The organism is Streptomyces sp. NPDC018947 (genome assembly GCF_044390505.1).
In the GTDB taxonomy this organism is placed as follows: Bacteria; Actinomycetota; Actinomycetes; order Streptomycetales; family Streptomycetaceae; genus Streptomyces.
On sequence record NZ_JBIRZD010000002.1, the window covers coordinates 266,592 to 322,719 of the forward strand.

Here is a 56,128-nt window from a genome sequence, read left to right on the forward strand (position 1 = left end):
ATCGGGTTGTTTGGGGCGTCGCCCCGACGGGGGCGGGGGGGGGGGGGGGGGGGGGCGGGGGGGGGGGGGCGGGGGGCGCCCCCGGGGGGGGGGGGGGGGGGGGGCCCCCCCCCGCCGGCGCGCCGTCGCGGGGGAGCGGTCAGGCGGCCTCGTCGTCGTTCCGGTTGCTGCCCCGCGGCTTGCCGACCTTGCCGGTCCGCAGGTACTCCCCCACCAGGTTGTTGACCTCGGTCGGCTTCTCCAGCAGGGACGCGTGGCCGCAGTTGCGGATCTCCGTGTACTCGGCCGTCGGGATCAGGCCGGCCAGTTCGCGGGCGAAGTGCCGCGGAGCGACGATGTCGTGCTCCATGCCGACGACGAGCAGCGGCACGCGCACCTTGCCGACCTCCTCCGGGGAGGGCCGGAACCGCCGGGCGGCCTCGGCGTGGCCGATCGCGCCGTGCCCGCCCGACTCCGCCCACCCCTGGAGTCCCTGCAGGAAGGGCCCGATGAACGCGTCGCGGTTCAGCGCCCGCGGTCCGAACAGGTACATCGCCCGGTAGGCGCCCTCCAGGAGCGCCGGGATCTTCTGGTCCGACTGGAGCCGTGTCACGGCCTCGGCCTGGATGGCCTCCTGCAGCTTGCTGGCCTTCCACGGAACGCCGATCAGGGCGGCACGCTCGATCAGGTCGGGCCGCTTCATGGCGAATTCGAGGAGGATCATCGCGCCCACGGAGTACCCGATGTAGGCGCAGGCGCCGAGGCCCAGCGCCTCGTTGAACGCCGCCAGGTCCTCGCCGAGCAGTTCGACGGTGTAGGGCGGCGGTGTCTCCTCCGACGGCGCCACGCCGCGCAGGTCGAAGGTCACCACCCGGTAGCCCGCCTTCGTCAGGTGCGGCACCTGCATGTCCTCGAACAAGGACGCCTGGTGCTGCCCGGGGACGAGGACGACGACCGGCCCGTCCTCGGGGCCGTAGATGTCGTAGCTCAGGGTGACGCCGGTCGGCAGTGCGATCTTCATGCAGTTTCCCTTCGTCGCTGGGCGGCCACCCGGATCAGGGCGTGACCAGCTCGTCCTGCTCCGCGAGCTGGCCGAGGACGTACTCCAGTACCTGCTCGGTCGTCTGGATGCCCCGGCCGGTCTCCTCGTCGATCGGCGGCAGGTCGAAGTCGTCCTCGATCGCGAAGGCCAGCTCGAGCAGGGCCAGCGAGTGGAAGCCGAGGTCATTGACCAGGTTCAGGTCCTTCGCCGAGTCGAACCGCTCCGGCTCGGGCGCGAGTTGCTGGATGATCCCGAGCACTGTCTCGCGGACCTCCTGCGGCTGAAAGGGCATCCGCCTTCTCCCGTCTCGTTTCCGCTACTGCGTTCTTGTGGCTCAGGCTGAGCCACAGCTCCCGGCGCCGGCTCTTGCCGCTCGACGTACGCGGGATGGTCCCGCGGGGAACGGGGACGACGTGGCGTTCGACGCCGGGGCACGTCGTGAGGAGCACCCGGTCGGCGACCTCGGCGCACGAGGCGTCGAGGTCCTCCAGGACGGCGTACGCGTGGGCCCGCGAGCCCAGCTCTCCGAGCACCACACAGGTGCGGTTGAGGTCCAGTCCCGCGCGGCCGAGCATCATCTCGACGTCCTCCGCGAACACGAACCGGGCGTTCACCTTGAGGCTGTCGCCCAGCCGGCCGAGCACGAACAGCTCGCCGTCGCGTTCGAAGGCCACGTCACGGGTGTAGAGCCGCCCGTCGCAGAACGCGGTCCCCGCCGCCGAGCCGTCCAGGTAGCCGTCCGCCAGGGAGGTGCCGGTCACGACGACCTCGCCGAGGTGGCCTTCCGGCAGGGGCTCGCCCTCCGGGCCGGCCAGCCAGACGTCCAGGCCCGCCAGCGGCCGCCCGCAGCTCATCACGTCGACGATCCCGTGCTCGTCCAGGCCGTCTACGTCGGTGCGCACGGCCGCGCCGACGGCCAGCTCCCGGCGGCGGACGCGCACGGTGGCGGCGCTCCGGTCGACGGGCACCCCGGTCACCGCGAGCGTGCTCTCGGCGAGGCCGTAGGCGGGTGTGAGGGCGCTCGGCGCGAGGCCGTACCCGGACAGCAGGCCGGTGAACGACTCCACGAGGGCCGGGTCGATCCGTTCGGCACCGACGATCAGGGCGCGCCAGTCGGCGAAGTCGAGGCCGTCGAGCTGTTCGGGGCCGACCCGGTCGACGATGCGCTGCAGCCCGAAGGCGGGGGTCGCGGTGATCGTGGCGCCGCCGCGGTCGAAGCGGCGCAGGTAGGCGAGCGGATGGCGGACGAACGTCTCGGGGGTGCACACCGCGAGGTCGTTGTTGCCTCCCGACACGGGGACGACCATGCAGCCGATCAGGCCCATGTCGTGGTGCATGGGCAGCCAGGAGCACCAGGCGTCGCGCTCGGTGGCGCGTTCCCAGTCGCGGATCGCCGCGACGTTGGCGGCCAGGGCGTCGTGGGAGACGCGCACGCCGCGCGGCCGGCCGGAGCTGCCCGAGGTGAACTGGACGAGGGCGAGGTCCGGGGCGGTACGACGACCGGGGCCGGCCGCGGCCAGCGCGTCGGTCGGAAGGAGCCGCACCCGCCTGCGGGAGGCGAACCCGGGCTCCTCGCGGACCACCTCCCGCGCGTAGGACTCGTGCGCCGCGTCGAGCACGAGGACGTCGGCGTCGAGTGCGTCGATCACCTGGCGGACGCGTTCACGGTGGGCGTCACCGGACACGCGGGTGGGCGGAGGAAGCACGGACACCGCGCAGCCGGCCGCCTGGATCCCGTAGAAGCCGGCGATCAGGTCCGGGCCGTTGCCGCACAGCAGCGGCACCACCGACCCGGCCGTGACGCCGTTCGCGATCAGGCCGCCGGCGACGGCGAGCGCGCGCTCCGCGACGGCCGTGTAGGGGGCGGTGACGCTCGACGCGGCGTCGAAGAACTCCACGGCCGTGTCGGTGCGCGGGTGTTCCAGCCACTCGAGCGGATGGATGCCGGTACTGGTCATGGACTGCCCCTCGGGTCGCCGAGCCGACGGCCGCCCGCATGTTCACGGCCAGTCACCAGGGACCGTATGAGACGGGAACGCGGCACCGGCCGTCTCTTTCACAGCTCTGTCGCGCCGCCGTGCCGATGCGGCGGACTCCCCCAAACTGACTCGCCGTAGGGGACCGTGGCACGCCGTGGGGAAGCCGAGGACGCCGATGACAGAGCAGCTCACTCCGACCGGCACGTTCACTCCGTGGCCCGAGGAGGACGCCGTCCGCTACCGGCGGGCGGGCCTGTGGCGGGGTGTCCCCCTCGGTGACGCCCTGACCGCGGCGGCCGATACGGATCCGGACGCGGTCGCCGCGGTCGACCGCCACCGGCGCGTCACGCACGGGCGCCTGCGCGCCGAGGCCGACGAGATCGCCCACGGTCTGCTCGCCCTCGGCATCCGGCCCGGCGACCGCGTGGTGGTGCAGTTCCCCAATGTCGTCGAGTTCCTCACCGTCACGGTCGGGATGCTGCGGGCCGGGATCATCCCCGTGCTCGCCCTGCCGGGTCACCGCCAGGTCGAGATCGACCACCTCGTGGCGGCCTCCGAGGCGGTCGGCTACGTGACGGTCGGCCGTTTCCAGGGCTTCGACCACCGCACCGTCGCCCGCCGCCTTCGGGAGACGTCACCGGACCTCGTCTGTGTGATCAGCGGCGACGCCCAGGAGTTCACCTCGCTGGAGACGGTCCGGGAGACCGGGGCGGCCTCGGCCGGTGCCCCGCTGCCCGCGGTGGACCCGGCGGGGGTGGCGCTGCTCCTGCTCTCCGGCGGCAGCACCGGCAGGCCGAAGCTGATCCCGCGTACGCACGACGACTACGCGTTCAACATCCGCGGTTGCGCCGCGGCCCTCGACTTCGGCCGCGACAGCGTGTACCTGGCCGCCAACCCGGCGGCCCACAACGCCGCCCTGGGCTGCCCCGGCGTGTGGGGCGCGCTGCTCGTGGGCGGCAAGGCCGTGCTCGCCGCCAGCCCCTCCCCCGACGAGGTCTTCGGGCTGATCGAGCGCGAGGGGGTCACCCACACCACGGTGGTGCCCGCCATCGCCGCGCTGTGGTCCGACGCCAGCGCTGTGCGGCGGGTCGACATGAGCAAGGTGCTCCTCCAGGTCGGCAGTTCGAAGTTCGACGCCGACGCCGCGGGCCGTACCCAGCGCGCGCTCGGCTGCCGCATCAGCAACTGGTTCGGCATCGGTGAAGGGCTGCTGACGTACACCCGTCTCGACGACCCCGAGGAGATCATCCACGGCACGGAGGGCCGGCCGCTGTCGGAGTACGACGAGATACGGATCGTCGACGAGGACCTGCGCGAGGTGCCGGCCGGGGAGGCGGGCGAACTCATCACCCGGGGCCCGTACACCATCCGGGGCTACTGGAACGCCCCCGAGGCGAACCGCACCGCGTTCACGCCCGACGGCTTCTTCCGCACGGGGGACCTCGCCCGGCTGACACCGGACGGCAACGTGATCATCGTCGGGCGCGTCAAGGACATCATCAACCGCGGTGGCGAGAAGGTGTCCGCCGAGGAGGTCGAGAGCCACCTGCGCAGCCACGAGGCGATCAGCGAGGCGGCGCTGGTGGGGCGGCCCGACCCCGCGCTCGGCGAAGCGTCCGTCGCCTTCGTCGTGCCGTCGGGCGGCGCGGAACCGACTCTGCTCGCTCTCAAGCGCCATCTGACGGCCCGGGGCCTGGCCGTCTTCAAGCTGCCCGACGAGCTGCGGCTGCTGCCCGCGCTGCCGCGCACCCCGGTCGGCAAGATCGACAAGACCGCGCTGCGGGCCGCGGCGGCCGATGCCGCCACCGGCTGAGGCCGGGTGTGATCGAGGAGCTGGTGCCCGCGGAGGTCGCCGCGCGTGACCTCTTCGGCGACGCGCGGACCCACCGGCTCTTCGACTCCGAGCGGGCGCTGGTGGCCGGCGCCGTCGCGGAGCGGGTCCGGGAGTTCACGACGGTCCGGTGGGCCGCCGCTCAGTGCGTGCGCCGCCTCGGGCACGCCCCGGCGCCCCTGCTGCCGGGGCGGCTGGGCGCACCGCGCTGGCCGCGGGGGCTGGTCGGCAGCCTCACGCACTGCGCCGGGTACCGGGCGGCCGTCGTCGCGCGTGCCTCGGTGGTGTCCGGCCTGGGCATCGACGCCGAGCCGGACGAGCCGCTGCCGGACCGCGTGACCGGGCGCGTCGCGTCGGCCGGGGAACTGCGCCATCTCGCCGCGCTGCACTCCGCCCACCCCGACGTCCGGTGGGACCGGCTGCTGTTCTGTGCCAAGGAGGCCTTCTACAAGCTGTGGTCGCCCGTGACGGGCAGGTGGCTGGGCTTCGACGGCGCCGAGGTCACCTTCGCCCCGTCGCCCGGGGACGCGCGGGGGCGCGGGTTCGTCGTGCGGCCCGCCGGCGCGGCGTCCGGGTTCCCGGCCGTGCGCGGGCGGTGGCTGGCGCGGCACGGCGTCCTGGTCGCCGCGATCGCGGTGGCCGCGGGCGAACTGCCCGCCGTCCGGCCGGCCGCGGACGGTCAGGAGGGCACGGCCGTGACGGGCATCTCCTCGTAGGCCCAGTACGGGAACCGGAAGCCGCCGCCGCTGGGGCTCCAGCGGGCCGGCCCGGCCGCTCCGATGTCCGAGAAGCGGGCCAGCAGACGCCGGAAGACGACCGCGCCCTCGACCCGCGCCAGGGCCGCTCCCAGGCAGAGGTGGACCCCTCCCCCGAAGCTGACGTGCGGGTTGGGCGAGCGGGTCAGGTCCAGCCGGTCGGGATCCTCGAACACCGACGCGTCGCGGTTCGCGGAGCCCAGCAGGAGGACGACGACGCGTCCCGCGCGGACGGTGCGGCCGGCGATCTCGACCGGTTCCAGGACCAGCCGCGAGGTGGCCTGGATCGGCGCGTCGTAGCGCATGAACTCCTCGAGGGCGGTGGCGACGATGTCCGGCTCGGCGCGCAGCCTGCGCTGCGCGTCGGGCTGGGTGAGGAGCACGCTGCCCCCCGTGGCGATCACGTTGGTGGTGGTCTCGAAGCCCGCGTAGTACACGAAGAGCGCGTTGTCGACGATCTCCTCGTCGGTCAGCGGCTCGGTGCCGTCCCGCACCGCCATGAGCATCCGCGACAGCAGGTCCTCGCCCGGCCGCCGGCGTCGTTCGCGCACGAGGCCGGTGAAGTACTCGCGCAGCCGGACGACCGCCTCGTGGGCCTCGCGCCGCTTCTCCTCCGGGATGAACACCGCGAACGCCGCCGCCAGTGAGGTGGACCACCGGGCGACCGTGTCACGGTCCGCCTCCGGGATGCCGAGCAGCTCGCTCATCACCAGCATCGGGACGGGGACGGCCAGGTCCGTCACCAGGTCCCAGGCCTCACGGTCGGCGAGCCGGTCGAGGAGCCCGTCGACGAGCGCGCCGATGGGCTCGGCGAGCGAGCGCACCATGGCGGGGGTGAGCGACTTGGTGAGCAGGCGCCGCAGCCGGACGTGGGCGCCGCCGTCGCGGTTGATGATGATCCGCTGGAGGTAGTCGTTGGCGGGGCCCTGCCCGATCGACATGGCCTGGTACTGCTCCGGGTACTCACGGCCCAGGCGGGGGTCGCGCAGCAGCGCGCTGACCTCGGCGTGCCGGGAGAACACCCACTGTCCGGGGCCGCCCCTGCACACCGGCCCGTACTCCCTCAGCCGCTGGTAGACCGGATACGGATCCTCCACGTTCTTGGCGTCGTCAAGTACGTACCGCGGCATGTCCGACAGCATGAGACACCTCCGAAATCGCGCTCAATGTAGCCGCGGCGCCGTGGCGCCCGGCCGGAGACCGAAGGTTGACCGACAGGTTCGGAGCCGATCCGCCGCGGCTCTGCCAGTCTCGGTGGCCGACCGGAACAGGCGAGGCGGAGGTGGCGGAGGCGCGATGCGACAGCTCCCGGCGAAGTTCGACTCCCGCGATCCGCGTGTGCTCGAAGACCCGTACCCGATGTACGCAGAGCTGCGGGCGGCCGGGCGGCTGGCACGCGGCTCGGCGGGGCAGTGGGTGGTCTCGCACCACGCGGACGTCGTACAGCTCCTCAAGGACCGCCGGCTCGGGCACGAGTACCCCCCGGAGTTCCACGAGTTCTCCAACGGCGCCGGCCCCGCCAACGACTTCCTCCAGCGCATCGTCCTCGACCAGGACCCCCCGACGCACACGCTCTGGCGGCGGATCATGCAGCACTCGTTCAGCCCCTCCCTGATGCGCCGCCTCTACGACTACGTGGCGGGACAGGTCGACGAGCTCATGTCCGCGGCCCTGGAGCGGGGGCACATGGACGTGGTCGACGACCTGGCCTTCCCGCTGCCGGTGACGGTGGTCTGCGAGCTGATCGGCATCCCGGACGTCGACCGCGAGGCCGTGCGGCCGCACGCCGTGCAACTCGCCAAGGCCTTCGCGCTCTACGTGCCGCCCGAGGAACGCGAGGGAGCGCACGCGGCGGTCACCTGGCTGCGCGACTACGTCAGGAACCTGGTCGACGAGCGCGCCCACCGCTCGTCCGACGACCTGATCGGCAATCTGCTGGCCGTGCAGCGGGAGACCCCGGACCTCGACCACGAGACCCTCATCGACAACATCGTGTTCCTGTTCTTCGCGGGTTTCGAGACGACGACGAACCTGATCTCGACGATCTGGTCGGCTCTGCTCACCCGTCCCGACCAGCTCCGACTGCTGCGCCGGCGCCCGGAGTTGGCCGCGAGCACCGTGGAGGAGATGCTGCGCTACGACGCCCCGATCCAGGCGACGGCCCGCTACGTGAAGGAGCCGGTGGACATCGACGGACGGACCGTCCGCCCCGGCCGGATCCTCGTCCTGCTGCTCGGCTCGGCGAACCACGACCCCGCGCGCTTCGACCGGCCGGAGGACATCGACATCACCCGCGACCCCAACCCGCACGTCAGCTTCGGCGGCGGTCCGCACCACTGTCTGGGCGCGGCCCTCGCACAGGTCGAGGGGCGCGCCGTCGCCGACTGGCTGGCGCACGCGGCCGGGCCCCCGCGTCTGACCGGCGAGATCGTCCGGCGCCCGAGCGTCACGTTCCGCGGCTACACGAGCATTCCGGTCGCGCTGGCTCCCCCCTCGTAGGGCGTGGCCGGGGACCGGAGGCGTGGCGTACGGCGGCGAGGGGCAGGGCGGGACCGCCGTACGCCCCGGAGTGCCTTCAGGACTCGGCGGCTTCCCTGCGCGGGCCCTCCCGCCGGGTGCCCTGCGCGATCGTCTCCTCCACCTCCGCCGTACGCTCCGCCTCCTCCTGTGCGAACCGCTCCGCGTCCAGCTTCTCGGCGAGCTCCTCGTCCTGCGTCATCAGGAGGTCGAGGTTCGAGTCGCCCAACTCGAAGACGCCCATGTCGGCATAGGCGCGCTGGAGCCGCTCGCCCCACAGCCCGATGTCCTTCACGCACGGCACGATCCGGCCGAACAGCAGCTTGCGGAACAGCTGGACGGCCCCGCTGCGCTCACTCAGCTCCGCCGCCTCCGCTGCCGGGACACCGAAGTTCTCCAGCACCTCCGTGCCGCGCAGCCGGTTGCGCATCAGATGGCAGCCCTCGATCACGAACTCCTCCCGCTCCCGGAGTTCGGCGTCACCGAGCTGGCGGTAGTAGTCCCGCAGCGCCATCCGCCCGAAGGCCACGTGCCGCGCCTCGTCCTGCATCACGTAGGTGAGGATCTGCTTGGGCAGCGGCTTGTCGGTGGTGTCGCGGAGCATCCCGAACGCCGCGAGCGCCAGCCCTTCGATGAGCACCTGCATGCCCAGGTACGGCATGTCCCAGCGCGCGTCCCGCAGCGTGTCGCCGAGCAGCGAGCGCAGATCGTCGTTGACCGGGTACAGCATCCCGATCTTCTCCCTGAGGAAGCGGCTGTAGATCTCCGCGTGCCGCGCCTCGTCCATGGTCTGGGTCGCCGAGTAGAACTTCGCGTCCAGGTCCGGCGCCGACTGCACGATCCGCGCCGCGCACACCATCGCGCCCTGCTCGCCGTGCAGGAACTGGCTGAACTGCCAGGAGCCGTAGTGCCTGCGCAGCTCCCCCTTGTCGCGGTCCGTCATCTTGTCCCAGTACCGCGTGCCGTACAGCGTCATCGCCTCGTCCGGGACGCCGAGCGGGTCGTACGGATCGACCTCCAGTCCCCAGTCGATGCGCCGCTCCGAGTCCCACTGCCTGTCCTTGCCCTTCTGATACAGGGACAGCAGCCGCTCCCGGCCGTCGTCGTACTCCCAGTCGAAGCGGGCCGGTCCCGCCGTGGGCACCTGCCAGACCATGTCGTCCGGGGCTCGCGTGTACAGCTCTTCCGTGGTCATCGGTGACTCCTCGGGTCGCGTCGCGGGCGGGCAGCCACTCGTGGGCGCGGAAGCCGCCGAGGGCTTCCGGCCCGGGGATCGGCGCACCCGGTGCCCCGGCCGCGGGCACGCGCGCCGCACGAGCGCCTCACCGGAAGCCGCCGCATCCGCGTCCGCCGTCCCTGCCGTCGCGCAGGCCGGTCGGCCATCGAGCCTGGCAAAACGGCGGCTCACCGGCGTCGAACCTGTCGCCCACCTGTCGCCGCCCGCGACGGGCCCGCGTGCGCGCGGCCGCACCGGCCGGCGGCGCGCACGACCGGGCCGCGGGACAGGCCCCGCGGCCCGGGGCCGGCGGCCCCGCTCAGTCGCCGAAGACGCGCTCCCCGCCGACGTACGTCGCCTCGACCCGCAGGGAAGCGAGTTCGGACGGGTCCGTCGAGGCCGGGTCTTGGTCGAGGACGATCAGGTCGGCGAGGTGCCCGGGACGCAGGACACCGGTGTCGTCGAGACCGTTCACGTAGGCGGAGCCCGACGTGTAGGCGGCGAGCACGGTCTCCAGGGCGAGGCGCTGTTCCGGCAGGAAGGCCGGCCGGCCGCCGCCGGGCAGGACGCGATTGACCGCGACGTGGATGCCTTCCAGCGGGTTCGCTGAGCTGACCGGCCAGTCGCTGCCCGCGGCGAGCCGGGCTCCGGCCCGGTGCAGGTCGCCGAAGGGGTACTGGCGGTCGGCCAGACCGTCACCGAGGAAGGGCGTGGTCAGCTCGTCCAGTTGGGGCTCGTGCGCCGCCCACAGCGGCTGCAGGTTGGCGGTCGCGCCCAGCCGCGCGAAGCGCGGGACGTCGGCGGGGTGGACGACCTGGAGGTGGGCGAGGTGGTGCCGGTTGCCGCGCGGTCCGTTGGCGCTCCACGCGGCTTCGACCGCGTCGAGCGCCTCGCGGACCGCCCGGTCCCCCAGCGCGTGGAAGTGGACCTGGAAGTCGAGGGCGTCGAGTTGTATGACGTATCCGCGCAGTTCGTCCGGGGCGACGAAGCTGATCCCGGTGTTGGACGTCGCGCAGCCGCACGCGTCCTTGTACGGGGCGGTCATGGCTCCGGTGCCGTTCTCGGCGATGCCGTCCTGCATGATCTTGACGGTGCCGGCGCGGAACCGGCCGTGCCGCAGGGCCTCGCGGCGCGCGACGAGTCCGGGGATCTGCTCGGCGCCCGCGTCCCGGTCCCACCACAGGGAGCCGTTGACCCGGGCGGTGAGCAGGCCCCGCTCGGCAGCCGACATGTAGGCGGCCGAGACGTCCGGGTGGCCGCCGTACACACCGAGCAGCGCGTCCTGCCAGGCGGTGATGCCGTACGAGTGGAGCAGCGCCTGCGCCCGCAGCAGTCCCTGGACGAGTTCCTCCTCGGTCGGCTCGGGAGCGAACCGGCCGACGAGCTGGGCGGCGCCTTCCTGGAGCATGCCGGACGGCGTGCCGTCCGGCTCGCGTTCGATCCGGCCGTCCACCGGGTCGGGGGTGGACGCGGTCACCCCGGCCAGTTCCAGCGCGCGGGTGTTGACCCAGGCGCCGTGGTGGTCGCGGTTGGACAGCAGGACGGGCCGGTCGGGCACGACCGCGTCGAGCGTGCGGCGGTCCGGCATACCGCCGGGGAAGCTCTCCATCGACCAGCCGCCACCCGTGATCCACGGCCGTTCGGGGTGCGCGGCCGCGTACGCCGCGATCCGGCGCAGGTACTCGTCGGGATCCGTCGTGCCGGTCAGGTCGCAGGTCCCCAGCTCCAGGCCGCCGAACACGGCGTGTACGTGGGCGTCCTGGAAGCCGGGCAGCAGAGCGCGTCCGGCGAGGTCGACCACCACCGTGTCCGGCCCGGCCAGGGCACGCACCTCGTCGTCACCTCCGACCGCCGTTATCCGTTCCCCGGTCACCGCCAGGGCCGACGCACGGGGGTGTCCGGGGTCCATGGTGTGCACGGAGCCGGCGACGAAGACGACATCTGCGAAGGGCATCAGGAGGAACTCCTCGAGGTTTCGGTGAACGGCGGGGCCGCGGCGGCGGGTTCGGGAACTACCGGGCGCGACGGAAGTAGGGGGCCTTGCGCACGTGCTTGGCCCACAGGGCGGCGGGCACGCCGGTCACGAGGATGACGACGGGCACGAGCGTGAGGAAGCGGCCGTTGTCGGCGGTGAAGGCGAGGGCGGGGGACGAGGACCACAGGCTGTGCACCATGTAGCAGCCGAGCCCCAGCAGGGCCAGTCCGCACAGCACGGGGACGGCCACCGTCACCAGGAACAGACGCGGGTCCCGTCGCGCCTCCCGGGCGAAGGTGAGCGCGCAGGCCAGCGCGGCGAAGGCGTAATACAGGGAGATCAGGATGCCGACCGAGGTCACCGCGCCGGTGATGATGTCCTGGAGGCTGCCCAGGCCCGACGAGAGCAGCGCGAGCACCGCCGAGAGCGCGGCGATCCTCAGGGTCGAGAGGTACGGGGTGCGCCGGCGGGAGTGCAGCGCGGCCCAGCCCGGGCCGAGGACACCGTCGCGGCTCATCGCCAGGGTCTGCCGGGCGGAGCCGATCAGCACGGACTGCACGCAGGCCACGATGGAGCACAGCAGCACGACGGTGGTCACCGCCCGACCGAAGCCCCCGGCCGCGATCTGTCCCAGGTAGGGCAGTCCCTGCTCGCCATGGGTGACGAGTTCCTCGGGGGTGAGGGCGCGCTGGAAGGCCACCGAGGCGAACAGGAACAGCCCGGCCACCGCCGCGAGCGACCACATGCCGGCCCGCGCGGACGTACGCGCGTCGGCGTTCTCCTCCGTCACCGAGAACGCGGTCTCCCAGCCCCAGTACATGAACACGGCCAGCAGGATGCCCGTCGCCATCACCGACGGCGAGGAGAAGACGGTCGGGGAGAACCAGGCCGGGTCGAAGGACGCCGCGTCACCGGCCGCCACGGCCCACAGGCACACCCCCAGCAGCACCACGAACTCGGTGACGATCAGGACGAGTTGGAAGCGGGCGGCCACGTCGATGCCCGACACCGCGAGCGCGGTCAGTCCGACGAGCAGGAGCAGTCCGGCGGTCATCGACACGGCGACCGGCGCGTCCGCCAGGGCCACTCCCGCGACCTCGTGCAGCCCCATGGCGTCGGCCGCGAGGAGCGTGTACTGCCCCATCAGCGGAACCGCGTAGGCCAGGAACAGCAGTTGGGTGACGACGGTGATCCAGCCGATCAGATACCCCGGCATGGGCCCGACCGCCCGGCCCACCCACACGTACGCGGTACCGCAGTTGGCCTCGCGCTGGTTCAGCTTCGCGTACGCGAGCGCGATGCCGAGGATCGGCAGCAGACCGAGCAGGAACGCGGCGGGGATGCCGACGCCGACGGACGCGCCGATGATGCCCAGGCCCACGCCGATGCTGAAGGTGGGGCTGATGTTGGACAGCGAGAGCACGACTCCGTCGCGTACGCCGAGCACCTTGGGCATCTCGCCGCCCCGGCCCTCGGGGGGGTCGGCGACCAGGGGGCGGGGCGTGGTCTCGGGACCGGGCATGGGTGTCTCCTTCGCGGCGCGCTGCGGGAGGGGGGTGGCGGCAGCGTCGCAGCACGGCGGAGCGTAGTCAACAGTGGTGACACCGGCGTTTACGAAAGGGGGCGCGGCAGCCGTGCCGCGCCGGTGGCGACGGCGGCACAATGGGGTCCGACCGGAACTGAGGGGAGTGCGAGGGTGACATCACGCGCGGGGAAGAAGACGGCGCCGCCGGCGCGGGGCGACACGGCCGACCAGAGCCGCCCCCGGCCCTCGCTCAGCCCGGAGCTGATCGTCGAGGCCTGCCTGGAGCTGCTGGAGGCCGAAGGCGCGGACGCGCTCACCTTCCGCCGGATCGGCACACGTCTGGGAGCCGACCACACCGCGCTCTACCGGCACTTCCGCAACAAGGACGACCTGCTCCTGGCCGTGGCGGACCGGCTCCTGGAGGAGAGCCTCGAAGGCTTCGAATCCGGCGCCGACTGGCGGGAGACGCTGCGCACGCTCCTCATCCGCGTCCGCATGGTCTACCTTTCGCACCCGCGCGCCGCCGTCCTGTCCACCGTGCGCATCACGCGCAGGCCGGCCGAGATGCGCGTGATCGAGACCATCCTGGCGGCGCTCGCCCAGGCGGGGTTCCCGCCCGGGCAAGCGGTGCCGCACTACCGCGCCCTGGTCGACTTCATGCTGTCCTGGTCCTGCATGGAGGCCACCTACTCCTCGCTCGACCCGGCCGCGCGGCAGGCCGACGAGTCCGCCTGGACCGGGACGTACACCGCCGTCCCCGCCACCACCCACCCGCACATCGCGGCGGCCGCGCCGTACCTCGCGGCGGTGGAGGACGAGGCCAATTTCCGCTTCGCGCTCGACCTGATGCTGACCGCGATCGCCGCCCACGCCCCTCAGGAGGGCGGCCGGACGTGAGAGAGTCCGGCCGCCCGCTCGGGCTCAGGGCACGAGGCCCTCGGCCGCCCGCAGCATCCGTGCCCGGTAGGCCGGGGTGTCGGCGGGCTCGCTCTCCCCGAAGATCGCGCGCATCCAGTGCCCGTCGGTGTTGTTGGGGAACAGGATGAAGTCGCGCCCGAAGCGCTCGGCGTCCTCGGCGGCCAGCTCCTTCCGCCGGCCGACCGACGTCACGTAGTAGCGGCGGCGGAAGTCGTTGAGATTGTCGCCGAGGTAGGCGATCACGTCGTACTCGGCCGCGACGGCCTGCTGGGCGGGCTCCTTGTCCGAGGACTCGCGCAGCATCGTCACATGCGCGCGGTCGGCGAAGGCCAGGCCGGCATGACGCAGGTTGGCGATGCCCAACTCCTCGGTGTCGGGCCCCTGATCACGGGAGGAGATGTAGAAGATCTCCACGCCCTTGCTCTCGGCGTAGCGGGTGAACGCGACGGCGCCCGGGGTCGGGGTCGGGCCGTTCTCGCGCACCCACGCGTCCCACATCTCGTCGTCGAAGGCCTGCTTGCCCGCGGACACCAGTCGCGCCCAGTAGGTGTCGGAGGACAGCACGGTGTCGTCGACGTCGGAGATCACCGCCAACGGCCTGTGCCCGCGGCGCCTCTGCCCCCTGCCCCGCAGTGCCTCGTCGATGCGGTCGCGCGCGATGTTGAAGGCCTGGTGGTACAGCATGTCGCGCTCCGCCGCGGTCTGCCGCCAGGCGCCCGCCGCACTCAGGATGTTCTGCACGGTGTCGTCCGCCGCCGCGGCCTGCCCGGTGCCGGCGAGCGCCACCACCGATCCGCCGGCGACTGTCGTGACGAGGGCGCGTCGGGACAGTGTCATTTCCTACTCCTCCGAGAGAGGCTCATCGGCCAGTTGGGTCCGTCTGCGCGGCACCGGCCTGATGAGCCGCCTCGCGCCGCCGTCGGGCTCGACGCCCGCGACGGAACTGCTGAGCTCGGGATCACCGCCGCTCACGGGCAGAGACACTACGGCGGCGGCACTCCCCCGGTAACGCGGATTCGTTGCGTGTGGCCGGTGAATCGTTGCGCGGTGATCAGCCGCCCGCTCGCGGATTCGGCGCTCCGGTGTGCGCGCACCGCCGGGTGCCGTCACGGCTGGGCCGCGCACGGCACACCCACCGAGCCGGCGAAACAGTGCCCGAGCGTCAGACGGTCGAGTCGACTCGCTCGATTCCTTCGTCATCACTCTTGAATCGAGCGAACGAATGAGGAATGGTGCTTGAAACCAGCACAGCACCTGCCGTTCACGCAGGGGAGAGAGGTGCCGCATGGACGAGACCGACCGGGCCATCCTGCGGGAGCTGCAGGTCGACGGCCGGATCCCCTACGCCGACCTGGGGCCGAAGGTGGGATTGTCGCCCTCGGCGGCGCGGCTTCGGCTGCAGCGGCTGATCGACACCAAGGCCGTCCAGGTCGTGGGAGTGACCGACCCGATGGTCATGGGCCAGCAGGCGATGGCGCTGCTGGGCCTGCGCATCGACGGCGATCCCCGGGCAGTGGCCGATGAACTGTCCCGGCACGACGAAGTCGTCTACACGGTCCTGACGGCCGGCGGCTTCGACCTGTTCGCGGAGGTGGTGTGCGGTCACCCCCGGGCGCTTCTGGACTTCATCAACGACGTCGTACGGCCCGTCGAGGGGGTCGAGTCGGTGGAGAACTTCCCCTACTTCGGGATCCACACGCACCGCTTCCTGTGGCACGTCGACTGAGACGTCCGCGCGTCCCAGCCCCGTATGCCCGTACCAGCCGAGGACCCGTATGCCGCACGACGCGCACCGCACGATCGACTTCTTCACCGAGGACGCCCTTCCCGTACCCCGCGTGGCACCGGCCGAGGCCGAACGCATCGCTGCCGAGCACCTCGGCCTCACCGCTCGCGCGCGGTCGCTGGGCAGCCAGCAGGATGCCAACTTCCTGCTGCACGACGGGGACGGGACGCCCGTGGCAGTACTGAAGGTCGCCAATCCCGCCTTCGGCGCCACGGAGATCGAGGCCCAGGACGCGGCGGCCGACCTGATCGCCTCGGCCTGCCCGGAACTGCGTATCGCCACCGTCCTGCGCCGGCCCGACGGTTCACCGCGGCGCACGACGGTCGACACCGGGAACGGGCCGGCCGTCACGCGCCTGCTGCGCCACCTGTCCGGCGGCACGCTGTCGGGACCACGGCACCTGGCCCCCGCCACCGTGGCGGCCATGGGCACGATCGCCGGAAGGGTCAGCACCGCCCTGCGCGACTTCCGGCACCCGGGCCTGGCGCGCGTGCTCCAGTGGGATCCGCGGCACGCCGATCGTGTCGTCGCCAGGCTGGCCCGGCACATCGACGAGCCGGACCGGCGCGCCGCCGTCGAGGCCGCGACCGCCGAGGCCTGGGCCCGTGTCCACGCGCTCGCCGCAGCGCTGCCGGAGCAGGCGGTGCACCTGGACCTCACCGACGACAATCTGATCCGCCGTCCCGGCACCCGTCCGCCGATGCCGGACGGGGTCATCGACTTCGGTGACCTGACCACGAGCTGGGCGGTCGGCGAGCTCGCCGTGTCGCTGTCCTCGATGCTCCACCACGACGGCGTCGAGCCTCACCACCTGCTGCCGGCCGTCCGCGCCTTCCACGCCGTCCGGCCGCTCACCGCCGAGGAGGCGGAGGCGTTGTGGCCGCTGGTGGTCCTGCGCGCCTGCGTCCTGGTGGCCAGCGGGCGCCAGCAGGCCGCCGTCGACGAGGACAACGCCTACGCCGAGGCCGCCCTCGACCGCGAATGGCGGATATTCGAGCAGGCCACCCGCCTGCCGCTCTCCGTGATGACCCACCTCGTCGAGGACTCGGTCCGCCCGGCCGACGCGCCCGTCGCGGCCGGCGTGCCGGAACGTCTCCTGCTGCGCGGCCTCGCCGCGGACCGCATCGCCGTGATCGACCTGTCCACGGGCGCGGACTCCATGGACGGCGGCGCCTGGCTCGACGCCGGCGCCGAGGAGGCACTCGCGGTCGCCGCGCTCGCGGACGGCGCGGCCGCGACGGCCACCCGGTACGCACAGGCACGGTTGAGCCGGGCCCCCGCACTGTCGGCGCTCTCCGGCGCGACGGTTCCCACCGGCGTCGACCTGGCGCTGGGCCGGTCCGTCGTGCTCCAGGCCCCCGGTCCGGGGGAGGTCCTCGCCGCGGGGCCGGGGGTCGTGGAGATGACGTACGGCCCGCTCGTGCTCACCGCGTCCTTCCCCGCCTCCCTCGGCCCCGTGGTCTCCGCCGGCGCCGCGGTATGGGCGGGCGACGACCTCCTCCGTCTCCCCGCCGGGAGCCGGGTCCACGTCGCGCTGCGGACGCCGGGCAGCCCCGCGGTCCCTCCCCTGGTACGTCCCGAGTACGCCGCCGGCTGGCTGCCGCTCACCGCCGACCCGGCACCGCTCCTCGGCCTCCCGCCCACCGGACCGGTGGAGGAGACGGGGCTGCTGGACCGGCGCGACGCCGTGTTCGCGACCGTGCAGGAGCACTACTACTCCGACCCTCCCCGCATCGAGCGCGGCTGGCGCCACCACCTCCTGTCCACCGAGGGCCGCTCCTACCTCGACGTCGTCAACAACGTCACCCCGCTGGGCCACGCCCACCCCCGCGTCGAGCGGGCGGTCTCCCGGCAACTGCGACGGCTCAACACCAACTCGCGTTTCCACTACGCCTCGGTCGTGGAGTTCACCGAACGCCTCGCCGGTCTCCTGCCCGACCCCCTGGACACCGTGTTCCTCGTCAACTCCGGTTCCGAGGCGGTGGACCTGGGCCTCCGCCTGGCCATCGGCGCCTCCGGCCGCCATGACGTCGTCGCGCTGCGCGAGGCGTACCACGGCTGGACCTACGCCTCCGACGCCGTCTCCACCTCGCTCCAGGACAACCCGAACGCCCTCGCCACCCGCCCGAGCTGGGTCCACACCGTGGACTCGCCCAACTCCTACCGCGGGCGCCACCGCGGGACGGATGCCGTGCGCTACGCACCCGAGGCCGTCGCCGTCATCGACGCCCTGGCCGCCGCCGGCCGCCCGCCCGGGGCGTTCATCGGCGAGACCTTCTACGGCAACGCCGGAGGAGTCCCCCTTCCCGACGGCTATCTCGCCCAGGTGTACGCGGCCGTCCGCCGTCACGGCGGACTGACCGTCGCCGACGAGGTCCAGGTCGGCTACGGCCGCCTCGGGCACTGGTTCTGGGGCTTCGAGCAGCAACAGGTCGTCCCCGACATCGTCTGCGTCGCCAAGGCCATGGGCAACGGACACCCGCTCGGCGCCGTCATCACCTCCAAGGAGGTCGCCGGCCGCTACCGCGAACAGGGCTACTTCTTCTCCTCCACCGGCGGCAGCCCGGTCTCCAGCATCGTCGGGCTCACCGTCCTCGACACCCTGCGCGACGAGGGCCTCCAGGCCAACGCGGTCCGCGTCGGCGGGCACCTGAGGCGCCGGCTCGAGGCGCTGGCCGGCCGCTACGGCGTCATCGGCGCCGTCCACGGCTCCGGCCTCTACCTCGGCCTCGAACTCGTCCGGGACCGCGGCACGCTGGAGCCCGCCACGGAAGAGACCACCGAACTGTGCGACCGCATGCTCGACCTCGGTGTCATCGTCCAGCCCACCGGAGACCACCTCAACATCCTGAAGATCAAGCCGCCCCTGTGCATCGACATCCACGCGGCCGACTTCTTCGCCGACATGCTCGACCTGGCCCTCACCCAGCTCGGCCACGGCCCCCGGTGACACCGGCGGCCGGCGACGGCCCCTCGCGACGCGGCGCCGCGGTCCCCTTCGGCCTCGGCCGACCCGGTCCCGCCTTCCCCGGAGAAGAGAGAAAATGACGGACACGATCGTCGTCGGCGCGGGAATCGCCGGCATCACCGCAGCCCGGCTGCTGCGGGCCGCAGGGCACCGTGTGGTCGTGCTCGAGGCGCGGGACCGCGTCGGCGGACGGATCTGGACGGACCGCACGGCGGGGTTCTGCGTCGACCGGGGCGCCTCATGGATCCACGGCCTCACCGGCAACCCGCTCACGACACTCGTCAGCGCGCTCGGGATGGAGACCCGCGAGTTCACGGTGGGGAGCTTTCAGGCGGGCGGCCGATCGCCGACCACGACGCATCGCGGCGCCTGCTGGACGACGAAGCGACACGGCGGTGGACCACCGACGTCGGCACGGCGGACGACCTCCTCCGGGCCACCGTCGCGGCGTCGGGCGACGACGAGAGTTACGCCACCGCGGCCGAGCGCGCCCTTGCCGCGACCGGTTGGGAGCCCGAACGCGCCGCTCGCGTCCGGGTCTTCTACCGGCATCGCACGGAGGAGCAGTGCGGAGCGGAGATCGAGCGGGTCGCCGCCCACGCCCTCGACGAGGACGCCGTCGAAGGCGACGAAGTGATCTTCCCGGGCGGCTACGACGTGCTTCCCCGCACTCTCGCGGAGGGCCTGGACGTGCGGCCGGGAAAGACCGTGACCGCGGTCACCAGGTCGGCCGCGGGCGTGCGAGTCGACACGCGGGACGAGTCCTTCGAGGCCGCCCACGTGATCGTCACGGTGCCGTTGGGCGTGCTCAAGGCCGGCGCGATCGCGTTCACGCCCGCTCTGCCCGACACCGTCGCGGGGCCGATCGCCCGACTCGGGATGGGCGTGTTCAACAAGGTCTTCCTCCAGTTCCCCGACCGGTTCTGGCAGGACGGCGTCTACGCGATCCGGCAGCACGGCGAGGCCGGCGTCCCCTGGCATTCCTGGTACGACGTCTCGGTGGTGAGCGGCAGGCCGATGCTGCTGACCTTCGCCGGCGGGGCCTGGGGACGGGAGATCGAGCAGAAGACCGACGAAGAGGTGGTCTCCTCGGTCCTCGGGGCCCTGCGCGAGATCTACGGCGACTGCGTCCCCGATCCGGTGGCGCACTGGATCACACGCTGGGGCGTCGACCCCCTCGCCCTCGGCTCGTACTCGTACGTCGCCGTGGGCTCCTCGCACGACGACCACGACGCGATGGCAGGACCCGTGGACGGCGTCCTCCACTTCGCGGGAGAGGCGACCTGGGCGCGCGACCCGGCCACGGTGCACGGCGCGCTCCTCTCGGGGCACCGCGCCGCCGAACGGATCCTCGGTTCACCGATCCCCCTGGCCGGACTCGCCCGGGGCGTGGTCCGTTCCTGAAACCGTGGCCTGGAGGGCGTTCCCGACCATGTGCACCCCTCACATTGTGTGGTTCGCCCACATGCCCCGGCACCCGCCCGTCCACCTAGCGTGTGGCCACCCGGTGCCGGAAACACACACCGGAGGAACACGTCACGTACACACGAGCGGGAGGGGCCGGGACATGGCCGACAGACGGAGTCCGGGGCACCGGTGGCGGCTGCGGGCCGCCCGGGTCATGGCGGTGGTGGGGCTCGTCGCCGGGGCCGTGGTGACGTCACCCGCGGCCGCGAGCGGCACGGCCGCGGGCGCCGCCGCCGCGCCGCCCCCGTACCTCACCCTGGAGGCGAGCTACGGGGCCGGGACCGTCAGCAACGGCTGGGCGTCCGTCGAGCGTTACCTCGACACGACCAGCGGCTTCCGGACCGAGGGCTACCCGGCGGACGGCCGCGGTGACCAGGACGGCAAGCGGGTCACGTACTTCGGTGGCGTCTCGCGGCCCTCCTCGAACCGGTTCCTGCTCTACTCGGCGCCCGGCTGGAACACCGGAAGCCGCACCACACCCGTCCTCCTCGTGCACGGCGCCAACGACACCGCGGACCGGGCCTGGGCCAACCCCGGCGAGAGCGGCGGCTACGGCTGCGGGGCCCTGTCGTGCCCGTCCACCGGGCTGATGCAGTACCTCTCCGCGCGCGGCCACCGCGTCTTCGCCGTCGGCTTCGCGCACAAGCAGGGCGACAACCTCATGCAGGCGCAGATCGTCGGCGACGCGATCGCCGTCATCAAGGCCAAGCTGGGCGTCGACAAGGTCGACCTGGTCGGCTGGAGCAAGGGCGAGATGTCGACCCGCGCCTACGTGTCGTCGGTCAAGCCGAGTTGGGGGCGCGCGTACGGCGGGGACGTGCGGAAGCTGATCACTCTGGGCGGTCCGAACGGCGGCTACGACTACCCGTACGCCCACGGCTGGGCCCACGACTTCTCCATCTGGCCGGAGTGCGGAGGCAAGGTCAACGCACCCTCCCCGCACTCCCACATGACCTGCTACGGCCTGTACACCGCGCACCCGGAGTTCTCCATGACGCCCTCCGGCGGTCAGGACAACTACCCCGGCCAGCGGCAGATGCTGGCCCGCTGGGACGGGGTGTACGGAGTCGACGGCGCCGCCCAGGACTGGTACACGACGTACTACGGCGGCCAGGGCTTCTACACCGCGGGCGCCGGCATCCAGGCGGCCATCGACGCCGGATCGCTCATCGCCCCGCTGCACAAGGCCGGAGTGCCCGCCTCCGTCACCACCTACCTGCTGGCCGGCGGGTCGCCGGACGTCGTCGGCATCTTCAACGAGAACCGCGGCCCGAGTGACGGTGTCGTCTTCGTGTCCAGCGCGCTCGACACCACGGGCATCCCCACCGTCGGCGGCAGGACCACCATAGCGACCGCCAACCACCTCGAACTGGGGTGGCACAGCTCGGCCGCCGGCCAGGTCGCCACCTGGCTGTCCTGAGCGGCGCGAACGCGCAGAGGAACCGAGACGACCCGGGAAGGGCCCGTACATTGACCACGCTCCGCACCCGCCGCATCGCCGCCGGCGGACTGACCCAGCAGATCACCGACATCCGGGACGAGGGAGTCCCCGTCGTCCTCGTCCACGGCAACGTCTCCTCCTCGGCGTTCTGGCACCCCACCATGACCGCGCTGCCGGACCGCTACCGCCCCGTGGCCGTCGACCTCCGCGGCTTCGGCGGCACCGACCCGCTGCCCGTCGACGCCACACGCGGACTGCGGGACTACGCCGACGACCTCGCCGCCCTGCTCGCGGCCCTGGGCGTGGACCGGGCCCACCTGGTCGGCTGGTCCATGGGCGGCGGCGTGGTCATGCAGTACCTGCGCGACCACCCGGCCGCGGTGCGCTCGCTGACCCTGGTCAACCCGGTCTCCCCGTACGGCTTCGGCGGTACGCACGGAGTCGACGGGACCCTCAACTCCGCGGACGGGGCGGGCTCGGGCGGCGGCACGGCCAACCCCGAGTTCGTACGGTTGCTCGCCGAGGGCGACCGCGGCGAGGACTCACCGGTGTCGCCGCGCTCCGTCCTGGCGAGCTGCTACGTCAAGCCGCCGCTGCGCCCCGAGCACGAGGACGCGTACGTCGACTCCATGCTCACCACCCGTACCGGCGACGACCACTACCCGGGCGACAGCACGACGTCCACCGCCTGGCCCGGGATCGCGCCCGGCACCCGCGGCGTGCTCAACTGCATGGCCCCGACCCACTTCCGCATCGACGATCTGCATCTGATCGACCCCAAGCCGCCGGTGCTGTGGATCCGGGGCGAGGACGACGTCATCGTCTCGGACACCTCGATGTTCGACCTGGCGCACCTGGGCGCCCTGGGGGCCGTGCCGGAGTGGGACGGCACCCCGGCGCAGCCGATGGTGGCGCAGACGCGGCACGTCCTGGGCCGTTACGCGGCGGCGGGCGGCTCGGTACGGGAGGTCGTCGTGGCCGACGCCGGGCACGCGGTCCACCTCGAACGCCCCGAGGAGTTCGCCAAGGCCCTGTCGGAGGTCCTTTCGGCATGACGGTGCGCGACACACGGCAGGGTGCGGTCCGCGGCCGCACCTCTCCCGACGGGGTGGTGTCCTTCCTCGGCGTCCCGTACGCCGCCCCGCCCTTCGGTGCGCGACGGTTCCGGGAGCCGGCCCCGCCCGAGCCCTGGACGGGCGTGCGCGACGCCACGGCCCCCGGCCCGACGCCGCCGCACGCCCCCTACGCCCCGCCCTTCGACACCCTCATCCCGGACAACGCCATCGAGGGCGAGGACTGTCTGAACCTCAACATCTGGACCCCGGCCGCGGAGCCGGGCGCCGGGCTGCCCGTGATGGTGTGGCTGCACGGCGGGGCGTTCACCAACGGCTCGGGCTCGGTGCCCGCGTACGACGGAGCCGCCTTCGCCCGCGACGGCGTCGTGTGCGTCACGCTCAACTACCGCCTGGGGGCGGACGGTTTCCTGCACCTTCCCGGCCGGCCCGACAACCGGGGCCTGCTCGACCAGATCGCCGCCCTGCACTGGGTCCGGGACAACATCGCCTCCTTCGGCGGCGACCCGGACCTGGTGACGGTCTTCGGCGAGTCGGCCGGCGCCATGAGCATCGGCGCCCTCCTGACCACCGGATCGGCCCGGGGCCTGTTCCGCAGGGCGATCCTGCAGAGCGGCGCCTGCCACCACTTCCTGCGCCCGCCGTCCGCCGCGCTGACGGCGGCCCGGCTCGCGGAGAAACTGGGCATCGAGCCGACCGCGGAGGCCTTCTCGGCCGTCCCCCTGGCACGGCTCCTCCCCGCCCAGGCGGAACTGCGCGCGGAGGTGAACGCCCGCCCGGATCCGGGCCTGTGGGGCGAGGCGGCCCTCAACATGATGCCCTTCGAGCCGGTCCTGCCGGGCCTCGCCCTCCCCGGCCCGGAGTGCGGTGTCGACCTCCTGATCGGCAGCAATCGTGAGGAGTACCGCCTCTTCCTGGTCCCCACGGGCGTGCTGCGCGCCGTTCCGGAATCGAGGCTGCGCGCCGTGACCGCGGCCTACAGCCTCGATCCGGACGAGGCCCTCCCCGCCTACCGGGCCGGCCGCCCCGGCTCCGCGCCGGGGGAACTCCTCGCCGCGGTGGCGACCGACTGGTTCTACCGCGTCCCCGCCATCCGCCTGGCCGAGGCGGTCCCCGGCTCGTACCTGTACGAGTTCGCCTGGCGCTCGCCCCGGTTCGACGGGGACCTCGGTGCCTGCCACGCCCTGGAACTGCCTTTTGTCTTCGACCGCCTCGACGACCCGTCGTACGCGCCGATGCTCGGCGCCCACCCGCCCCAGGCCCTCGCGGACGCCGTGCACGGGGCGTGGGTCTCCTTCGCGAAGACGGGCGATCCCGGCTGGAAGCCGTACGACAGCACGGCCCGGACGACGATGGTCTTCTCCGCCGACCCGGTACCCGCCCCGGTCCGCGACCCCCGCGGGGAGGAACGGCTCCTGTGGGAAGGGGTGCGCTGAACGTCCTCCTCCCTCACCGGGCGCCGGGCGCATCGCCTCGCACACGAAGTGCTGGCCGGCGAGCCGGCGGACGGTGAAGTCCGGCAGCCGAGCCGCCCGTCCCCCCTATCAGCCACCCGGGCCGCCGGCCGGCCCCCTGACCGGGCTGTCCGCGCACCACCGAGACGGCCAGCGGTCGCCCCGGACGTGGATCTGCCGGAAACTGGGGGCCGGATCGGGTACGGGACGACTTGAGGACTGCGAGGGATGGAGCGGTACCAGTACGAGCACGTCTTCGGGAGGATCCGGTGGTCCCGGTTCCTGCCCGCCGCCGTGCTCCTCACCGTGGTCGTCATCGAAATCGCGTGGCCGGATATCAACACGTTCCCCCTGCTGACGGCCGTCCCCGTGATCGCGGCACCGCTGGTTTCCCTGGCCTGGACGATCACCAGTGGTGCGGCGTCCTGCCTGATCGGGGCGCTCCTGGCTCTTCGCGAGGGCCAGGTCTCCTTCACCCGTTCGGAATACACCGCGCTCGCCAGCATCGTGGTCCTGACGGTCGTCGCCGCGTTCCTCAACCGGATGTTCGCGCGTGAACGGAAACGACTGAAGACGACCCGCGAGGTCGCGGAGGCCGTCCAGCGCGCGGTGCTTCCGGCCGTGCCCGACCGCGTCCGGGGGCTGGCCGTCGCCGCCCGGTACCAGGCCGCCCAGGAGGAGGCCCTGATCGGCGGCGACCTCTACGCCATTCACGACACCCCGTACGGCGTGCGCATGGTGATCGGCGACGTCCGCGGCAAAGGCATGCAGGCGGTCACCATGGTCAACACCCTGCTGGGCACCTTCCACGCGGCGGCCCTTCAGTTGCCGGACCTGCCCGCCGTCGTCCGGGGCGTGGAAGTGCAGTTGCAGGACGTCAAGAGCCGCCCGGGCGAAACACCGGACGAAGCCTTCGTCACCGCGGTCGTCGTCGAGATCTCCCCCGACCGGTCCACGCTGCGCATGGCCAACCGGGGCCACCCGGCGCCGCTCATGGTGCACCGGGGCACGGTGACGCTCCTGGAGCCGCGGGAGCCGTCGCTGCCCCTGGGCCTGGGCGATCTGGCCGGCCCGGACGTCCCGGTGGACGAGTTCGCGTGGCCCCCCGGCGCCACGCTCGTGATGTTCACCGACGGCATCACCGAAGCCCGCGACCGGAACGGCGTCTTCTTCGACCCCGTGCCGGCGCTGACGGGCCCCCTCCCCCCGAAGCCCGGAGCCGTACTGGACGCCATGCTCGCCGCCCTGTTCCGGCACACCGGAGAACTGGACGACGACGCCGCGGCCCTCGTGGTCACACACGTCCCGGCCGCCGGCGCCGAACGGGACCTCTCCGCGGCTCCTCGGGTCGGCGGATCGTAGGAACGAGGGCGGCGGTGTGCCGGCGGGCGCGTGTCCCCACAGCCCCCACGTCCTGGGCAGGGCCGGACGGCCCCTCGGGCGGCCCTGCCGGCCCCTGGTCCCCGCGGTCGCGCACGCGGAGGCTGGGACTCGAAGCGGCTGACAGCGGCTGATCGCCGACGGCCTCGGAGAACGGAAGTGGGCAATGAGTGGTCCGGTGATCGTCGGAGTGGACGGATCCGACTCCAGCCTCGGGGCGGTCGATGCGGCGGCTCGGGAGGCGTCCCTTCGCGGGGCGCCCTTGCGGATCGTGCACGCCTTCGGCCGGGCGCCCGGACACCTGCCGGGCGGTGCGCCGCCGTGGAGCCCTGCCGATCACGGCCTGGAACCGATGGTGCACGGCGTGCTGGCGCGCGCCGAGGAACGGGCCCGGGCGGCGGCGCCGGACATCGAGATCACACGGTCGGTGGTGGCCGGCGGGCCTCTGGAGGTTCTGGAGGCCGAATCGCGTGAGGCGGCTCTGGCGGTGGTCGGCAGCCGGGGCCTCTCCGGCTTCGCCGGACTGCTTCTGGGCTCGACGGCAGTGCAGCTCGCCGCTCACGGCCGCTGCCCGCTGATGGTGGTGCGCGGCCGCCCCGATCCCGACGGGCCGGTGGTGCTGGCCACCGACGGCTCCGAGGCCGGGAAGGCGGCGGTGGAGTTCGCTTTCGTCGAGGCCGCGCTGCGCGGGGCGCCCCTGGTGGCACTGCACGTGTGGAACACCTGGAGCGAAAGTGCCTATGAGGGCCCCGGTGACCCCCTGACCGCCGTGGTGGCGGACGCCGAGCGTCTGCGTCAGGCGGAGCAGCAGCTGCTGGACGAGACAGTCGCTCCCCTCCAGGAGGCCTTTCCGCAGGTGGCGGTGGAGCGGCGCCTGCTGCGGTCCCGCATCCGACCCGCTCTCACCGAGGCGAGCCGGTCGGCCCGGTTGGTCGTGACCGGTGCGAGGGGCCGTGGCGGCTTCAGCGGCCTGCTGCTCGGCTCGGTCAGCCAGGCCCTGCTGCATCACGCCCATTGCCCCGTCACCGTCGTCCGCGGCGGGGAGTGACCGGCCCGGACGCCTCGCCGCCGTCTTGGTTTTGCACAGGTGACATGTCTTAGGGAAGGCGACCGGCCGTATCAGAAGTGGCGGCGGCACGACCCGCCGCCATCTCCGCGGGAGCCGCGACGTGTCGCGTTCAGTCAGTCCATGCGGGAGAGGCGCGCCGAGCCCACGGGCCGGGACGAGATCAGCGGGCTGTCCGCTTCCCTGCCGGGAGCGTTCCTTCCGCGGGCTTCCCCTGCTTCCGAGCCGCCCACAACGTCCGGACATGCGCGAGGTGATGACGCATGTGCTCCTCGGCCGCCGCCGCGTCACCGGCCAGCATGAGGTCGAGCAGCGCGGTGTGCTCCTGCGCGGAGGCCACCAGGGCCCCCGCTTCCGCGAGTTCGGTGAGACCGTAGAGCCGGGAGCGCTTGCGCAGGTCGGCCACGGTCTCGACGAGACGGGAGTTGCCGGCGAGGCCGAGCAGATCGAGATGGAAGCGGCGGTCCGATTCGAGGTAGCCGATGAGGTCGCCGGCGCGGGCGGCGGCCACGATCTCCTCGGCCACGGGCCGCAGTTTCTCCAGGTCTTCCCGGGAGGCCGAGCGGGCGACCTGACCGATGGTCGGGATCTCGATGAGGGCACGGATCTCGGTGAACTCGTCCAGGTCGCGCTCGGAGAGTTCGGTGACGCGGAACCCCTTGTTGCGCACCGCCTCGACGAGCCCTTCACGTGCCAGGTCCAGCATGGCCTCGCGCACGGGGGTCGCGGAGACGCCGTACTCGGCCGCGAGGGTGGGGGCGGAGTAGATCACCCCGGGCTTCAGGTCGCCCGCGATCAGTGCTGCGCGGAGGGCGTTGGCGACCTGATCACGCAGGTGCTCCTGTACCGAGATGAGTGTGCGGGGCTTCAACTCGCTCATGGATACCCTCCGAGGATTTGTTGCCCCACCATACAATGTCACGTTGCACGGCTTCCGTGCGCCCTCGACAGGCCCGGGCCGGCACTCCCAGCGGGTCCTTCTTCCGTTCGGGGGGCACGGTGAACTCGCCGCCTGTGGCCGGTGCGTTCACTCGCGTCGCCCTCGTGCCGAGCGGAGGAACGGGGTGGCCCTGCGGGGTCTCCCGCTCGGGGAGCGGCGGGAGACCCTAGGTCCAGGAGCGGTCGAGCGCCTTGGCCGGCTCGCTCGCCACGGCCGGGACCATGGGGACGGCGGGTCGCCGCATCCGTGTGCGGGGTGGGCCACCACACCGCTTGCCCTCGGTGTGGGTGTCCGCGCCGTGGGGCGGGCGCTAGTTCAGTGGGCAACCGGTGAGCAGTGTCGTGGCGTCCGCGCCGGCCGGGCGCCGGACGGTGTGGTCGGCCGGGGGCCGGGCCGTTCCGTCGAGCCACTTCTCCATGGCCTCGAAGGCGGAGCGGTGACAGGGGACGATGGGGCGGAGCTTGTCGGGGAAGGTGTCGACCAGCGAGTCGACGTGCGTGCCGTCCTCGATGCGGTAGTAGCGCATCAGTTCGCCGCGCCCGGCCCGCCGCACCATGCGGTCGTAGACGTCGGAGTCCTCGGCCATGGGGAGCAGTACGTCGAGCGTGCCGTGCAGGGTGATCAGCGGTTTGCCGATGCGGCCGGTCAGGGCGATCCGGTCGACGGCCCGGTGGACCGAGGCGGGGCGGGACGCGTAGTCGTAGTCGGCGTCGCAGGCCGGGGTGCCCGGGGCGCAGTAGGGGGTGCCCGCCTCGGTGGCTCCGTCGAAGCCGGGGTCGATCTCCTCGCGGTAGATGCGCTGGGTCAGGTCCCAGTAGACCTTGTGGTGGTAGGGCCACAGGAACTCCGAGCCCGCCGGGTAGCCGGCCTCGTGCATGGCCTTCCGGGCGTCTTCGGCTCCCGGGCCCCCGGCCGCGAAGGCCGGGTAGTGGCGCATGGCCGGGGGCAGGAAGGTGAGCAGGTTGGGGCCGTCGGTGCGCCAGAGGGCGCCCTCCCAGTCGACTCCGCCGTCGTACAGCTCGGGGTGGTTCTCCAGTTGCCAGCGCACCAGGTAGCCGCCGTTGGACAGGCCGGTGGCGAGGGTGCGGGCGGGTGGGCGGTGGTAGCGCTGGGCGACCACCGTCCTGGCGGCGCGCGTGAGCTGGGTGACGCGTTCGTTCCATTCGGCGATGGCGTCGCCGGGCCGGCGGCCGTCCCGGTAGAAGCCGAGTCCGGTGTTGCCCTTGTCGGTGGCGGCGTAGGCGTAGCCGCGGGACAGGACCCAGTCGGCGATGGCGCGGTCGTTGGCGTACTGCTCGCGGTTGGCCGGTGTCCCGGCGACCACGAGGCCGCCGTTCCAGTGGTCGGGCAGCCGTATGACGAACTGGGCGTCGTGGTTCCAGCCGTGGTTGGTGTTGGTGGACGACGTGTCGGGGAAGTAGCCGTCGATCTGGATCCCGGGTACGCCGGTGGGGGCGGGCAGGTCCTTGGGGGTGAGCCCGGCGAAGTCGGCCGGGTCGGTGTGGCCCGACGCGACGGTCCCCGCGGTGGTCAACTCCTGGAGGCAGGCGACCTGTTGGTGCTCCGCCCCGGGTACGTGGAGCCGGGCGCGGTTCGCGCAGTGGCCGCCGGGAGGGGCCGCGGCGCCGGCCGCGGGTGCCGTCGCCGCGGAGGCGACGACGAGTGAACAGGCTCCCGCGAGCGACAGGGCCGCGAGCATGGTCCGTCTGCGGGACGGGCGGGCGCCCGTACGGGACTTGAGCATGTGTTTCCTCCGCGTCGCAAGGTGTGAACGGGCCGGAGGCTAGAGGCACAGTCACCGCGCGGGATATGTGTGGGCCCGCCATGGCCACGGCGCCGACAAGGGCGCCGGACACCATGGCGGGCCGGCGGCGGGCCGGATCGAGGCTCATCGCCTGGAGTGCGCGCTGCCTCCCGAGGCCGCTGAGTGGCACGGCTTCGGGAACATGCGGCAAGCACGGGCACGACGTGGGAGCACAGCGGACGATGACCTCGCGGCTCTGACGCCCTCCGTGTGTTCTCGCACCACTCATCTCCTGTCGAGCATGGCGCCCAGCACCATGTCCCGGTGTACGTCCGCTGCCTACCGTGACGGCCATGAACAGCACCCGCATCACTGAGGGCGACGCCGGCCCCGTCGCCTCCCCCGCCCCCGCGGACCGGTTCCTCACCGGGCGGACCGCCCTGGTGACAGGCGCCGCGAGCGGCATCGGACGGGCCTGCGCCGTCGCCCTCGCGGACGCCGGGGCCCATGTGTACGTCGTCGACCTCGCCGGGGAGGCCGCGGAGCGGGTGGCCGAGGAGGTCGGTGGCGTCGCCCGCGTGGCCGACCTCTCGGACATGGAAGCGGTCGAGGCCCTGCCGGCCGACGTGGACATCGTGGTCAACAACGCCGGGCTCCAGCACGTCGCGCCGCTGCACGAGTTCCCGCCCGACCGCTTCGCCCTCATCCAGAGGCTCATGGTCGAGGCCCCGTTCCGCATCGTCCGGCGCGCCCTGCCCCACATGTACGCCCAGGGATGGGGCCGCATCGTGAACATCTCCTCCGTGCACGGTCTGCGGGCCTCGCCCTTCAAGGCCGCGTACGTGACCGCCAAGCACGCCGTGGAAGGGCTGAGCAAGGTCGCCGCCCTGGAGGGAGCGCCCCACGGCGTCACGTCGAACTGCGTGAATCCCGCCTACGTCCGCACCCCCCTGGTCGAAGCGCAGGTCGCCGACCAGGCCCGGTCGCACGGCATCGCCGAGTCGGAGGTCCTGGAGAAGATCATGCTGGAGCGCAGCGCCGTCAAGCGCCTGATCGAGCCGGGGGAAGTGGCCGCCGCGGTGCTGTGGCTCTGCTCCGAGAACGCCGGGTTCGTCACCGGTACCTCACTGCCGCTGGACGGCGGCTGGACCGCCCACTGACCCGCCCCATCCCGTCACCCGTGGGTGCGCGCGGCGACGCGCGCACCCGCCCTGCCCGAGGTCGTGCCATGTCCCGGACCACCCTTCGCCCCACCACCGCCCTCCGCCGCCTCATGGAGCTGCTGACCACGGACGCCTCCGCCGAGGAGTACACGGCGGTGGCCGCACGGGCCCGCGCCGACGGCATCGACGACTCCGACGTCGAGGAGATCGACAGGGCCGTGTCGGCCGCTCTCGGCGTCCGCAAGGTGCTCCGCCGCCAGCGCCGCCGCGAGGCCGAACTCACCGCCCTGTTCGACACCGCGAGCGACCTGGCCGCACTGCGCGACCTCGACGCCGTACTGCACTCGATCGTCCGCCGGGCCAGAACCCTCCTGGGCACGGACACCGCCTACCTGACCCTGGTGGACGAGGCCGCCCAGGACACCTTCATGCGTGTCACGGACGGCTCGGTCTCGGTCGCCTTCCAGGAACTCCGGCTCAAACTGGGTGAGGGCCTCGGCGGCCTCGTGGCCCAGACCATGCGCCCCTACGCGTCCCCGGACTACCGCACGGACGAACGGTTCCAGCACACCGAGACCATCGACCACGGAGTGCTGGACGAGGGCCTGGTCGCCATTCTCGGTGTGCCGCTCCAGCTCGGATCGGGGCCCGCGGGCAACCGCAGCGTCATCGGCGTGCTCTTCGCGGCCGACCGCGGCCCGCGCAGTTTCTCACCCGACGAGGTGGCCCTGCTCGGATCGCTCGCCGCGCACGCCGCCATCGCGATCGACACCGCCCGGGCACTCGACGACGCCCAGGCCGCCGCGGCGGAACTCACCGAGGCCAACACCGTCATCCAGGACCACGCGACCTCGATGCAGCGGGCCGCCGAGGCCCACGACCGGCTGACCGACCTGGTGCTGCGCGGCTCGGAGGTGTCCGAAGTCGCCGCGGCGGTGGCGGAGTTCCTCGGCGGCCGGCTGAGCATCTTCGACCCGCGGGGGGACGTCCTCGCCCGGGCGGGTGGCTCGAAGGGCTCCCGCGCGCCCGGCCCCGAGGTGCTTGCCGAGGCCGTCGCCCGGGCCCGCGCCGAGGGCCGCTCCGTACGGCACGGCGACCACTGGTACTGCGCCGTCCTGGCCGGGCAGGAACTCCTCGGCAGTCTCGCCTTCCACGGACGCCCGGACCTGGACGGCCCCGACCGCCGGCTGTTCGAGCGCACGGGGACCATCACCGCGCTGCTCCTGCTGCTGCGCCGCACCGTCGCCGAGACCGAGAACCGTGTGCGCGGCGAGCTGCTCACGGACCTGCTGGACGGTGCGGGCCGCGACCCCGCGCTGTTCACCGAGCGCGGGCACCGCCTCGGCGTGGATCTCACCCGGCCGCATCTGATGCTGGTCGCCGAGTGCGACACGGACGCGGAGGGCAGGCTGACGGCCGGGGCCCAGCAGTACCTCTTCGGCCGGGAGGGCCTGTGCTGCGAGTACGAGCAGCACGCCGTGATGCTCGTCCCGGACGACGGGACCGAGCCCGGCCGGGCCGCCCGCGCCGCCGCCGAACACCTCTCGCAAGGGCTCGGCAAGCCCGTGAGCGTGGTCGCGGCCGGGCCCTGCGAGGGACCCGCCACCCTGCCCGGCTTCTACGTGGAGGCCCGCCGCTGCCTGAGCGCCATGCGGGTCCTCGGCCTCACCGGTGACGGAGCCTGCGCGGCGGACCTGGGATTCCTCGGCGTGCTGCTGGGCAAGGAACAGGACACCGGCGGTTTCGTCGAGAGGATCCTCGGTCCCGTCCTGGAGTGGGACGAGCGCAGGGGAACAGAACTCGTCCGTACGCTCCAGGCGTACTTCGCCGTCAACGGCAGCCACATCCGCGCCAAGGACCTTCTCCACGTCCACGTCAACACCGTGGTGCAGCGCATCGAGCGGATCGGCGCGCTGCTGGGACGGGACTGGGAGACCCCCGAACGGGCCCTGGAGATCCAGTTGGCCCTGCGCATCCATCTCGTCTCCCAGTCGGGCCGCAGGCGGACGGGCGGCTAGAGGAGGCGGGCCGGGGGCGTGCGGGGCCGGAGTCCGCGGGACGGAGTGCGGTTCCGGCCCCGCACGCGGTCATCCGGCGGCGATCCCGGCCGGGACGCGCAGTTCCGGCACGGTGGCCGCCTGCACGTCGTCGGCGCTGACGCCCGGAGCGAGTTCGGCCAGGACGAGTCCTTCGTCCGTCACGTCGATGACGGCGAGGTCGGTGATGATGCGGTGGACCACGCCGCGTCCGGTGGCGGGCAGCGTGAGCTCGTCCACGATCTTCGGTGAGCCGTCCTTCGCGGTGTGCTCCATGACGACGATCAGGCGGCGGGCACCGTGGACCAGGTCCATGGCGCCGCCCATCCCCTTGACCATCTTGCCGGGGATCATCCAGTTCGCCAGGTCGCCCGCCGCCGAGACCTGCATGGCGCCCAGCACGGAGACGTCGATGCGTCCGGCGCGGATCATGCCGAAGGAGAACGCGGAGTCGAAGTAGGCGGCGCCCTGCCGCAGCGTGACGGTCTCCTTGCCCGCGTTGATCAGGTCCGGGTCCTCGGAGCCGTCCACCGGGTAGGGGCCGACACCCAGGATGCCGTTCTCGGAGTGGAGGACGACGTGGATGCCGTCGGGAAGGTGATTGGGGATCAGGGTGGGCAGCCCGATGCCCAGGTTGACGTACTGCCCGTCCCGCAGTTCTCGGGCGGCGCGGGCGGCGAGCTGGTCGCGGTCGAGTGCCATGGGTCAGGCCTCCTGGGCGGCGGGTCGTACGGTGCGGCGCTCGATGCGCTTGTCGGTGGGGTCGGCGGTGACGATCCGGTCGACGTAGACGCCCGGCAGGTGCACGGCATCGGGATCCAGCTCACCCGGCTCCACGATGCGTTCGGCCTCCACCAGGGTGGTGCGTCCGGCCATCGCGGCCAGCGGGTTGAAGTTGCGGGCGGCGCTGCGGAAGACGCAGTTGCCGTGCCGGTCCGCGACCTCCGCGCGCACCAGCGCGAAGTCCGCGGTGATGGACTCCTCCAGCAGGTACCGGCGGCCTCCGAACTCCCTGACCTCCTTCGGCGGGGAGGCCACGGCCACGACGCCGTCGGCGGCGTAACGCCACGGCAGCCCGCCCTCCTCCACCTGGGTTCCCACCCCGGCCGGGGTGAAGAACGCGGGGATCCCGCTCCCGCCGGCCCGCAACCGCTCGGCGAGCGTGCCCTGCGGGGTGAGCTCGACCTCCAGTTCGCCGGAGAGGTACTGCCGCGCGAACTCCTTGTTCTCGCCCACGTACGACGACGTCATCCGGGCGATGCGGCCGGCCCGCAGCAGCAGGCCGAGCCCCCAGTCGTCCACACCGCAGTTGTTGGACACCACCCGCAGCCCCGTCGCCCGGGTCCGGGCCAGCGCGGCGATCAGCGTCGACGGGATGCCGCACAGTCCGAAACCGCCGACGGCGAGCGTGGCCCCGTCCGGGATGTCGGCCACGGCGGCCGCGGCCGAATCCACCACCTTGTCCATGTTCTTCTCTCCGAATTCCTTGGCCCAGGATCCACCGGCCTCGTCCCGACTGACGGCCCGCGCGCCTGCCCTGGGGTCTGGTGCTCTCACCCTTCCCTGCGACACCGCCCCACGGGTATGTAGTCCGCAACCATGACCTCGTCGATTCGTGTGGTGGTCGGAGCTGTCACGATCGGCGCGCCATGCCTCGTGGCGTCTGCTGTGGGCCCTGGTCCCGCCCGGCAGCGCGCGACGCCGGCGGGCGGAGGATTCAGAGGCCGATACGGACGGGGCCGCCCGTGGGCGCGACGCCCTGGAGGACGGAGGAGGGGATGCGGAAGACTCGTCCGGGGGCGGCAGGCCAGGCGAGGGTGCGGCGGGTGAGGACGCGGCCGTCCTGGCGGACGGTGATCCTGGGGAAGCGGACGAACTCGTCCGTCCACAGCAGGAGGCGGTCCCGGGCCGGGGCGGGATCGCCGGGGCGCAGGATCTGCGGTGCGATCCAGCGGAAGGGGGCGTCCGCGATCAGCCGGACCCCGGTCGCCGGGGCCGGGATGCCGCGCAGGTGGTCGGCGACCTGCCGGGCGACGTGCTTGCCGTCGAGGGCGGCGACGTCGGCGGTGTCGACGGGGTGCAGCACGTTGCCGGCCGCGAAGACACCGGGGCGGCTGGTGCGCAGGGCGGTGTCGGTGAGGGGGCCGAGGGTGCCTTCGTCGAGAGTGATGCCGGCGGCGCGGGCGAGTTCGTGGTCGGGGATCCAGTCACCGGTGAAGACGACGGTGTCGCAGGCGACGGTGCGGCGCCGGCCGGTGGTGAGGTGCTCGATCTCGACGGCCTGGCAGCGGCCCTTGCCGATGATCCGGGTGACGCGGCTGCGGGTGGCGACGGGGACACCGAGGACGGTGCGGCCCGCCGCGTTGAAGGCGCCGTAGGACTCGGCCCTGGGGTACTGGCTGACCATGAGTGCGGGGGTGCAGCCCGCTTCGCGCAGGGTCATGACGGCCGACCAGCTCACGAGTTCTCCGCCGACGACGACGGCTCGCTCGCCGACGCTCTGGTGGTGGAGGTGGACGAGATTCTGCAACTGGCCGGTGGTGTAGACGCCGTGGGGACGGTCACCGGGGATGCGGCGGGCGGCGCGGGGCCGTTCGCGTGCGCCGGTGGCCAGGACGGTGGCCCGCGGGCGGATCCGGTAGCGGCCCTCCGGGCTGGTGACGTCGAGGGTGTGCTCGTCGGCCCAGCCGGTGATCATGGTGCGGGTGCGGATCTCGGCTCCGGCCCGCTCGGCGCGCCTCACGAGGTGGCGGGCGTAGGCGGGGCCGGTCATGACGCGGCGCAGGTCGCGCAGTCCGTATCCGGTGTGGTCGCTGTGGCGCGGGATGCCGCCGGCCTCGTGCTCGCGGTCGACGACGAGGACGTGGCCGGCCCCGCTCTCGGCGAGTTCGGCGGCAGCGGTGAGCCCGGCGGGCCCGCCCCCGACGAGGAGGACGTCGGGCTGGATCACGGTGGGCTGATCGGTCATCGGTTGTCCTTGTGCTGGTTGCTGCAGCCGTCGTGGGTGTGGTGCTGGGCGCGCAGTGCGGCGACGGCGGCGCCGCAGAAGAAGCCCTGGCAGCGGCCGTTCATGGCCCGGGTGCGCCGCCGCAGTCCCTCCAGGGAGCGGGCGGGGACCGGTGCATGGCACGCGTCGCGGATCTCCCCCTCGGTCACCCGTTCGCAGAAGCAGACGACGGTGCCGTAGGCGGGGTCCTCGGCGATGAGTTCGCCGTCCTGGTACGGGCGGGTGGTGGCTTCGCCGATGTTGGGCATGCGCGGGGCGTCGGGCAGGTCGCTGCGGCCGCGCAGGGTCAGGCCGGCTTCCTGCAGCAGGCCGCGGACGTGCTCGGCGATGGCGATGCCGGCGGTCAGGCCGGTGGAGCGGATGCCGCCCACGAGGAGGTAACGCTGCTCGGGGCCGGCCTCGATGAGGTAGTCGCCGTGGTCGATCGCGGCCCTCAGTCCGGCGTAGCTGGCCGTGACCTCCTCGGTGAGCAGGCTGGGCATGAGCCGCTGCCCCTTGGTGAGGAGGAACTCGTAGCCGTCCTCGGAGGTGGCGGTGTCGGTGCGGTCGGTGAGGTCCTCGGCGGTGGGGCCGAGCATGACGTTGCCGTAGATGGTGGGGGAGATCAGGACGCCCTTGCCCCGGGAGGAGGGGACGGGCAGGACGATCTTGTTGACCTTGGGGCGGGCCAGCTTGTCGAAGACGAACAGCTCGCCGCGGCGGGGAGTGACGGTGAACCGGTCGTGGCCGAAGAGGCGGTCGATGTGGTCCGCGCCCAGGCCGGCGGCGTTGACGGTCCAGCGGGTCCGGACGTCGCCCCCCTTGGTGTGCAGGGTCGTGGTGTCGTCGTCCTGCTCGATGCCGGTCACCGCGTGGTCGAGCAGGATGGTGGTGCCGCGCCGGCGGGCGTCCGTGGCCAGGGCGAGGTTGGTGGTCCAGGTGCAGATGATGGACTCGCCGGGGACGGTCAGACCGCCCAGGACGCCGTCGCCGAGGTCGGGAAGGACGCCGTAGACCTCGTCGGCGTCGACGATGCGGCAGTGCTCGTAGCCGTTCGCCTCGGCCTTCTCCCTGAGGCCGGGCAGGGCGTCGAGCTCTTCCTGGTTCCAGGCCACCAGGACGGCGCCGGTCTGCTCCACGGGGATGCCGGTGGCCTTGGCGTAGTCGCTGAGCAGGTGGTACCCGCGGGCGACGAGCCGGGATTCGAGGGTGCCGGGTTTGGCGTCGAAGCCGGTGTGCAGGATCGCGGTGTTGGCCTTGCTGGTGCCGTCGCCGACATCGTCGCGGGCCTCGACCAGGGCGACGGAGACGTCGAATCCGGACAGTTCACGCGCGATGGCCGCGCCGACGATCCCGCCGCCGATCACCGCGATGTCGAAGACATCGGGGAGCTGGGTGTGGGGCGTGGCGGTCATGAGTGATCTCCCTTGGCGGCCCGGGCCTGCGCGGCCCGCGCCCATACGGTGCGGAATTCCTGGGCCCGGTCGGCGGACCAGCGGGGTTCGTAGACGGTCGTGGGCCGCCAGTCTCCGACCGCCTCTTCGAGGCCGAGGGCCGGCTCCAGCGCACAGCGGGCGAGCGCGGCGGCCCCGAGGGGGGTGGCGTGTGCGTTGGGGTAGACGTCGACGGGGATCTGGGCGATGTCGGCCTGGGCCTGCATGAGGGCGGCGGAGTTCGTCAGGCCGCCGTCGACGCGCAGCCGGCCGAGGGGCCGGCCCAGATCGCGGCCGACCAGGGCGATCAGTTCGGTGACCTGCGCGGCGATGCCCTGGAGCACGGCGAGGACGAGGTGCTCGCGGCGGGTGGCCAGCGTCATGCCGGTGAGGGAGGCCGTGGCTTCGGAGGCCCACCAGGGTGCGGCGAGACCGGCGAAGGCCGGTACGCACAGGACGCCCTCGCTGTCTTCGGCGACCGACTGGTCGAGGTCGGTGGCGGACCGCAGGAGGCCGAGGTCCTTCAGCCAGCGCACCGCGGAGGCGACGGTGTAGACCTGGCCGTCCACGCAGTACAGGGTTTGCCCGGCCGCCTGCCAGGCGACCGATGTCGTCAGTCCCCCGCTGGAGCGCACCGGGTCGAGGCCGGAGTTCGCCAGGAGGAACGCGCCGGTGCCGTAGGTGCACTTGGCCGTGCCCTGTTCCAGGCAGGCTTCGGCGACGAGTGCGGCCTGCTGGTCGACGATCAGTCCGGCGACGGGGACCTCCTGGCCGAAGGCGCGCGTGGTGCCGACCACTTCGTCGCCGGCGACGATGCGCGGCAGGCGCTCCCCGCCCAGGGAGAACAGGTCGAGGAGGTGTCCGTCCCAGCTCGCGGAGTCCAGGTCGAGGACGAGGGAGCGGCTGGCGGTCGCGGCGTCGGTGACGAACTCGCCGGTCAGGTGGTGCACCAGCCACGTGTCGGTCGTGGTGACGACGCCCTCGCGGGTGAGGTTGCGGCGCAGCCAGGTCATCTTGGGCGCCGAGAAGTACGGGTCGAGGACCAGGCCGGTGCGCCGGGCGATGTCCTCGCGGTGCTCGGCCAGTTCGGCACAGACGCTCGCGGCTCGGCTGTCCTGCCAGACGATGGCCGGGGTCAGGGGCGTTCCGTCGGCCGGGTCCCAGGCCAGGACGGTCTCGCCCTGGTTGGCGAGCGCCACGGCCGCGACGGGGCGGCCGGCCATGGCCACGGCGCGGCGTCCGGCGGCGAGGACGGAGTCGAGGAGTTCGTGCGGGTTCTGTTCGACTCCGCCTCCGGGCAGGTAGGCGGGACGGACCGTCTCCTCGGCGATGGCGATGGTGGCGCCTTCCTCGTCGACGACGATGGCTTTGGTGCCCGAGGTGCCTTGGTCGATGGCGAGGATCGCGGTCATCACGAGGTCCTTTCGGTGCTCGCCCGCGCGGGGGCGCTGGTGGCGTTGTCCAGGGCGCGGTCGACGTCCGCCATGTCCGGCATGGTCAGGGCGGCGCGGCCGCGGCGGGCGATGAGGGTCACCAGGTAGACGGCGCCGATCCCGCACAGCACCAGGACGTAGGTCCAGGGACCCCGGAACGAAGCGTCCCGGAAGATGAGCAGTTCGTACACCAGCCACACGCCGGCCAGGACCAGGACCGGCACCTCCCACCGGCCCAGGGTGAAGCCGCGCGAGGGCGGCAGGGAGCGCCGCTTGACGGCGTACATCGCCACGGTGCCCGCGTAGATGACGGCGGGCAGCAGGGTGGCCGCGGAGAAGAGCTGGAACAGGGCGTCGGTGGAGCCGGAGAACACCGCCAGGACGACCTGGGCGATGAGCATCATGAACACGGTGGCGTTCAGCGGTGTGGCGGTCCGCGGGTGGATCCGCCCGAGCAGGCGCCAGCCCGGGAAGCGCTCGTCGCGGGACATCGCGTAGACCAGTCGGGTGCCGCTGAGGGTGATGACCAGGCCGCAGGAGAAGATCGAGACCACGACGAGCAGCAGGAGGATCTTCCCGACGACGGAGCCGAGGACGGCGGTGATGACCGTGGCCACCGGTGTGGCCGACGTGGCGGCGGCGTCGACGCGGCCGGCCGCCGCGGTGACGGCGATCAGGAAGAGGAAGCCGAGGACGCCGAGGGAGAGCACGGCCTGGACCATCGCCCTGGGGATGACGCGGGCCGGGTTCTTGGTCTCCTCGGCCAGGTTCGCCGCGGACTCGAAACCGACGATGGTGAAGGCGCCCAGGAGGAACGCCAGGGCGAAGGGGCCGGCGTGTGTGCCGCCGCCGAGTCCGTAGTAGCCGCTCTCGGGCACCGTGCCGGTGTCGAAGAGATGGGCGAAGTCGAGTTTGCCCGTGAAGAACCCGACGGCGAAGAGCAGGACGGTGAGGGCGATCATGCCGATCAACTGCGCCGTCACCGCCGTGCTGTTGACCTTGTGGGTGACGCGCGTCGAGGCGGCCACCAGCATGGCTTGCAGCAGCACCACGCCGGCCGTGATCACCCAGGCGTTCTGGGTGGTCCCGACGTACTGGAACAGCTCGGGCAGGATCGTGGAGGCGATCGTGTAGTCGACGGCGACGACGACCACGCCGAGGAACGCGAACGAGATCCAGCCCATGATCCAGCCCCAGACCGGGCCGACGATCCGTGACACCCACTGGTAGGAGTAGCCGCTGATCGGGATGCGGGCCGCCAGCGCACCGAAGACCAGGGCGATGGAGAGCTGGCCGACCACGGAGATGGGCCAGGCCCATATGCCGCGCGGGCCCGAGGTGGCCAGCACGGAGCCGTAGGTGGTGAAGATGCCGGTGGCGATCGAGACGAACCCGAACGCGACGGAGAACGAGGCGTACCACCCCAGTTCGCGTGCCATCTCCGGCTGCGGCCCGTCACCGGGCCGGCCGGCGGATCCCGGTCTGGTAGAGCCTGTCTGTGCCTGTTCCATTGGCGTGAGTCCCTGCTGTGAGTCTGCCCTCGCCGTCGCGGCGTGAGCCGATGGATGGGTGGTCGGGGACCGTGGGTGTCCGGCCCGTGGGCACGCCCCGCAGGGATGCGCTGGAGCCTGCGCGGCGCCGGTCACCAGCCGCAGGGCGACGGCCGGGGCTCCGCATGGACCCCGGCTGACCGATTCTGTGGATATCTGACCGGCGGCACCTGAAAGTGTGGACCTTTGCCCGGATGTCGTCAAGGGTTCGCCCGCCGGCAGCATCCGGCCCGCGCTTCGCCCACAGGACCCGACGCGGTGAGAACCGGGCGGCAGGGGCGCCATCGCAGGCGCCGCGGGGGGCGACCGGCCTCCCCGGCGGTCCGGGACACCGGGCACAGCGCCTAGACTTCGGTCATCGATCAACAGAAACGGTCACAGGGAGGCCGCGCATGCTCGCCGCGGAGCGTCACCGCAGAATCGTCGCCGAGATCTCCCGCCTCAAGTTCGTCACCACCGACGAACTGACCACGATGCTGGGCGTCTCGCCCGAGACGGTCCGCCGGGACCTGGTCCTGCTCGAACGCCGCGGTGAGCTCACCCGCGTGCACGGGGGCGCGACCGCCGCGGGTTCACCCGTCGGGGAGGAGGCCTCGTTCAGTGAACGCAGCGGCACCTTCGCCGAGGAGAAGCAGGCCATAGGCAGGGCGGCCGCGGCCCTCGTCGAACCCCACCAGACCATCGTGCTCGATGTCGGCACGACCAGCCTGGAGGTGGCACGCGCGCTGCCGATGGACCACACCGGGGTGATCGCCACCCCCTCCCTGCTGGTGGCCGCGGAAGTCGTCACGCGACCCCGCGTCGAGGTCCTGGTCAGCGGCGGCCGGCTGCGCGGAGGAGATCTGGCCTGCTCCAACGCCCAGGCCGTCGACTTCTTCAGCGACCTGCGCGCCGACGCCGTCTTCCTGGGCTCCGGGGGAATCGCCCCGTACGGCCTCACCGACTTCCACCTGGACGAGGTCGCCACCAAGCGCGCCATGCTGGCCAACGCCTCCCGGCGCTATGTCCTGGCCGACTCCAGCAAGTTCGGGCGCACCGCGGCGCACCGCGTCTGCGAGCTCAGCGGGTTCGACACGCTGATCACCGACAAGCCGTGCCCCTCCGAGTTGCAGACGGCGCTCGATCAGGCGGGCGGCAGCGTGATCGTCGCGTGACCGCCCGACCCACATGACCTCCGGGACCACAGCGTCGATCTTCGACCTCGACGGCGTGCTGACCAGACAAGACACCATGGCCTCCCTCGTCGGCACCCGGTTGAGGACCCACCCGCGGCGCATACCCGTCGTCCTCCTCCCCTTCGTCGCCGCGTCGCTCGCCCGCGTCGACGGCGCCCTGCGGCCCGCCATGCACCGCACCGTCGTGGCGCGAGCGCTGCGCGGCATGACAGCGGAGGAATACGAGGAACAAGCCCTCCTGACGGGCCGCGCCATGGCCGGCGGCGCGACCGTCGTCACCCAGGCCGTCGACCGATGCCGACGGGCCCTCGCCCAGGGCCCGACCGTCGTGGCGACCGCGTCGGAAAGCACGCTCGCCCGCGCCTTCCTCGACGGCGTCGGACTCCAGGGCGTCCCACTGGCCGCCTCGCACCTCACCTTCACTCCGCGAGGCCCCCTGCTGACCACACACAACATCGGCGCGGCGAAGATCGACGCCGTGCGCGCCCAGGGGATCTCCCCCGAACACGCCTCCTTCTACACGGACTCGGCCAGCGACACACCCCTCGCACGCGTCGCCCGGCAGACCATCGCGGTCAACGCCACACGCGGCTCCCTCAAGAGGCTGACGGCGGTCGCCCGCAGCATCACCGAAGTGCGCTGGAACTGAAGTCCACTCCGGCCCCGGGGCGGCCGGACGCCTGATTGAAAATGATTGTCATCATGCTAAGGTCACTGCTCGTTCGATCTTTGGCCGGCTCTTTACCCGGAGTGACCCCCGTGCGTGTCCTCGCCCTCCCCGCGGCCCTCGCCGCCTTCGCCCTGCTCACCGGCTGTTTCGCCTCCACGGAAGCCACCGGCGCCGACGCGGGCGAGCGCATCCGCGTCGCGATGATGCAGCCTCCGCGCTCGGCCCTGTCCCCGCTCTCCGACGACGCGTTCAAGCTGTCCCGCTGGTCCACGGCGGAGACACTCGTGAAGCTGGACGCGGCCGGCGACGCGAAGCCCGCGCTCGCCACCGAGTGGAAGCAGTCCGGCCGGAGCTGGACCTTCACCCTCCGCAAGGGCGTCACGTTCCACGACGGCACCGGGTTGACCGCCGAAGCCGTCGTCCGCTCCCTCTCCCGGGCCGCCGGCGCCTCCCCCAAGCCCCGCATCCTCGACGGCGTCGAGCTGACGGTGAGGGCCGGGGCCGACGGCACCGTGGTCGTCACCACCGCCGAGGAGGACCCCCTCGTCCCGCAGAGGCTCAGCTCCCCGCAGTTGTCGATCCTCGCGGCGAAGGCGTACCGGGGCGGGACGGTGAACCCGGTCGGCGCCGGCACCGGCCCCTTCGAGCTGGTCGAGGTCAACGGCACCTCCTCCGCCGCCCTCGACCGTTACGACGGCTACTGGGGCGGCACGGCCGAGGCTCCCGGCATCGACGTGACGTTCGTGCCCGACGGCACCGCGCGCGCCGCCGCCCTGCGCAGCGGTGAGGCGGACATCGTGGAGGCGGTGCCCGTATCGCAGGCCGCCCTCCTGGACGAGGACCTGATCACCGAGGTCCCGATGCCGCGCACCAACACCCTCTACCTCAACACGGAATCGGGCGCCTTCAAGGACCCCGCGCTGCGGGCGGCGGCCCGGGAGGCGATCGACGCGGAGTCGATCGTGGAGGGCGTGTACGAGGGCAGGGCCGACGTCGCCGAGGGGCTGCTCGGGCCCGCGCTGCCGTGGGCGGCCGGCCTGCGCGAGCCGGTGCGGCACGCGAAGGCGGGCGATCCGGCGGGGCGGGTCATCACCATCGGCACGTTCACCGACCGGGCCGAACTGCCCGAGGTGGCCGCCGCGCTCCAACAGCAGTTGCAGAAGGCGGGGTTCACGGTGAGGCTGGAGGTCCGCGAGTACGCCAACATCGAGTCCGACGCCCTGGCGGGCGCCTTCGACGCCTTCGTCCTCTCCCGGGCCACCGTCCTCGACTCCGGCGACCCGGCGGCGTACCTCTACAGCGACTTCGCCTCCGACGGGTCCTTCAACATCCCCCACCTCGCCGACCCGGCCGTCGACGAGGCGCTGCGGAAGGCCGGCGCGACGCCGACCGGTGACGCTCGCCGCCGGGCCGTCGTCGCCGCCGAGGCCGCCGTGCTCTCGACCGACGCGGCCGTGCCGATGCTCCACGAGCGCGTGATCCAGGGCGACGCCGCCGACGTGGTCGGCGCGGCCCACGACCCGCGCGAGCGGGAACTGGTCACGCTCCACACCCACGTCAAGTGAGGCCGTCCACCGCGGGCGCGACCCGCGCCGTCTCCCTGGCCGCCGTCCTGGCCGCCGTCGGCCTGCTGCCCTGGCTCTCCGGCCGTGACCCCGCCCTGACCGTGCTGCGTGCCCGGTCCGCCGAGCAGGAGCCGACCGCGGAGGCCCTGTCCGCCGTGCGCCGGGACCTCGGGCTGGACGCCGGACCGCTCCCCCTTCTCGGCGACTGGACCGCCGGGCTGGTGCGCGGTGACCTCGGCACGTCCTGGGTGTCGGGGACGGACGTCCTCCCGTCGGTCCTGTCCGGGCTCCAGGTCTCGCTGGGCCTGATGGCCGCCGCGCTCGCCGTGGCGGTGCTTCTGGCCGTGGCCCTGGCGGCGCCCGTCCTGGTGCGCGGGCGGGGATCGGCCGGCGCGTTCTCCGCGATGGCCGCCGCCGTTCCCGAGTTCCTCCTGGCCACCGTGGCGCTGCTGGTGTGCGGAGTGTGGCTGGGGTGGCTGCCGACGTCGGGCTGGCGGGGGCCGGAGTACATGGTCCTGCCCGCCCTCGCGCTCGGCGTCCCCGCCGGCGGTCTGCTCGGGCGGCTCGTCGCGGACGCGCTGCCCGCCGTACTGGACGAACGGTGGGTGGAACTGTGGCGGGCCGCGGGAGTGAGCCGCGCCCTGATCGCGGCCGCCGCGCTGCGCCGCGTACTGCCGCCGCTGGTCCCGCAGTTCGGGATGGTCGCCGTCGGACTGACGGGCGGCGCCGTCGCCGTGGAGACCGTGTTCGCCGTGCCCGGCATCGGACGCACCGCGCTGGGCGCCGCCAAGTCGCAGGACCTGCCGCTGCTCCAGGGCTCGGTCCTCGTCCTGCTCGCTCTGGGCCTGGTCACCGGTGCGTCGGCCGCCCTGGTACGGCGCCGCCTGCTGGGTCCCGCCCTGCGCGACGCCGGGCTCGCGCTGCCCCCGGCCCGCCCGGTCCGGGCGCACCCGGCGGTCCCGGCCGTCCTCGCCGCCGTGCTGTCGGCGGCGATCGGCTGGGGCCTGCTGCGCGACCCGTACGCGGTGGACACGGCCGCCCGGCTGGCCCCGCCCTCCTGGGCCCACCCGCTGGGCACCGACGGCCTCGGCCGCGACGTCCTGGCCCGGCTCGGGCACGGGGCCGCCTCGACCGTCGGCACCGCGGCGGCGGTCTGCCTGCTCGGCCTGGTGGCCGGGCTGGCCCTGGGCTTTCTGCCCGGCATCGCGGCGGGTGCGGCGGACATCGCCAACGCCCTGCCGCCCGTGATCGTCGGCATCCTGGTCGTGGCGGCTGCCGGTCCCGGCACCGGCGGCGCGGCCCTCGCCGTCGCGCTGATCTCCTGGCCGCCCCTGGCGGCGCACGCGGCCGCGCTGGTGCAGGAGGTGCGGGCGTCGGCGTTCCTGACCGCCCAACGCGCCATCGGCGCCCCGCCGCTGTGGATCCTCGGCCGGCACGTCCTGCCGTCCGTCGCCGCTCCCGTCGCCCGCCACGCCCTGCTCCGGCTGCCCGGCGTCGCCCTCGCCCTCGCCTCCCTGGGGTTCCTGGGCCTGGGCGCCCAGCCGCCCGCGCCCGAGTGGGGTCTGCTCCTCGACGAGTCCCGCGCCTACGTGGAACGCGCGCCGTGGGCCGCCCTCGCCCCGGCCGTCGCACTGGCCCTGCTGGCCGGGCTTGCCGTGTCGGGGGCGGCGTACGCGCGGGGCCGAAGCGCCCGTCGCACGACCGTCCGCACGCTACGGAAGGAGGCCGCCCATGCCGTCCGAGGCGCTGCTGTCGGTGCGTGACCTGCGGATCGCGTTCGGCCCCGTCGAGGCGGTCCGCGGACTGTCCTTCGACGTCCGGCCGCGCGAGGTGTTCGCCGTCGTCGGGGAGTCGGGCGCGGGCAAGTCCCTCACCGCCCGTGCGCTGCTCGGCATGGTGCCGCGCGGCGCGACCGCCGGCGGCAGCGTGCGGCTGCGGGGCTGCGTCGATGCCGCCGCCGAGCGCGGGCGCCGGATCACCCTCGTTCCCCAGGACGCCCTGTCCGCCCTGTCCCCCGTCCACCCGGTCGGCGACCAACTCGCCGCCGCCGTACGGTCGGTGCGGGGCCTGTCACGCGCTCGGGCGCGTGCCCGGGCCGTGGCGGCACTGGACCGGGTCGGCATCCCGGACGCCGCGCGTCGGGCGCGCGCCTACCCCCACGAGTACTCGGGCGGGATGCGGCAGCGCGCGGTGATCGCCATGGCGACGGTCAACGAGCCCGACGTCGTCGTCGCCGACGAGCCGACCACCGCGCTGGACGAGGACCGCCGTGAGCAGGTGCTGCGGGTCCTCGCCGAGCAGCGGGAGGCGGTCGGAGCCGCGCTGGTCCTCGTCACCCACGACCTCGACGTCGTCCGCACCCACGCGGACCGCATGCTGGTGATGTACGCGGGCCGGGCGGCCGAACTCGGCGCGGTGCCACGGGTACTGGGCCGTCCGCGCGCGCCGTACACGGCGGGTCTGCTGGCCTCGCTCCCCCAGGACGGCCCCCGGCGCCGCCGGCTGCCGGCGCTCCGCGGCACCCCTGCCTCGCCGGAGGCTCTCGGGCCGGGCTGCGCCTTCGCGCCGCGGTGTCCGGTGGCCGCGGACCCGTGCCGCGACCTCGAACCCGAACCGCGGAACGTGGACGGACGCCTGGTCGCCTGCCATCGGGCCGACGTCGTGCCCGATCCTCTCCAGGAGTTCGTGTGAACCCTCCTCTGCTGGACGTCCGCGAACTCGTCGTCCGCTACGGCCGGGTGACCGCCGTGGACCACCTCTCGTTCCGTCTGGACGCCGGTGAGACCCTCGCCCTCGACGGTCCCTCCGGCTGCGGCAAGTCCTCCACGGCCCTCGCGGTGCTCCAGTTGCGCCGGCCGGACGGCGGGGAGGTCCGCTTCGAGGGGCGTGAGCTGACGAAGCTGACCGAACGTGAACTGCGGCCGCTGCGCCCGCGCATGCAACCCGTCTTCCAGGATCCCTACGGCTCCCTCAGCCCCCGGCACCGCATCCGCGATGCGGTGGCCGAGCCGCTGAAGGTGCAGGGCCTGTGGGACCGGACCGACGGACCCGCCCGCGTGGCAGAACTGCTCGACCGGGTCGGCCTCGACCCGTCGTACGGGGACCGGCGTCCGCACGAACTTTCCGGCGGCCAGTGCCAGCGGGCCGGGATCGCCCGGGCCCTCGCCTCCCGGCCGCGGCTGCTCGTCCTCGACGAACCGGTGTCGGCGCTCGACGCCTCGGTACGGGCCGGCGTGCTGAACCTGCTCTGCGACCTCCAGGACGAACTGGGCCTCGGCTACCTCTTCATCTGCCACGACCGGGCCGTTGTACGGCACTTCGCGGACCGGGTGATCGACATGCGGGACGGACGCGCCGTCCCCGCGGACGCACCCGATCGATGCCACGCCGCACCGACTCCGTCGCGGGTCCGGGACGGTTGACCCGTTGCGGGCCGTGATCCGAGGGGAGACCCGGGAGCGCTGCCCACCGAAAGACCCGGGATCGCCTCCCGCCACGGCGTGCTCGGCGTCACGGCCTTCCCCCCGGGACGCCGTGACGCCGCAGCGCGCCGTGGCGGGCAGTGGCCCCCTCGGGCCTGCGCTCCGCACCGCGGTCAGTCGCCGCCTGGGTGGGTGCGCACCACGTACACCTTGCGCAGCGTCGAGTGTATGTGCCACGCGCCGCGCCAGCCGGCCGGCATCGCCAGGGTGGAACCGGGGTGCAGCTCGACGGTGTCGCCGCCCTCGGTGCGCACGGTGGCGGTGCCGGTCAGGACCTGGCAGACCTCGTCGTAGCCGTCGCGGGTCGCGGTGAAGTGGCCGGGGTCGCACTCCCACACGCCGACCTCCACCAGCCCGTCCGGCGAGCGCCACAGGGGGTGGGTGGTCTCCTGCTGGCCGGTGGTGCTGGTGGGTTTGGGGCGGACGGCGGGCAGGTCGGCGCCCGGCGCGTCGGCGAGGAAGGCGACGGCGGGTACGGTCGGGGCATCCATGGCGGACGATCTCCTTTCAGCGGCCGCTGATGACGTCGGCCAGGCGAGCGATGACGGATGTGCGCCCGAGGCCGGTGTTCTCGTGGCGGTCGGCGGCGCGGTAGGCGACGTAGAGGCTGCGCACGCCCAGCCAGCGCAGCGGCTCCGGCTCCCAGCCGCGTACCGTCCGGTCGACCCAGGGCAGCCGGGTGAGGTCGGTCTCCTGGCGCAGGACGAGGTCTCGCAGGGTGCGTCCGGCGAGGTTGGTGGTGGTCACGCCGTGCCCGACGTAGCCGCCGGCCCAGCCCAGTCCCGTCTTCTCGTCCAGGTGGACGGTGGCGCACCAGTCGCGCGGCACGCCGAGCACGCCGGACCAGGTGTGGTCGATGGCGAGGCCCTCGGTGCTGGGGAAGAGCTGCCGGAGGACGGCTTGCAACTGCACCTGGGTGGCGGCCCTGGTCTCGCCGCGCTGGTCGACGTGGGAGCCGAACATGTAGGGGATGCCGCGGCCGCCGATGGCGATGCGGCCGTCCGCGGTGCGCTGGACGTAGCAGTAGGAGTGCGCCTCGTCGCCGAGCAGTTCGGCGCCGCGCCAGCCGATCTCCTCCCGGACGTGGGTGGGCAGGTGTTCCGTGACGATCATGCTGCTGTTCATGGGCAGCCAGACCCGTCGGTGGCCGCGCAGGGAGGCGGTGAACCCCTCCAGCGCCCGGATCACGTACGTCGCCCGGACGGTGCCGTGGACGGTGACCGCCTGGTGCGGACGGATCTCGGTGACCTCCGTGCCCTCGTAGACGGCGACGCCCATGCGCTCGACCACGTCGGCCAGGCCCCGTACGAGCTTGGCGGGCTGGATGCGGGCGCAGTGGGGGCTCCAGTGGGCGCCGCGGGCGCCGGCGACGCGCACCCGTTCGGCGAGCTGGTCGCGGTCGAGTTCGACCAGGTCGTTCTCGCTCCAGCCCTCGGCGCGCAGCGACGGCAGCCGTTCGCGCAGTCGTCGTTGCTGCGCGGCGTTGGTGGCCACGTGCAGCAGACCGTCCTTCTGGATGTCGGCGTCGATGCCCTCCTCGCCGGCGACCCGGATGACCTCGTCGACGGAGGAGAACATCTCACGCTGCAGGGCCACGGCCGAAGCCGGGCCGTGTGCCTTGGCGTAGCGGCGCATCTGCCCGGGCGGCTCGGCGCTGAGCCAGCCGCCGTTGCGGCCGGAGGCGCCGAACCCGGCGAACTCCTTCTCCAGCACGGCGATCCGCAGGTCCGGCTGCGCCTTCTTGAGGTAGTAGGCGGTCCACAAGGAGGTGTAGCCGCCGCCGACTAGGGCGACGTCCACGTCCAGGTCGCCGGGCAGGGCCGGGCGGCGGGCGGGGATCCCGCTCTCGCGGTACCAGAAGGAGACGTCTCCGTTGACGAGGGCGGGGCTGATGGCAGGGGTCGTTTCGCTCATCGTTCGCTCTTCTCCGCGGCGACCGGGCTTCGGTCACCGTCCGTGGGTGGGTGGGTGGAGCCGGAGGAGTCGTCGAGCAGGACGCCGCGCTCGACGTCCCAGACCACGGTGACGTCGTCGCCGCAGCGGACGCCGGACAGCCGGTCGGCCTGTTCCCGGGCGACCAGCTCGGTGCCGTCGCGCAGGACGAGACCGAGCTTGCGTCCGGAACCGAGGTAGATCTCCTGAACGACCCGCGCCGGCAGCGCGTTGACTCCGGGGTCGACGGACTGAGCGGCCGGCTGGACCCGCAGGTGCTCGGGGCGGACCACGACGGCGGCCGCGCTGCCCCGGGCCAGCCGGCCCCTGGCGCGCACCGTGTGCTCGCCGACGCTCAGGCGGGAGCCGTCCCCGTCCGGCTCGACGCGTCCCCGCACGGTGGAGGACTCGCCGAGGAACCCGGCCACGAAGAGGCTGCGCGGCCTTTCGTAGAGTTCACTCGCGGTGCCGACCTGCTGGATGCCTCCGTGGTCGAAGACGGCGATCCGGTCGGAGAGGACCAGCGCCTCCTCCTGGTCGTGGGTGACGAAGACGAAGGTGGAACCGACCTCGCGGTGCACACGCTTGATCTCGAGCTGGAGGGATTCGCGCAGCTTCCTGTCGAGCGCGCCGAGCGGCTCGTCCATCAGCAGCACACTCGGTTCGTACACCACGGCCCGTGCCAGGGCGACCCTCTGCTGCTGCCCGCCGGACAGTTCGCGCGGCCGGCGGTGACCGTGGCCGCCGAGCCGCACGGTTTCCAGGGCGGCTTCGACCATCTCGGCGCGGCGGGCCCTGGGCACCTTGCGCTGCTTGAGCGGGAAGGCGACGTTCTCCGCGACGGTCATGTGCGGGAACAGGGCGTAGTGCTGGAAGACCATGCCGATGTCGCGCCGGTGCGGCGGCAGGTGCTGCACCTGCGTACCGCCGATGGTCAACGTGCCCGACGTGGCGGGCGTGAACCCCGCGATGATGTTGAGAGTCGTGGTCTTGCCGGAACCGCTGGGGCCCAACAGGGTCATGAACTCGCCCGGCTCGACGACCAGGGAGACGTCGTCGACGGCGACGGAGTCCGCGAAGCGCTTGCGCACCTGGGCCAGTTCGATACGGGCTCCGCGTGCCTTGATCAGGCCGGTCTCAGCGGACACGGTTCCTCCTGGCGGTGACGAAGGTCGCGGTCAGCACGAGCACCGTGGTGAGGACGATGATCAGGGTGGCGGCCGCGGCGATGGTGGGGTCGGTGTCCCGGGTGATGCTGGCGAACATCTTGACCGGCAGGGTCTGCAGGTAGGGGCTCTGGATGAAGAGCGAGACAACGACCTCGTCGAAGCTGGTGACGAAGGCGAACAGAGCACCGGAGACCATGCCGGGGGCGATCCGCGGCAGTGTCACCTGCCGGATGGCACCCCACCGGGTGGAACCGCAGATCAGTGCGGCGTCCTCCAGCCTGCGGTCGAAGCCGCGCAGGCTCGCCGTCACCGGGATGATGACGAACGGCAGGGCCAGCACGGTGTGGGCGGTGACGAAGCCCAGCGGGGTGCCCAGCAGGTTGTACCGGAGGAAGAGGGCGTAGACGCCGATGGCGACGACCACGGTCGGCACGATCATGGGTGCCAGCAGCAGCGCGTAGGACGCCTTGACCCAGCGCGAGCCCGACCGGGTGAGCGCGAGGGCCGCGGCGGTGCCGAGGACCGTGGCCAGCACTCCGACCAGGGCACCCACCTGAAGCGAGGAGAGCAGCGCGTCGATCCACCGGGGGTCGGTGAAGAAGTTGGCGTACCAGCGGGTGGACCAGCCGCTCGGCGGGAACACCAGGGAGGCCTTGTCGGTGAAGCTGAGGGGGATCACCACCAGCGTGGGGGCGATGAGCCAGCAGCCCACCAGTGCGCTGAACGCCCAGAGCAGGATCCGTGCGGGTCCGGTTCTCATCGGGCGCCTCCCCGGGCCCGGGTGACGCGAAGGACGGCGCCGACCAGGCCCAGCAGGACCAGCGTCACCGCCAGCAGCACCACGCCCATCGCTCCGCCCCGGCCCCACGCCAGCAGTCCGTTGACTTGCGTGAACACCTGCTGGGACATCAACGCCTGGTCGGGCGAACCCAGCAGCGCCGGCGTCACGTAGAAGCCGAGTGAGGTGATGAACACGGTCAGCGCGCCGGCGCCGACACCGGGCAGGGACAACGGCACGAAGACCCGCAGGAACGCGGTGGCCGGGCGGGCGCCCATGCCCTGCGCGGCCTGGAAGAGCCGGCGGTCGATGCCGCTCATCACGGCGTACAGCGGCAGCACCATGAAGGGCATCAGCACCTGCGTCATCCCGATCACCACCCCGGCGGGGGTGCGGATGAGCTGCAGCGGGCCGAGGCCCACGGTGCCGAGAAGCTGGTTGACCACCCCGTTGTCCTGGAGCAGCACCACCCAGGCGAAGGTGCGCACCATCAGGCTGGTCCAGAAGGGCAGCAGCACCAGCAGGGTGAGCCCGATGCGTGCGCGGACCCCGACCACGGTCATCAGGTAGGCGTACGGGTAGGAGAGCAGCAGGGTCACCAGGGTGACGACGGCGCCGACGGTCAGGGTGCGGACCAGGGTGGCGAGGGCGACGTCGTTGGTGAAGAACCAGGAGTAGTTGCCCGCGCCGGGGGTCGGCTCGGTCACGCTGCGCCAGGTCATCAGTCCCAGCGGCACCAGGAAGAGCACGGCGAGGAGGACCACGGCCGGCAGCAGCAGCCAGCCCCATCGGCCGCCGGATCCCTTCCGGGGGCGGCCGCCGGCGGCCGGGGGCGCGAAGTCGATGAGGGCGGTCACGGGTTACCGCGCCAGCCAGTCGGACCACTTCTGGATGAGCTGTTCCTGGTTCTCGGCCCACCAGGCGTTGTCGATCCTCAGGGCCTGGGCCTGCCGCTCGGAGGTGGTGGTCAGGTACTGGGATCCCAGCTCGTCGAGCTTGGGGGCGGCATCGGAGTTCACCGGCGAGTAGGAGGTCAGCTCGGTGAGCCTGGTCTGCTGGGCGGCACCCAGGTAGTAGTTGATCAGCGCCATCGACGCCTTGGGGTTCCTGGCGCCGACCGGGACGGCGAGGGAGTCGGAGACCGGCATGAACTGGTTCCACTGCGGGGCGAAGTGGGCGCCGTTCTTGACGGCCGAGTAGGCCCGGCCGGACCACACCATGGCCATGGACACCTCACCGGACTCCAGCAACTGCTGGGAACGGGCGCCCGTGTCCCAGAAGACGAGGGAGGAGCGGACGCTCGTGAGCTTCTTCAGGGCCCGGTCGACGTCCAGCGGGAACAACTGGTCGGGAGGGACCCCGTCAGCGAGCAGTGCCGCCTCCAGCGCCCCCGGGGACAGGTCCGAGGCGATTCCGGGTATCGCGCGCTTGCCCGGGTACTTGGCCGTGTCGAGGAAGTCGGCCCAGCCCTTCGGCGGGTTGTCACCGAACTTCTTCTCGTCGTACATCAGGACCACGCCGTAGCTCATCGCCGGCACCGAGCACTTGCCCGCCATGCCCTCGGGCAGCCTGGAGGTGTCGACGATCTCCGTGTCGAGCGGCATCAGGAGCTTGCCGCACTGGCGCTCGGCCCAGAGGGTGTCGGTGTCCACCACGTCCCAGGTGACGTTCTTGGCGTCGACCTGGGCCTTGATCTTGGTGTAGTCGGTGGGGCCGTCGGAGAGCACCTCGGCGCCCGCCTCGGCCATGAACGGCTCGACGGCGGCCGCCTCTTGGCCCTCCTGGTAGATGCCGCCGTAGGAGGCGAAGGTGAGGGCGACGCCGTCGAGCGCACCCTTCTTGACCGCGCCCGCCCGGGCGGGGCCCGGGCCGAGGTCGACGTCGGCCGCGGTGGGGGTGGTGCCGACGCAGCCGGTGAGGGTGAGCAGCACGGCGCTGACGGCGCATCCGATGATCGTGCGTGATGTTCCGGGCATTACTGTCTCCAAGAAGGGACGGCAAAGAACCATGGGGACGCGAAGGGCTGGAGCGCTCGGCCCAGGGAGCCGGCGCTCTGCGGGAAGCGCGTGGAGAGGTACCGCGGAAGGGGCAGGGTGACCGTACGGGGACCGGGTCAGTCCGGGGTCGGCGGGCTGATGATCCAGAGGATCTCGGCGGGTGCCTCATGGCTGTTGACCACACGGTGCGGCACCGAGGAACGGTATTCGATGCTGTCACCCGCCTCCAACCGGTGGGCGCGCCCGTCGAGTTCGATGCGCACCGCACCACTGAGCACCAGGAGGATCTCCTGCGAGTCGCCGTGGGTGTAGGCGTCGTCGCCCGTGGAGGCTCCCGGGTCGAACTCGCCGGCGTAGACCTCCAGATGACTGAGCGGACGCTGCGAGATGAGGAACTTCCGGCTGCCCGGGGCGGTGTGCAGTGTCGGCCGGTCGGCCCGTCGCACCACCCTCGGACCGGGCGCGCTGTCCTGGTCGAACAGATCGGCCACGGTCAGGCCGAGCGCCGCGGCGATCCGCCGGAGCATGCCGATGGAGGCGTTGACCTGCCCGCGTTCCAACTGGCTGAGGAATCCCGGGCTGGCCGGTACCGCTTCGGCCATGGCACGCAGTGACATCCGCCGCATCATCCGGTACTCCCGGATCCGGGCCCCGAGAGCCGCGTCCGCGGCGTCCGCGGTCGACTCGTCCGAGGGATCCCGCCTCGAGTGATCAGTCATGGGCGAACACCTGACGCCTCCTCAGCGAACACTTTGTTCGCTGACGTGATACGGACCGTATGTTGAGGTGACCTGCCGCACAAGCCCCTGCTCCCGCCGTCACCGGAACGTGACCTTCCTCGCACGGGTGCGGCCGACCGCCCACGGCGTCGGCCGGACAGGTCACGCCCCCGTGTCGGACGGGGGGAGGTCGATTACCTCGCGAGTAATCGATAACTCCGGGCGTCGGCAGGCAGGGTGGCTCCACCGACACAGTGATCGAGGCGAGGAGCCGGTATGTCGACAGGTCAGCAGGTGCGGCACGGGAACAGGAGGACGGCGGTGCTCGGGCGGAGCGGACTGCTGGTGGCGGCACTCGCCACGATGACGGCCTTCACCACGGTGACGAGCGAACCGGCGGTGCCGGCCGCCGCGAGTCCCAGGGGACCGGCCACCGGCGCGGTGGCGCGGGGAAGCGAGTGCGCCGAGGTGCGGGAGAAGGTCGAGAGGCTCGAGGGCCTGATCACCCCGAACGCGTGCGCCTTCGTCAAGCGGCAGATCGCCTTCGGTGAGACGCCGACCGGAAGGCCGCCGGAGCCGGGTGAGCTCAGCCACCCGAGAGTGCGGTCCTATCTGGACATCTTCGACGAGGAGGCGACCCTCTGGGAAGCGGGCGGTGTGCCGCAGCGGGGGCACACCACGATCGGCAACTCGATCACCGGGTCACTGCGGCTCGTTCCCGACCTGCGGTACACGGGGACCGAGGTGGTGGCCGACGGTGCGGTGGTGATGTTCGGTCAGTGGAACGAGGTCACCGTCAAGGGGCGGAAGGTGGCCTATCCCCAGATCGCGAGGAACGTGCTGTCCGACGACGGCAAGTCCGTCCAGGCGCGGCGCTACTACGACCGGTACGCCGTCTTCGGGTCGGCCGCTCCGGAGCTGCGGAACCTGTTCGAGGGGGTCGCCGACGCGGGTGGTGCGCGCGGCGGGGCGCCGCAGCGGTTCCAGACCGACGAGATCACGGCGCGGCTCGCGGCGTGGAACGACGAGGACGTCTCCACGCTGGCCGGCCGGATGGGCGGCGCCCGGCTCACCGCGCCGGGGCTCTCCCGGCCGCTGGTCACCACCGCGGGGAAGATCGCCTACCTCCAAAGGCTCTTCGACCACGCCGATCTGGAACTGAAGGCGGGTCAGGTCGCGTTCGGCGAGACCACCACCTATGTGGAATGGCACGGCAGGGTGACCAGTGAGAAGGGGGCGGACGTCCCGTTCGGCATCGTCGAGCGGTTCGGGCCCGGGGCGGAGTGGGAACTGTCCTTCGACACGCTCCCCCTGATCGCCGACGACGCCGAGATCGCCGCGCTCTTCCAGAAGCTCACCCGGCCCTGAGAGAGTGCCCGTCGACGGTACTTCCCCGGTGCGCGATCAGTCGGATTCGTTCCGGGGAGGTGCCTCATGGAGGTGGCGTGTCTGGGTGTCGTAGTCGCTCAGTACGTGTCTGAGCTGCTCCAGCGACTCCTCGGGGATGTCCGGCGGAGCGGACTCGGCCACGTAGCGGGCGGCTGCCACCAGCGCCGCGAACTCGAAGGCGTGCGCGGTCGCCCGCAGAACGCCCGGCCGGGCCCACTCCAGGTGCATGATCAGCCCTTCGACGCCATGTATTCCTTGATCTGGCCGAGCTCCTTCTCGAAGTCGTCGTAGTCCTCACGCATGCCGTTGAGGTACCCGCTCCAGCCGAGGCTGTTCTTCGCGTAGTGGACGGCTTCCTGGATCTCCTCGTCGGTGGCCCCGAACAGCTTCGCCGCCTCGGTGTGGAAGAGCGTGCAGTAACGGCACTTCGTCTCCGAGTGCAGGGCGATCCCGATCAGTTCCTTGTACTTGTTCGGGATCAGCGTCTCGCCGAGTTCGAGCCTCTTGAAGATCTCCCACTCGTAGTCCAGCAGATCATCAGGGATCCGGGCCAGGAAGTGGGGTACGAGTCCCAGGGTTTCCTTGATCTCCGCCTCCACCTCGCTCCGGCTGCGTCCCGCCATGGCGACCACTCCTTCCAGCCGAGCGGAACCGTTCCCCCTCCTTCCACGCTAGGCCTCGCCGAGGGCCCCTGCGACTCCTGCCGGCACCCGCCGGGGCCTCGTCCTCGGTCGGGGCGGAAGCGGCGACAAGGGGGCCTCGTGATCAGTCCTGCGGCGTGCGCAGCCGCTCCTCCAGGTCCCGCAGGTCCTTGGCCAGGGAGGACCGCACCCTGCGGCCCATGAGCGGCGCGGCGAGACCGTACAGGCCGGACGCGTCGCCCCGTACGCGGATCCGGGCGAGCGTGCCGCCACCCGGTTCCGGGTCGAAGGTGTACGTCACGTGCATGGGCATCGGGCCCGCGACCGACACCATGTCCAGCAGCCGTGGCGGATCGTGGGCGGCGACGCGCAGCACGTAGTCGATCCGCCTGCCCAGGAAGTACGCGGTACGGGTCACCTCGGCCCCGACCCCGAAGCCGCCCGAGTCCGCCTGGCGCGTCAGCTCCGCCGTACGGATGCCCTGGGTCCACTCGGCGTCGTGGCGCCAGTCCATCGCGTAGGCGGCCACTCGCTCGGGGCGCAGCGGGATCGCCCGCTCCACGGTCACGTCGATGCCCATCACCGCCCCGCCTCCTCTTCCCGGTCGGGCGCCCGTCTCCATGAACCCACCCTGGTCGTGCGCCGGCAACCGGGCCCGGGTCGGGGATCCGCCGGCACCGGGTTTCACTCGCCTTCTCGGCCTCCGGTCGCCGAGCCCTGCGCGTACCCGCTCAGGGCGAGTGCCGCGGCCTCGCCCCGTGAGCTGACGTCGAGCTTCTTGAGTACTCCGGTGACGTGGAACTTGACCGTGCTCTCGGTGACCCCGAGCGCGTCCGCGATGGCCTTGTTCCGCTTGCCCTGCGCGAGAAGCCGCAGGACCGCCCGTTCCCGCGGGTTGAGACTCTCCAGTCTCGTCTCGCCGGTCCGCGGGGCCGGCGGGTCGAGAGGAAGGGT

At 72.6% G+C, this 56,128-nt stretch carries 49 protein-coding genes (1 of these 49 running past the window's edge); 22 read left to right on the plus strand and 27 right to left on the minus strand.

The features are described 5' to 3' along the window. Positions 1–139 precede the first annotated feature (139 nt). The 3 genes from ACH499_RS05840 to ACH499_RS05850 are packed head-to-tail and all read right to left on the minus strand — an operon-like array spanning position 140 to position 2,979. Entirely contained in the window at positions 140–1,000 is an 861-nt protein-coding gene (locus ACH499_RS05840) for an alpha/beta hydrolase (RefSeq protein ID WP_356205768.1), read from the minus strand. 34 nt (positions 1,001–1,034) lie between these two features. Next, positions 1,035–1,280 (minus strand): hypothetical protein, encoded by a 246-nt coding sequence (locus ACH499_RS05845; protein ID WP_356205769.1) that lies wholly within the window; start codon positions 1,278–1,280, stop codon positions 1,035–1,037. Next, positions 1,204–2,979, minus strand: coding sequence for an AMP-binding protein (locus ACH499_RS05850; RefSeq protein ID WP_399014005.1), 1,776 nt, complete (start codon positions 2,977–2,979; stop codon positions 1,204–1,206). Before ACH499_RS05850 ends, ACH499_RS05845 begins: the two co-directional genes overlap by 77 nt. A 196-nt stretch (positions 2,980–3,175) precedes the next feature. Between ACH499_RS05850 and ACH499_RS05855 the strand changes: the two genes are divergently transcribed. Both ACH499_RS05855 and ACH499_RS05860 read left to right on the plus strand, forming a co-directional pair. Then, complete coding sequence (locus ACH499_RS05855; protein WP_399014006.1) at positions 3,176–4,813, plus strand: (2,3-dihydroxybenzoyl)adenylate synthase; 1,638 nt, start codon at positions 3,176–3,178, stop codon at positions 4,811–4,813. A gap of 8 nt (positions 4,814–4,821) precedes the next feature. Beyond that, the gene (locus tag ACH499_RS05860) at positions 4,822–5,547 is read left to right on the plus strand and encodes a 4'-phosphopantetheinyl transferase (RefSeq protein WP_399014007.1); all 726 of its coding nucleotides are present in this window, start codon (positions 4,822–4,824) and stop codon (positions 5,545–5,547) included. Here the strand turns inward: ACH499_RS05860 and ACH499_RS05865 are convergent. Further along, positions 5,511–6,716: a cytochrome P450 gene (locus ACH499_RS05865; RefSeq protein ID WP_399014008.1), complete on the minus strand. Its 1,206-nt coding sequence runs from the start codon at positions 6,714–6,716 to the stop codon at positions 5,511–5,513. The genes ACH499_RS05860 and ACH499_RS05865 overlap by 37 nt on opposite strands. 166 nt (positions 6,717–6,882) lie before the next feature. Between ACH499_RS05865 and ACH499_RS05870 the strand changes: the two genes are divergently transcribed. After that, a complete protein-coding gene (locus tag ACH499_RS05870; RefSeq protein WP_356205774.1) occupies positions 6,883–8,085 on the plus strand; it encodes a cytochrome P450 in 1,203 nt (400 codons plus the stop codon). Between the two features lie 76 nt (positions 8,086–8,161). On the opposite strand, the gene ACH499_RS05875 is transcribed toward ACH499_RS05870, so the two are convergent. The 3 genes from ACH499_RS05875 to ACH499_RS05885 all read right to left on the minus strand — a co-directional run bounded on the left by ACH499_RS05875 (position 8,162) and on the right by ACH499_RS05885 (position 12,816). Next, positions 8,162–9,298, minus strand: a complete 1,137-nt coding sequence (locus ACH499_RS05875) for a ferritin-like domain-containing protein (RefSeq protein ID WP_399014009.1) — start codon at positions 9,296–9,298, stop codon at positions 8,162–8,164. A 340-nt stretch (positions 9,299–9,638) separates the two neighbouring features. After that, positions 9,639–11,273, minus strand: a complete 1,635-nt coding sequence (locus ACH499_RS05880; RefSeq protein ID WP_399014010.1) for an amidohydrolase — start codon at positions 11,271–11,273, stop codon at positions 9,639–9,641. Positions 11,274–11,331: 58 nt separating this feature from the next. Then, positions 11,332–12,816, minus strand: a complete 1,485-nt coding sequence (locus ACH499_RS05885) for an APC family permease (protein ID WP_399014011.1) — start codon at positions 12,814–12,816, stop codon at positions 11,332–11,334. 174 nt (positions 12,817–12,990) lie between these two features. Here ACH499_RS05885 and ACH499_RS05890 point away from each other — a divergent pair, with 174 nt between their 5' ends. Beyond that, positions 12,991–13,716 carry a TetR/AcrR family transcriptional regulator gene (locus ACH499_RS05890; RefSeq protein WP_399014013.1) on the plus strand — a complete coding sequence of 242 codons (726 nt, stop codon included), beginning with the start codon at positions 12,991–12,993 and terminating at the stop codon, positions 13,714–13,716. 24 nt (positions 13,717–13,740) lie between these two features. Here ACH499_RS05890 and ACH499_RS05895 read toward each other — a convergent pair whose 3' ends face one another. Then, on the minus strand, positions 13,741–14,574 hold the full coding sequence (locus ACH499_RS05895) for a 5'-nucleotidase, lipoprotein e(P4) family (RefSeq protein WP_399014014.1): 834 nt from the start codon (positions 14,572–14,574) through the stop codon (positions 13,741–13,743). A 448-nt stretch (positions 14,575–15,022) separates the two neighbouring features. Here ACH499_RS05895 and ACH499_RS05900 point away from each other — a divergent pair, with 448 nt between their 5' ends. The 9 genes from ACH499_RS05900 to ACH499_RS05940 all read left to right on the plus strand — a co-directional run bounded on the left by ACH499_RS05900 (position 15,023) and on the right by ACH499_RS05940 (position 26,354). Further along, a complete protein-coding gene (locus ACH499_RS05900) occupies positions 15,023–15,463 on the plus strand; it encodes an Lrp/AsnC family transcriptional regulator (RefSeq protein WP_356205780.1) in 441 nt (146 codons plus the stop codon). A gap of 49 nt (positions 15,464–15,512) precedes the next feature. Then, complete coding sequence (locus ACH499_RS05905; protein WP_399014016.1) at positions 15,513–18,473, plus strand: aminotransferase; 2,961 nt, start codon at positions 15,513–15,515, stop codon at positions 18,471–18,473. A 94-nt stretch (positions 18,474–18,567) separates the two neighbouring features. Continuing rightward, positions 18,568–19,128: a flavin monoamine oxidase family protein gene (locus ACH499_RS05910; protein ID WP_399014017.1), complete on the plus strand. Its 561-nt coding sequence runs from the start codon at positions 18,568–18,570 to the stop codon at positions 19,126–19,128. Continuing rightward, entirely contained in the window at positions 19,071–19,895 is an 825-nt protein-coding gene (locus ACH499_RS05915; RefSeq protein WP_399014319.1) for a flavin monoamine oxidase family protein, read from the plus strand. Before ACH499_RS05910 ends, ACH499_RS05915 begins: the two co-directional genes overlap by 58 nt. A gap of 163 nt (positions 19,896–20,058) precedes the next feature. Then, positions 20,059–21,378 carry an esterase/lipase family protein gene (locus ACH499_RS05920; RefSeq protein ID WP_399014019.1) on the plus strand — a complete coding sequence of 440 codons (1,320 nt, stop codon included), beginning with the start codon at positions 20,059–20,061 and terminating at the stop codon, positions 21,376–21,378. Between the two features lie 50 nt (positions 21,379–21,428). Beyond that, positions 21,429–22,454: an alpha/beta hydrolase gene (locus ACH499_RS05925; protein WP_356205784.1), complete on the plus strand. Its 1,026-nt coding sequence runs from the start codon at positions 21,429–21,431 to the stop codon at positions 22,452–22,454. Then, positions 22,451–23,908 carry a carboxylesterase/lipase family protein gene (locus ACH499_RS05930; RefSeq protein WP_399014020.1) on the plus strand — a complete coding sequence of 486 codons (1,458 nt, stop codon included), beginning with the start codon at positions 22,451–22,453 and terminating at the stop codon, positions 23,906–23,908. Before ACH499_RS05925 ends, ACH499_RS05930 begins: the two co-directional genes overlap by 4 nt. 246 nt (positions 23,909–24,154) lie before the next feature. Further along, on the plus strand, positions 24,155–25,288 hold the full coding sequence (locus ACH499_RS05935; RefSeq protein ID WP_399014021.1) for a PP2C family protein-serine/threonine phosphatase: 1,134 nt from the start codon (positions 24,155–24,157) through the stop codon (positions 25,286–25,288). A gap of 184 nt (positions 25,289–25,472) precedes the next feature. Next, positions 25,473–26,354 (plus strand): universal stress protein, encoded by an 882-nt coding sequence (locus ACH499_RS05940; protein WP_399014022.1) that lies wholly within the window; start codon positions 25,473–25,475, stop codon positions 26,352–26,354. Positions 26,355–26,535: 181 nt separating this feature from the next. On the opposite strand, the gene ACH499_RS05945 is transcribed toward ACH499_RS05940, so the two are convergent. After that, complete coding sequence (locus ACH499_RS05945) at positions 26,536–27,252, minus strand: GntR family transcriptional regulator (RefSeq protein ID WP_356205789.1); 717 nt, start codon at positions 27,250–27,252, stop codon at positions 26,536–26,538. A 370-nt stretch (positions 27,253–27,622) separates the two neighbouring features. Beyond that, positions 27,623–29,056 carry a tannase/feruloyl esterase family alpha/beta hydrolase gene (locus ACH499_RS05950; RefSeq protein WP_399014023.1) on the minus strand — a complete coding sequence of 478 codons (1,434 nt, stop codon included), beginning with the start codon at positions 29,054–29,056 and terminating at the stop codon, positions 27,623–27,625. Positions 29,057–29,409: 353 nt separating this feature from the next. On the opposite strand from ACH499_RS05950, the gene ACH499_RS05955 reads away from it, so the two are divergent. Continuing rightward, entirely contained in the window at positions 29,410–30,216 is an 807-nt protein-coding gene (locus ACH499_RS05955; RefSeq protein WP_356205792.1) for a 3-hydroxybutyrate dehydrogenase, read from the plus strand. A gap of 68 nt (positions 30,217–30,284) precedes the next feature. Next, a complete protein-coding gene (locus ACH499_RS05960; protein WP_399014024.1) occupies positions 30,285–32,237 on the plus strand; it encodes a helix-turn-helix domain-containing protein in 1,953 nt (650 codons plus the stop codon). 69 nt (positions 32,238–32,306) lie between these two features. On the opposite strand, the gene ACH499_RS05965 is transcribed toward ACH499_RS05960, so the two are convergent. The 6 genes from ACH499_RS05965 to ACH499_RS05990 all read right to left on the minus strand — a co-directional run bounded on the left by ACH499_RS05965 (position 32,307) and on the right by ACH499_RS05990 (position 39,546). Next, on the minus strand, positions 32,307–32,957 hold the full coding sequence (locus ACH499_RS05965) for a CoA transferase subunit B (protein ID WP_356205794.1): 651 nt from the start codon (positions 32,955–32,957) through the stop codon (positions 32,307–32,309). Positions 32,958–32,960: 3 nt separating this feature from the next. Then, the gene (locus tag ACH499_RS05970; protein WP_399014025.1) at positions 32,961–33,722 is read right to left on the minus strand and encodes a CoA transferase subunit A; all 762 of its coding nucleotides are present in this window, start codon (positions 33,720–33,722) and stop codon (positions 32,961–32,963) included. A gap of 250 nt (positions 33,723–33,972) precedes the next feature. After that, positions 33,973–35,223 carry an NAD(P)/FAD-dependent oxidoreductase gene (locus tag ACH499_RS05975; protein WP_399014026.1) on the minus strand — a complete coding sequence of 417 codons (1,251 nt, stop codon included), beginning with the start codon at positions 35,221–35,223 and terminating at the stop codon, positions 33,973–33,975. Next, positions 35,220–36,656: an NAD(P)/FAD-dependent oxidoreductase gene (locus ACH499_RS05980; RefSeq protein WP_399014027.1), complete on the minus strand. Its 1,437-nt coding sequence runs from the start codon at positions 36,654–36,656 to the stop codon at positions 35,220–35,222. Before ACH499_RS05980 ends, ACH499_RS05975 begins: the two co-directional genes overlap by 4 nt. Continuing rightward, positions 36,653–38,086, minus strand: coding sequence for an FGGY family carbohydrate kinase (locus ACH499_RS05985; protein WP_399014028.1), 1,434 nt, complete (start codon positions 38,084–38,086; stop codon positions 36,653–36,655). Before ACH499_RS05985 ends, ACH499_RS05980 begins: the two co-directional genes overlap by 4 nt. Then, positions 38,086–39,546, minus strand: coding sequence for an APC family permease (locus tag ACH499_RS05990; RefSeq protein WP_399014029.1), 1,461 nt, complete (start codon positions 39,544–39,546; stop codon positions 38,086–38,088). Before ACH499_RS05990 ends, ACH499_RS05985 begins: the two co-directional genes overlap by 1 nt. Before the next feature lie 503 nt (positions 39,547–40,049). Here ACH499_RS05990 and ACH499_RS05995 point away from each other — a divergent pair. Genes ACH499_RS05995 through ACH499_RS06020 form a run of 6 tightly spaced genes read left to right on the plus strand, consistent with a single transcriptional unit; the run spans position 40,050 to position 46,489 of the window. Next, entirely contained in the window at positions 40,050–40,811 is a 762-nt protein-coding gene (locus tag ACH499_RS05995) for a DeoR/GlpR family DNA-binding transcription regulator (RefSeq protein WP_399014030.1), read from the plus strand. A gap of 13 nt (positions 40,812–40,824) precedes the next feature. Next, positions 40,825–41,481, plus strand: a complete 657-nt coding sequence (locus ACH499_RS06000) for an HAD family hydrolase (RefSeq protein WP_399014031.1) — start codon at positions 40,825–40,827, stop codon at positions 41,479–41,481. Positions 41,482–41,534: 53 nt separating this feature from the next. Continuing rightward, positions 41,535–43,067 (plus strand): ABC transporter substrate-binding protein, encoded by a 1,533-nt coding sequence (locus ACH499_RS06005; protein WP_356205802.1) that lies wholly within the window; start codon positions 41,535–41,537, stop codon positions 43,065–43,067. Beyond that, a complete protein-coding gene (locus ACH499_RS06010; RefSeq protein WP_399014032.1) occupies positions 43,064–44,830 on the plus strand; it encodes an ABC transporter permease subunit in 1,767 nt (588 codons plus the stop codon). Before ACH499_RS06005 ends, ACH499_RS06010 begins: the two co-directional genes overlap by 4 nt. Then, on the plus strand, positions 44,799–45,758 hold the full coding sequence (locus ACH499_RS06015; RefSeq protein ID WP_399014033.1) for an ABC transporter ATP-binding protein: 960 nt from the start codon (positions 44,799–44,801) through the stop codon (positions 45,756–45,758). The genes ACH499_RS06010 and ACH499_RS06015 overlap by 32 nt, the downstream gene beginning before the upstream one ends. Then, the gene (locus tag ACH499_RS06020; protein WP_356205805.1) at positions 45,755–46,489 is read left to right on the plus strand and encodes a dipeptide/oligopeptide/nickel ABC transporter ATP-binding protein; all 735 of its coding nucleotides are present in this window, start codon (positions 45,755–45,757) and stop codon (positions 46,487–46,489) included. The genes ACH499_RS06015 and ACH499_RS06020 overlap by 4 nt, the downstream gene beginning before the upstream one ends. Before the next feature lie 173 nt (positions 46,490–46,662). Here ACH499_RS06020 and ACH499_RS06025 read toward each other — a convergent pair whose 3' ends face one another. From ACH499_RS06025 to ACH499_RS06055, 7 genes are all read right to left on the minus strand, one after another. Further along, the gene (locus ACH499_RS06025) at positions 46,663–47,040 is read right to left on the minus strand and encodes a cupin domain-containing protein (protein ID WP_399014034.1); all 378 of its coding nucleotides are present in this window, start codon (positions 47,038–47,040) and stop codon (positions 46,663–46,665) included. Between the two features lie 16 nt (positions 47,041–47,056). After that, complete coding sequence (locus tag ACH499_RS06030; RefSeq protein ID WP_399014035.1) at positions 47,057–48,463, minus strand: NAD(P)/FAD-dependent oxidoreductase; 1,407 nt, start codon at positions 48,461–48,463, stop codon at positions 47,057–47,059. Then, a complete protein-coding gene (locus ACH499_RS06035) occupies positions 48,460–49,629 on the minus strand; it encodes an ABC transporter ATP-binding protein (RefSeq protein WP_399014036.1) in 1,170 nt (389 codons plus the stop codon). Before ACH499_RS06035 ends, ACH499_RS06030 begins: the two co-directional genes overlap by 4 nt. Next, on the minus strand, positions 49,619–50,410 hold the full coding sequence (locus ACH499_RS06040; protein ID WP_399014037.1) for an ABC transporter permease: 792 nt from the start codon (positions 50,408–50,410) through the stop codon (positions 49,619–49,621). Before ACH499_RS06040 ends, ACH499_RS06035 begins: the two co-directional genes overlap by 11 nt. Then, the gene (locus ACH499_RS06045; RefSeq protein ID WP_399014038.1) at positions 50,407–51,285 is read right to left on the minus strand and encodes an ABC transporter permease; all 879 of its coding nucleotides are present in this window, start codon (positions 51,283–51,285) and stop codon (positions 50,407–50,409) included. The genes ACH499_RS06040 and ACH499_RS06045 overlap by 4 nt, the downstream gene beginning before the upstream one ends. Before the next feature lie 3 nt (positions 51,286–51,288). After that, the gene (locus ACH499_RS06050; RefSeq protein ID WP_399014040.1) at positions 51,289–52,404 is read right to left on the minus strand and encodes an ABC transporter substrate-binding protein; all 1,116 of its coding nucleotides are present in this window, start codon (positions 52,402–52,404) and stop codon (positions 51,289–51,291) included. A 137-nt stretch (positions 52,405–52,541) separates the two neighbouring features. Continuing rightward, entirely contained in the window at positions 52,542–53,144 is a 603-nt protein-coding gene (locus tag ACH499_RS06055; protein ID WP_356204756.1) for an XRE family transcriptional regulator, read from the minus strand. A gap of 276 nt (positions 53,145–53,420) precedes the next feature. Between ACH499_RS06055 and ACH499_RS06060 the strand changes: the two genes are divergently transcribed. Then, positions 53,421–54,512 carry a hypothetical protein gene (locus tag ACH499_RS06060; protein ID WP_399014041.1) on the plus strand — a complete coding sequence of 364 codons (1,092 nt, stop codon included), beginning with the start codon at positions 53,421–53,423 and terminating at the stop codon, positions 54,510–54,512. A gap of 36 nt (positions 54,513–54,548) precedes the next feature. Here the strand turns inward: ACH499_RS06060 and ACH499_RS06065 are convergent, their stop codons facing one another. The 4 genes from ACH499_RS06065 to ACH499_RS06080 all read right to left on the minus strand — a co-directional run. Next, positions 54,549–54,761: a hypothetical protein gene (locus tag ACH499_RS06065; RefSeq protein ID WP_399014042.1), complete on the minus strand. Its 213-nt coding sequence runs from the start codon at positions 54,759–54,761 to the stop codon at positions 54,549–54,551. A 2-nt stretch (positions 54,762–54,763) separates the two neighbouring features. Next, complete coding sequence (locus ACH499_RS06070; protein WP_365603253.1) at positions 54,764–55,156, minus strand: carboxymuconolactone decarboxylase family protein; 393 nt, start codon at positions 55,154–55,156, stop codon at positions 54,764–54,766. A 142-nt stretch (positions 55,157–55,298) separates the two neighbouring features. Next, entirely contained in the window at positions 55,299–55,754 is a 456-nt protein-coding gene (locus tag ACH499_RS06075; RefSeq protein WP_399014043.1) for an SRPBCC family protein, read from the minus strand. Between the two features lie 104 nt (positions 55,755–55,858). Then, positions 55,859–56,128, minus strand: the 3' end of a protein-coding gene (locus tag ACH499_RS06080) for a LuxR C-terminal-related transcriptional regulator (protein ID WP_399014044.1). 1,020 nt of this gene lie beyond the right edge of the window; 270 of the gene's 1,290 nt are visible here — the last part of the coding sequence; the start codon falls outside the window, past its right edge; its stop codon occupies positions 55,859–55,861.

Excerpts from the sequence above, each read along its gene's own strand:
- ACH499_RS06005 (WP_356205802.1), top strand. The coding sequence starts at position 41,535 with ATGCTAAGGTCACTGCTCGTTCGATCTTTGGCCGGCTCTTTACCCGGA.
- ACH499_RS05840 (WP_356205768.1), bottom strand. The coding sequence starts at position 1,000 with ATGAAGATCGCACTGCCGACCGGCGTCACCCTGAGCTACGACATCTAC.
- ACH499_RS05980 (WP_399014027.1), bottom strand. The coding sequence starts at position 36,656 with ATGACCGCCACGCCCCACACCCAGCTCCCCGATGTCTTCGACATCGCG.
- ACH499_RS06070 (WP_365603253.1), bottom strand. The coding sequence starts at position 55,156 with ATGGCGGGACGCAGCCGGAGCGAGGTGGAGGCGGAGATCAAGGAAACC.
- ACH499_RS05900 (WP_356205780.1), top strand. The coding sequence starts at position 15,023 with ATGGACGAGACCGACCGGGCCATCCTGCGGGAGCTGCAGGTCGACGGC.
- ACH499_RS05870 (WP_356205774.1), top strand. The coding sequence starts at position 6,883 with ATGCGACAGCTCCCGGCGAAGTTCGACTCCCGCGATCCGCGTGTGCTC.
- ACH499_RS05905 (WP_399014016.1), top strand. The coding sequence starts at position 15,513 with ATGCCGCACGACGCGCACCGCACGATCGACTTCTTCACCGAGGACGCC.
- ACH499_RS06000 (WP_399014031.1), top strand. The coding sequence starts at position 40,825 with ATGACCTCCGGGACCACAGCGTCGATCTTCGACCTCGACGGCGTGCTG.
- ACH499_RS06015 (WP_399014033.1), top strand. The coding sequence starts at position 44,799 with ATGCCGTCCGAGGCGCTGCTGTCGGTGCGTGACCTGCGGATCGCGTTC.
- ACH499_RS06060 (WP_399014041.1), top strand. The coding sequence starts at position 53,421 with ATGTCGACAGGTCAGCAGGTGCGGCACGGGAACAGGAGGACGGCGGTG.
- ACH499_RS06040 (WP_399014037.1), bottom strand. The coding sequence starts at position 50,410 with ATGAGAACCGGACCCGCACGGATCCTGCTCTGGGCGTTCAGCGCACTG.
- ACH499_RS05920 (WP_399014019.1), top strand. The coding sequence starts at position 20,059 with ATGGCCGACAGACGGAGTCCGGGGCACCGGTGGCGGCTGCGGGCCGCC.
- ACH499_RS05950 (WP_399014023.1), bottom strand. The coding sequence starts at position 29,056 with ATGCTCAAGTCCCGTACGGGCGCCCGCCCGTCCCGCAGACGGACCATG.
- ACH499_RS05885 (WP_399014011.1), bottom strand. The coding sequence starts at position 12,816 with ATGCCCGGTCCCGAGACCACGCCCCGCCCCCTGGTCGCCGACCCCCCC.
- ACH499_RS05910 (WP_399014017.1), top strand. The coding sequence starts at position 18,568 with ATGACGGACACGATCGTCGTCGGCGCGGGAATCGCCGGCATCACCGCA.
- ACH499_RS05875 (WP_399014009.1), bottom strand. The coding sequence starts at position 9,298 with ATGACCACGGAAGAGCTGTACACGCGAGCCCCGGACGACATGGTCTGG.
- ACH499_RS06030 (WP_399014035.1), bottom strand. The coding sequence starts at position 48,463 with ATGAGCGAAACGACCCCTGCCATCAGCCCCGCCCTCGTCAACGGAGAC.
- ACH499_RS06055 (WP_356204756.1), bottom strand. The coding sequence starts at position 53,144 with ATGACTGATCACTCGAGGCGGGATCCCTCGGACGAGTCGACCGCGGAC.
- ACH499_RS05930 (WP_399014020.1), top strand. The coding sequence starts at position 22,451 with ATGACGGTGCGCGACACACGGCAGGGTGCGGTCCGCGGCCGCACCTCT.
- ACH499_RS05955 (WP_356205792.1), top strand. The coding sequence starts at position 29,410 with ATGAACAGCACCCGCATCACTGAGGGCGACGCCGGCCCCGTCGCCTCC.
- ACH499_RS05865 (WP_399014008.1), bottom strand. The coding sequence starts at position 6,716 with ATGCCGCGGTACGTACTTGACGACGCCAAGAACGTGGAGGATCCGTAT.
- ACH499_RS05960 (WP_399014024.1), top strand. The coding sequence starts at position 30,285 with ATGTCCCGGACCACCCTTCGCCCCACCACCGCCCTCCGCCGCCTCATG.
- ACH499_RS05895 (WP_399014014.1), bottom strand. The coding sequence starts at position 14,574 with ATGACACTGTCCCGACGCGCCCTCGTCACGACAGTCGCCGGCGGATCG.
- ACH499_RS05945 (WP_356205789.1), bottom strand. The coding sequence starts at position 27,252 with ATGAGCGAGTTGAAGCCCCGCACACTCATCTCGGTACAGGAGCACCTG.
- ACH499_RS05935 (WP_399014021.1), top strand. The coding sequence starts at position 24,155 with ATGGAGCGGTACCAGTACGAGCACGTCTTCGGGAGGATCCGGTGGTCC.
- ACH499_RS05995 (WP_399014030.1), top strand. The coding sequence starts at position 40,050 with ATGCTCGCCGCGGAGCGTCACCGCAGAATCGTCGCCGAGATCTCCCGC.
- ACH499_RS05990 (WP_399014029.1), bottom strand. The coding sequence starts at position 39,546 with ATGGCACGCGAACTGGGGTGGTACGCCTCGTTCTCCGTCGCGTTCGGG.
- ACH499_RS05975 (WP_399014026.1), bottom strand. The coding sequence starts at position 35,223 with ATGACCGATCAGCCCACCGTGATCCAGCCCGACGTCCTCCTCGTCGGG.
- ACH499_RS05970 (WP_399014025.1), bottom strand. The coding sequence starts at position 33,722 with ATGGACAAGGTGGTGGATTCGGCCGCGGCCGCCGTGGCCGACATCCCG.
- ACH499_RS06075 (WP_399014043.1), bottom strand. The coding sequence starts at position 55,754 with ATGGGCATCGACGTGACCGTGGAGCGGGCGATCCCGCTGCGCCCCGAG.
- ACH499_RS06050 (WP_399014040.1), bottom strand. The coding sequence starts at position 52,404 with ATGCCCGGAACATCACGCACGATCATCGGATGCGCCGTCAGCGCCGTG.
- ACH499_RS05850 (WP_399014005.1), bottom strand. The coding sequence starts at position 2,979 with ATGACCAGTACCGGCATCCATCCGCTCGAGTGGCTGGAACACCCGCGC.
- ACH499_RS05855 (WP_399014006.1), top strand. The coding sequence starts at position 3,176 with ATGACAGAGCAGCTCACTCCGACCGGCACGTTCACTCCGTGGCCCGAG.
- ACH499_RS05985 (WP_399014028.1), bottom strand. The coding sequence starts at position 38,086 with ATGACCGCGATCCTCGCCATCGACCAAGGCACCTCGGGCACCAAAGCC.
- ACH499_RS06065 (WP_399014042.1), bottom strand. The coding sequence starts at position 54,761 with ATGCACCTGGAGTGGGCCCGGCCGGGCGTTCTGCGGGCGACCGCGCAC.
- ACH499_RS05880 (WP_399014010.1), bottom strand. The coding sequence starts at position 11,273 with ATGCCCTTCGCAGATGTCGTCTTCGTCGCCGGCTCCGTGCACACCATG.
- ACH499_RS06025 (WP_399014034.1), bottom strand. The coding sequence starts at position 47,040 with ATGGATGCCCCGACCGTACCCGCCGTCGCCTTCCTCGCCGACGCGCCG.
- ACH499_RS05965 (WP_356205794.1), bottom strand. The coding sequence starts at position 32,957 with ATGGCACTCGACCGCGACCAGCTCGCCGCCCGCGCCGCCCGAGAACTG.
- ACH499_RS05940 (WP_399014022.1), top strand. The coding sequence starts at position 25,473 with ATGAGTGGTCCGGTGATCGTCGGAGTGGACGGATCCGACTCCAGCCTC.